This window comes from Rhodococcus oryzae (assembly GCF_005049235.1).
In the GTDB taxonomy this organism is placed as follows: domain Bacteria; phylum Actinomycetota; class Actinomycetes; order Mycobacteriales; family Mycobacteriaceae; genus Rhodococcus_G; species Rhodococcus_G oryzae.
This window is the reverse complement of record NZ_SUMD01000009.1, coordinates 1-56159: the sequence shown is the minus strand read 5'-3', so window position 1 is coordinate 56159 and position 56159 is coordinate 1. Positions and strand designations below refer to the sequence as shown.

Genomic DNA, 56159 nt, shown 5'->3' with positions numbered 1-56159 from the left:
CGGATGACCGTGCACGGCCGAGGCGCGCACGCTGGCTGACGCCGTGTTCGAAGCACGACACGTGGTGAACCCGCCCCGGTCCGATCCGGGGCGGGTCGCTACGCGTACAGAGCGTCGAATACGTCGTCGTACTTCTCGTGCACGGCACGCCTCTTGATCTTCAGGCTCGCGGTGAGTTCGCCGCCTTCCGGAGTCCATTCCGTCGGAAGCACCCGATAGCGCTTGACCTGTTCCACCCGAGCGAGGTCCTCGTTGGCGAGATCGACCGCGCGGTCGATCTCCGCGATCACACCGGGATGTGTGGCGAGCTCCGCCGGTGTCGCGAAGGCGATGTCACGCGAGGTCGCCCACGCCGCAGCCGCTTCCTGGTCGAGAACCATGAGTGCGACCAGGTACGGCCGGCGGTCGCCGTAGGCCAGCGACTGACCGACCAGGGGTGCTTGGTGAGCACGGGTGGGAGAAGTCGACCTGTTCCCGCGAATCGGTGACCCACAGCCGCCCGTCCGGCCCGAAGACCAGGTCGTTGGGCGCGCCCAACCCCTCGTGAGGTACGACACCTCGCCGTCGCGGATGACCTGGACTCCCGGTTCCGCCGTGCTCTGCGCCGCCCAGATACCACCGTTCTGTGCGACATAGAGCCCACCGTCGGGACCGAGCGCGAGACCGTTCGGGCCTCCCCCGACCCGGTGCTCGGCCTCGACGGAGCCGCCCCGGTCGAGGACGATGACCGAGCCCCGACTCATGGAGACCACGGCCATCCGGTTGTCGGGCAGGCAGATCGGGCCCTCGGTGAAACCGAGGCCATCCGCGAGCAGCGTGACGTTCACGTCAGCGCGGCAGGCCGAGCACGCGCTGGGCGATGACGTTGAGCTGGATCTCGATGGTTCCGCCACCGAACATGACGGCCGGGACCCCCAGGTAGTCACGGACATACGGCTCTTCCGGGCTGCCAACACAGCCGAGCGGTCCGAGCAGGGCGACCACCGCGCGGGAACCATCGCGCTGGGCGATGGCGTGGAACACCTTCTGCACGCTGTTCAGGGACCCAGTGGTGTCCTCCGATCCGTGGAGTCGCTGCAGCACGCTCCGCAAGTTCAGCGCCGCCACCGACAGCTCGCGGGCGGTGTTGCGGCCGAGGACACGCATGGCCTCGTCCCGGGTGCTCCCGTACTCGTCGCGGTCGAGCAGCCGACGAACCATGTTCGCCGATCCGTGGCCCAGCTTGGCCGATCCCATCTTCAGTCGCTCGTTCGACAGAGTGGTGACCGCAAGCCGCCAGCCGTCGCCCGGGCCGGCGACGACGCCGTCATCCGGCACGAACACCTCGTCGAGAAAGACCTCGTTGAACTCCCAGATTCCGGTCACCTGACGCAGCGGCCGCACGTCGACACCGGGAGCGTGCATATCGATGAGGAAGTAGGTCAGACCGGCGTGCTTCGGCACGTCCGCGTCGGTCCGCGCGAGGCACACTCCCCAGTCCGCCTCCTTCGCCTGGGAATTCCACACCTTCTGTCCGGTGAGCACCCAGCCGCCGTCGACCTTGCGGGCGCGGGTGGACAGGCCGGCGAGATCCGACCCCGCGCCGGGCTCGGAGAACAACTGGCACCAGATGAGTTCCCCACGCAGGGTGGCAGGCACGAACCGCTTCTGCTGCTCCTCGCTGCCGTGCGCCACCAGGGTGGGCAGCACCCACTCCGCGATTCCCATGTCGGGCTGGGTGAGCCCGCGCCTGGCGAACTCGTCGCCGATCACCGCCTGTTCGACCGGCCCGGCATCGAGCCCGTAGGGCTGCGGGTAGTGCGGCGCGGTCAGCCCCTCCGCCGCCAGCCGGGCACGCCGTGAGCCACCTCGTGCCGGAGCCCATCCCTCCGAAGGGATCTCGTCGTCGGGAAGTGCCAGCACCTCGTCCAGCGCATGCCCGACCCGCTCCCGCAGTTCAGGCAGCGAGTCCGCCACGATGAACGAGAAGTCGCGTTCGGTGTGCAGGGCCACCTCTCCCAGTCGGGTCTCCCAGATATCCTGCGCGCCAACCGCGGAGGCGATGCTGATGGCGCGGCGCCAGTACAGGTGTGCGTCGTGCTCCCAGGTGAACCCGATCCCGCCGAGCAGGCTGATGCAGTCCAGCGCCTGGTCGACACCGGCCGGGACCGCGGTGAGCGCCGCCTGCGCTGCCGCGAGCCTCTGCTGATCGGGGGTCGCGCCGGCCGCGCGGGCCGCGTCCCACGCGGCCGCACAGGCCACCTGGGATCGGACCAGCATCAGCGCCGCCTTGTGCTGAACCGCCTGGAAGCTGCCGACCGGGCGGCCGAACTGGTGACGGGTGCGCACATAGTCCACCGCGGTCTCCACGCACCACCCGGCGATCCCGCTGGCCTCCGCTCCCAAGAGCGAGGCGACGATGAGGTCGACCCTGCCCTGGTCTATTCCGGACAGCGCCCGGTCGTGGGGAATCCGGTGGCCGGCGAGCTCGAGCCGCCCCACCGACCTCGTCAGGTCGAGCGCATCGCAGGGCGCCACCTTCACGGTGTTCGCGGCCCCGTCGAGATCCGCTCGCTCCAGCCAGAACCACAGGCTCCCTCCGGGTGTGTCCGCGAGCGCGGCGCACACGAGAACCCGCTCGGCACCGGGCAGCCCGATGGTGGGATCGGAGATCCCCTCGACCTCCCAACCCCCGGCCACCGCCCGTGCCGTCAGCCGATTCCCGGAGACGAGCGCGCCGGTGGCGCCGCCGCCGAAGGCCGCGAGCAGGTCGTCGGCGCCGTTCGAGGCGGTCATGGCCACCGCACTGGTGAGCACCGTGGGGAGGTACGGGCCGGGGAACATGGCCTTGCCGAGCTGCTCGACCACGACCGCGAGCACCGGCAGCCCGCAATCCGAACCGCCAACGGCCTCCGGGAGATACATGTTGTGCAGGCCCTGACGCACCAGGGCATCCCACACCGAGGCGGGGCAGGTACCGACGGAGAGGGCATCGAACTCGTTGCGGGTGTCGGCAATCGGCGCCGTCCGGCGAGCGAAGGCCGCAACGGAGTCCGCGAGCGCCCGCTGGTCCTCGTTGATCGATAGTGACATGTGTCCTCCTGGAACGAAGTTCGGGTGGGTTACGGCTGCCGCGCGCTGGGGGCGGTCAGCTCGGCCGACAATTCCCACAGGGCAGCGGCGGTGGCGGGATCGGTGGCGTGGTCGGCGGCCGCACCGATCCCGCAGTCCGCGAGGTAGGCACCGCCCACCGTGTCGAGGTCGGGCGCGGTCGCTCCCCATACCGACGTCGCCGCGGCGGCGGGGATGGACTTGAGGTTCGTCAGCGCGTTCGGTGATCCCGCCGACATGCGCTTCATCTCGGCCATGTCCTCCCGGGACATGTGGCGGGCGAGGCCGGTGTCGCACACCCCCGGGTGAACCGAGTAGGCGTGCACGCCCTGACCACCGAACCTGCGCTCGAGCTCGACGGTCGTCAGCACGTTCGCGGCCTTGGACTGGCCGTAGGCGACGAACTTGTCGTAGGCCCGGCTCTCGAAGTTCGGATCGACGAGATCGACGGGGTGCGCCCGGTGTGCGTCAGAGGACACCGTGATCACCCGGGCCGGGACGCCGGACCGATCGGCGGCGGCAGACAGCGACGGCAGCAGCAGGGTGGTGAGCGCGAAGTGACCGAGATGATTGGTGCCGAACTGGAGCTCGAACCCGTGCCAGGTGCGTTCGAACGGCGTGTACATCACCCCGGCGTTGTTGATCAGGATGTCGACCGCCAGCCGGCGCTCGGACAGCCTATCTGCCAGGGTGCGAACGCTTTCCAGGTCCGCGAGGTCGAGTCCGAACACCTCCGGTTCCGACGAGGGATACGCCCCACCTATCCGCGTCGCCACCGAGCCGGCCGCGGCGACGTCACGGGCGGTGAGGATGACGCGCGCGCCCGCTCCGGCCAGCGCCCGGGCGGTCTCGGCGCCCAGACCGCTCGTCACCCCGGTGACGAGCACGGTGCGTCCGCTCAGGTCGACGCCGTCGAGGACTTCGTCCGTGGTGCTCGCGCTGCCGAGGGTTGCCCCGTGCTGTGTCATTCCGGCGAGACCTCCTCCCAGTCGATGGACAGCCGCGACGTCCACCGGGGGTCGCGGCGGTCCAGATACGCTCGAACTCCCTCGGCCGCATCGGGTTTGCCCATCACCCGTAGGTGCAGTTCCGTCTCGAGGGCCGCGACGCGCTCCGGGCCGTACCCGTGTCGAGCGGTCTGCCACAGCAGTCGTTTGGACAATGCCACCGACATCGGTGCGGTGTTCACCGCGATGTCGCGAGCGACCTCCAGAGCGGCGGGGAGCACCTCGTCCGACGGCAGGCACCGACTCGCCAGCCCCAGCCGGACCGCCTCGGCGCCGTCGAAGGTGCGGCCCGTCAACAGGACATCCGCCGCGGCCGCCAAGCCGGCGAAATGTGGAACGGTCCAATGGGACATCGCGTCGGGCAGCACCCCGCGCCGGACCTGCGGGATCGCGTACTTGGCGTCCTCCGCGACGATCCGGATGTCCGCCTGCATCGCGAGCGTGAACCCGATTCCGATCGCGTGCCCGTTCATTGCCGCGATCACCGGTTTACGCAGATCGAAGGCCGACGGATTTATCGGCGAGGCGGTGAACTCGGCGGCGGGAGCATCGAAGGTGTCGGCGCCACCGGCGAGATCCGCGCCGGCACAGAACGCGGGGGGCGCACCGGTGAGCACGATGACTCGGGTCGCATCGTCCTCGTCGAGAGTCCGATAGGCCTCACCCAGCGCGCGACCCATCACGCCGGTGAACGCATTGCGCCGATCGGGCCGGTCGAGAGTCACCACCGCGACTCCCCCGTCCACCTCCACGGACACCCCGCTCATGGCCGCGCCGCCTGCACGGCCGAGATCAACTCGGCGATATGGTCGTTCGAGACCGGGTAGCCGGGGAAGTAGCAGCACACCCGGTCCGCGTGGTCACCGAACCGGGCGACGATCTCCGCCGCGCACTGCTCGGGAGTTCCGTGCACCGCGAGAGTGGTCATCATGTCCGCATCGATCAACTCCGTCATCGCGGCGACGTCGCCGCGCTTGGAGAGCAGGTTGAGTTCCGGCTGCACGTCCGCCCAGCCCTCGACCTCGAGCACCGGCCGGTACGCCGGGGTGGAGCCGTAGAACGCGAGCAGGCGCCGCACGCCGAGCGCCGCCGCCTCCAGCTCCTGCGGGGTGCGGCCGGTACCCACGATGATCTGGGGGTAGATCGCGAGATCCGATTTGGAACGTCCGCCTCGCTCGAGGCCCTCCTCGATCGAGGGCAGGGTCCGTTCCCGGAAGTGCCTGGCGCTGTTGAAGGGCATGACGAGCAGTCCGTCCGCGACCTCCGCGGCCGCCCGCGTCATCAACGGGCCGAGCGCCCCGAGGCAGATCTCCGGCCTGCCATAGGGGTTGGGACCGGGATTGAAAGTGGGCGGCATAAGAGTGTGCGTGGTGAACTCGCCCTGGAACCGCAGCGGCGAATTACCCTCCCATGCATCGAATATCGCCTTGATCGCGAGCACCGTCTCGCGCATGCGGGCGGCGGGCTTCGACCACTGGGCGCCGTACCGGCGCTCGATGTGGGGCCGGATCTGTGAACCGAGACCAAGGCGGAACCGCCCCCGGCTCAGGGTCTGCAGATCGTTGGCGGTGTGGGCCAGGTGCATGGGGCTGCGGGGCAGGGCGATGGCCACGTTCGTCATCAGGTCCGCCTCGACCACGGCCGACGCCGCGACGAGCGGGACGAACACGTCGTGGGCGCCCTCGAAGGTGAACAGCCCGTCCGCGCCCAGCGCGACGAGCTCGCGCGCCCGCGCGGCCGCGTCCTCGGGCCTGCCGTCCAACTGCACGTCGACCTTCATCGGCGCACCGACTTGATGTCCGCCGCCTCGGTAGCGTGCGCGGCCAGGACGTACAGGGAGCCGGCGAGCGCGTCGACGAAGTCCTCCTCGTCCTCGACCCCCCGGGTGAGCCCACGCATCGTGGTGGTGCCCGAGAGCAGGTCGAACAGGAACATCGCATTCACCCCGGCGGCGATCTCCCCCCGGGCAACGGCTCCGTCCAGCAGGTCCTGGAAGGCCTTGCGCACCGGCGCCCCGATCGCGAGCAGCCGCTGGCGCGCCTCCTGGGTCTGGGAGTCGGCGAGCAGGCCCGGCACCCCGGCGCGCGCTGCGGGACGCGCGGCACGAACCAGGAAGATCCGCACCCACGTCGCGAGGTCCGTCCGGAGGTCTCCCGATTGCTCCGGCAGCGGGTGCCCCCCGGCCCCGTGCACGGCCTCCTCGATCAACGCCTCGCGAGTGGGCCACCGTCGATAGATGGCGGGTGTGTTCACGCCTGCCATCCGGGCGATCGCGGCGACCGTCGTCTGCTGGTAGCCGACCTCGGCCAGGAGGCGGCGGGTCGCGACGAGCGTCGCCTCGTCCTTGCTCAGATCACGGGGGCGCCCGGCACGGGGCGGATTCTCTGGCTTCACAATTACATAGTAACTCGTTACGTTAGTCCTCGCGGCGCTTCACCCCTTCGCCCCCAAGGAGTCGTGACATGAGAACACCGTTGAATCCCGAACTCGCGGATACCGCCCACACGGTGCGAACGCTCGACATTCCGAGGCTCGACCCGCGGCCGTCGAGTAAATCTCTGAGCAGCCTCAACCCCGCCACCCTCGGACAGATCGGTACCGTCGCGATCACCACTGCCACCCAGGTCGACGGCATGGTCGCGCGGGCACACGGCGCATTCGCCGCCTGGCGGACCGACCGCGAGGCCCGACGGAGGTTTCTCACCGACTGCGCACGCGAGCTCTATCGCTCCGCCGGCACGCTCGCGCCCCTCTTGACCATGGAACAGGGCAAACCGCTCGACGAATCCGACGGCGAGATCCGGTTGGCGGCGAAGTATCTGGCCGAGGCCGCCCATGCCGATTGGGACGATGACGCCCCGGCACACACCTACGACGAACGCTCCGCAGTCGTAGAACACCGCCCGGTCGGGGTGGTCGCCGTCCTCGTCCCCTGGGACCTACCGATCCTCCGCATGGCCGCGAAGATCGGTCCCGCCCTCGTGACCGGTAACACCGTCGTCGTCGAGCCGCCGTGCACGGTCGCGCTGTCCGTCGCGCGTGCCGTCGACATCCTCAAAGCCGTACTCCCGGAGGGAGTGCTCGACATCGCGGTCGGTACCCGCGAGGCCCACAGCCCGCTGGTCGCCCATCCGAAGATCCGCCGGATCTCCTACGTCGGCTCCCGAGGGGGCGCGCGGACGATCATCAGCCACGCGGCCCGGTTCCTCACCCCTGTGGCGGCGACCACGGCCTGCGGCGGGACCGCACTGCTCCTCCCGGACGCCGACGCCGAGAACGCGGCGACCGCGCTGGCCGAATGCGCCTTCGCCAATTCGGGGCAGACCCTCTGCGCCCCCAAGTCCGCCTACGTGCCCGCCGACATGGTCGACGCATTCTGCGAGGCGTTCTCCGAGGCAATGCGAACGCTCACCGTCGGCGATGGAATGGACCCGGAGACCACGGTCGGCCCGCAGCACAGTTCACACCAGCTGTCCATCGCCGAAGACCTTCTCTGCCAATCCATCGCGGCCGGATCCACACTCGTCGTAGGCGGTGGTCGCGGCACAGACCTGCCCGGTTACTTCCTGGAGCCAACCCTGCTGCGGGACAACGGGGAATCGACCGGCTTCGAGGACGCAACGAAGGCCGGACCGGTGTTCACCGTCATCGGCTACGACGACCTCGACCAGATCGTCGACAGTGTCAACGAGCACTCCCGCGGGCGCAGCGCATCGGTATGGGGATCCGACCTGGACCGTACCGATCAGGTGGCCGAACGAATCGACGCCGAATCCGTCTCGGTCAACCGGCACGACATCACCGATACACCAATATCATTCGCGGCTGGCACGGACACCGGATTCGGAACGCGCGACAATCGCGCCACCGACGAGTTCCTCCACTTCCGCGTGATCGCACACTGAGGAACCTCGCCGTCCACTCAGGGCACAGCCACAGATCCCAGACACGAGAGAAGGAACAACCATGCATGATGCCGTCATCGTCGACGCCGTTCGAACGCCCATCGGGAAGCGAGGTGGGTCTCTGTCCGACATGCATCCGGCCGACCTGTCCGCACACGTCCTGACAGCCCTCACCGGCCGCGTCGGCATCGATCCCGCCGAGATCGACGACGTGATCTGGGGATGCGTCGTCCAGGCCGCCGAGCAGGCGGGCAACATCGCCCGCACCGCGGGGCTGGCGGCCGGCTGGCCCGAGTCCGTCCCCGGCACGACGGTCAATCGCGCGTGCGGCTCGAGCCAGCAGGCCTTGAGCTTCGCCGCGGCATCGGTGATCGCCGGGCACCAGGACTTCATCGTCGCCGGCGGCGTCGAATCCATGAGCCGGGTGCCGATGGGCAGTGCGGCCAAGGAGGGGAGCTCGGCCACCCCGCCGAGTGTGCAGGGGCGCTACGGCATCGAGAGCTTCAGCCAGGGCCTCGGCGCCGAGATGATGGCCGAGCGCTGGAACCTCGACCGCCGCACCCTCGACGAGTACTCGCTGCGCTCGCACGAGCTCACCGCCCAGGCCATCGACGCCGGTGCCTTCGACTCACAGCTCGCGCCGATCGACGGCCGGCTCACAGCCGACGAGGGCCTCCGCCGCGGCGGTTCCATCGAGAAGCTCGCGAGCCTGAAGACCCCATTCAAGGAGGACGGGGTCATCCACGCGGGCAACGCATCCCAGATCTCCGACGGGGCGGCGGCGCTGCTCGTCACCACCAGTGCGATCGCGGCGACGAGAGGCCTCGACCCCATCGCCCGCATCCACACCGTCGCGGTCACCGGCGACGACCCGGTGATGATGCTCAGCGGCCCCATCTCCGCCACCGCGAAGGCCCTCTCCCGCTCGGGCCTGTCCATCGAGGACATCGGTGCCTTCGAGGTCAACGAGGCCTTCGCCCCCGTACCGCTCGCCTGGCTCGCCGAGACCGGCGCGGACGAGAAGCGCCTGAACCCGCTCGGCGGCGCCATCGCCGTCGGGCACCCGCTGGGTGGATCCGGCGCGATTCTCATGACCCGGCTCGTGCACCACATGCGCGACAACGGAATCCGCTACGGCCTCCAGACCATGTGCGAGGCCGGCGGCATGGCCAACGCCACCATCGTCGAACTCCTCTGACTCGAAGGACCATCCAACCTATGGAACTCAAGGGAATCTCCGTCGCCGTCACCGGTGGCGCCTCCGGTCTAGGCAATGCGACGGCGAGACGGCTGGTCGACGCCGGCGCCTTCGTGACCCTGATCGACCTGCCGACCTCTGACGGCAACACCGCGGCGCGGGATCTCGGCCCGAACGCCCGCTTCGAGCCGGCCGACATCACCGATACCGAACAGTTCGCCGCCGCACTCGACGCCGCGACCGAGGACGGAGAGCTCCGCGGCCTCGTCCACTGCGCGGGCAGCGGCCGCGGCATGCGGATCCTCGACAAGCACGGCAACGCCGGCTCGCTCGAGGACTTCGAGCACGTCATCCGCCTCAACCTCGTCGGATCCTTCAACGCCCTGCGCCTGGGCGCCGAGCGCATCGCGAAGCTCGACGAGGTCGACGGCGAACGCGGGGCGATCGTGATGACCGCCTCCGTCGCGGCCTTCGAGGGGCAGATCGGCCAGATCAACTACACCGCATCCAAGGCCGGGATCGTGGGCATGACCCTGACCGCGGCCCGTGACCTGGCGACCCGACGCATCCGGGTGTGCACCATTGCGCCGGGGATCATGGATACGCCTCTGCTCTCGAAGATGCCTGACGCGATGCGTGCCGGCCTCGAGTCCTCGGTGCCGAACCCGTCGCGACTGGGGCGTGCGGACGAGTTCGGCCAGCTCGCCGTGTCGATCCTCGAGAACCGCTACCTCAACGGCGAGACCATCCGGCTCGACGGGGGAATCCGCATGGCGCCCCGGTGACCCGCTGACGCATACAAAACACGCGATCGGTTCCGACCCTCCCTGTTCGGGGGGTCGGAACCGATCGCGTGGGTGTTCAGGTTGCGGCGGGCTCGGTATCAGCCGGTGATGTTGCTTGCCTGGTTGCTCCAGGCGGTCTGGCCGAAGAGTTCGCCGGTCCCGGAGACGAAGGCGCCGTGCGCATGCTCGTCGCCCTGCAGCTTGTCCATTTGCCAGGCGGTGAGGACACCGAGGAAGCCCTGCACGCCGCTGACGCAGCCCGGATCGTTCGGGGGGCAGCCGGGCTGGCCCTGAATGTCGTTGTGGTTCGGGCCGTTCAGCGTCGCCATCGCCTTCTCTACCGAGTCGGGGGTGGCGCCGAAGTAGCCCTGCGCGGACTGGGGTCCGATCTGCTCCCACGGAGCAGGCTGGGTGGACGGTGAGATGGGGCTGCCGGAGCCGTTGACGTAGAGGACGGAGCCGGTGGTGAGTTTCCGGGGATCCGTGCAGATGGTCATCGCCGGGTCCGCCTTCGGCATGCCGAGCGTGCACATGAACTGGCCGGGGAGTTCGATCGGAACCGTGGACTTGATGGCGCCGCCGGAGGCGATGGTGGCGTTGAGGCTGCCGACCGCGCCCTGCGAGTGCCCCATCGCGCCGACGTTGTCGGTGTCCAGCGTCTGATAGAAGACGCTCGAGGGGTCACTGTTCTGCTGCTTGAGGAAGTCCACCCCCTGCAGCATCTCCTGGCCGGAGCCGGTGTTGGTGTTGTCGGGCGCGATCACAACGAAACCCCAGGACGCCAGGTGCGAGAGCAGGTAGTCGTACTGGTAGGGGTGCGCCCAGGTGCCGTCACCCCAGGTGATGATCGGGTGCTGGGTGCCGTCCGCGCCGAGGTCGGTGGGGTACCAGACGTCGAACTTGTGGCCGGAGGAGTCACAACAGCCGAACCCCTGCTGCTTGGTCACCTCCCACGGGCCACGTTCGGAGTACGTGGCTTCGACGGACTTGGTCGGCTCGTTGCCCGGTGCGGGCGCACCGGCCTGGGCGGTGGCGCCGGAACCGAGCACGGCCAGGGTTGCTGCGGCGAGGAGGACAACGCCTCTACTCAAGCGACTTCTCATGAACCCGAGACTAACTACAGCGCCTAATGACACTAAGGCTTTGATGCGCAATCGTTATATATCTCCAACAATGCAGGTCGCCGCGCCGGAGCCACACCCCCGTCGTTAGGCTCGGCTCGTGACGGAGCGACAGCGGGGCGGACGTGCGGCCAGGGCAGAGGCCAGGCGCGAGGCCATCCTCGACGCCGCGATGGCCGAGATCGCGGAGCGTGGGTACCGCGCCACCACCCTCGCCGCAGTGGCCGAGCGGGTCGGACTGACGCAGCCGGGCGTTCTGCACTACTTCCCCAGCAAGAAGCATCTATTGATCGGCGTACTCGAGGCGCGCGACCAATGGGATACCGCGGCTCTTCTGGCGAAATCGACGGACGTGCGACTATCCCACCTCGAGCAGATCGTCGAGTTCAACGCCGGACGCCCCGGCGTCGTCCAGACCTACACCGCACTGGCGGCAGAGAGCACGACCGGGCAGCACCCGGCGCGCGAGTACTTCACCGAGCGCTACGCCGCCGCCCGCGTTGCGTTCGCCCTGTTGTTACACAAGGAATTCGGCGACCGACTGCCGGGCGGACTCACGCCCGAACAGGCCGCGCCGCTGCTCATCGCGATGCTCGATGGCATGCAGATCCAGTGGCTACTGGCCCCGGACGAGGTGGACATGGCCGACGCCTTCCGCAACTTCGTCTCCCTACTCAGCGCGGGCGCCCACGTCGAAACCCGAACCGACCAGAGCTAAGACCCCCCAGATGAGTCGTTCATAACGTTTCGATAACAACACCTAGTGCTCGCAAGGTAGACTGGCAATATCGCCCAGACGGACCGGCGAGCCGACGGACACTTCTCCCGACCGGCACGCCGAGCACCCGGCCGACGACGAAGGAGTTCACGATGGAAGACGAAGCAACGCGCGAGGCCGTGGAATCGGCGCTCGCCAAGCTCTCTCTGGACGCGAAGGCGCGACTGCTCCAGGGGCAGGACATCTGGACGCTGCCGCCGCTTCCCGAGATCGGGCTCGAATCCCTGGTGATGTCTGACGGTCCGGTCGGCGTGCGCGGGGCCAGCTGGGGCCCGGAGGACCCGTCCGTCCTGCTGCCCTCGCCCACCGCGATGGCCGCGTCCTGGGATCCCGAGCTGATCGCCCGAGCCGGGACGCTGCTCGCGCAGGAGGCCCGCCGCAAGGGCGTGCACCTGCTGCTCGCCCCCACCGTGAACATGCACCGCACCCCGGTCGGCGGCCGGCACTTCGAGGCGTATTCCGAGGACCCGCTGCTCACGGGCGCGATCGGCTCCGGCTTCGTCCGCGGCGTGCAGTCCGGTGGCGTCGGCGCCACCGTCAAGCACTTCGTGGCCAACGACGCCGAGACCGAGCGGATGAGCGTCGACAACATCGTCTCTCCCGAGGCCCTGCGTGAGATCTACCTCGCGCCGTTCGAGGCGATCGTGCACGACGCCAGCCCGTGGGCGATCATGTCCGCCTACAACAGCGTCAACGGCACCACGATGAGCGAGCACGCCGAGCTGCTGCGCGGCGTGCTCCGCGACGAGTGGGGCTTCGACGGCATCGTGGTCTCCGACTGGATGGGCACGCGTTCCACGGTGGGCGCGATCATGGGCGGCCTCGACGTCGCGATGCCCGGCCCGCAGTCCGTCTATGGCGAGCGCCTGGTCAAGGCGGTCCAGGACGGCGAGGTCGATGAGTCCGTCGTCGACGACGCCGTGCGCCACGTCCTGCTGCTCGCGGCTCGCGTCGGACTGCTCGAGGGCACGTCGCCCGCCGTCGCCGAGCTCCCCGCTGCGGTCGACGGCCGCGAGATCGCGCGCGAGGTCGCCCGCCGCTCCTTCGTGCTCGCCCGCAATGCCGAGATCGACGGCAATGCAGTGCTGCCGATCGCACCTGCCACGTCAACGGTCGCCCTCATCGGCCTGGCCGCACGCGACGCCCGTGTGCTCGGCGGCGGCTCCGCCATGGTCTTCCCCGAGACCGTGGTCTCCCCGCTCGACGGGCTGACGGCCGCGCTGCCCGAGGGCACGCTGAGCTACAACGTCGGCACGGTGCTGAGCGAGGACATGGGTGTCGCCGACCGCGGGTTCACCCTGAGCGCCCGCTGCCTCAGTGCCGACGGCTCGCTGCAGCGCGAGCTTCCGCTGGCGGACGGCAACATCATGTGGATGGGCGACCTCCCCGAGGGCATTGACTACCCGTCGCTGCAGACCATCGAGATCCTCGGCACCTTCACGCCGGAGCTGTCCGGCCCGCACCGCTTCGGCACCAAGGGCATCGGCCAGTTCACCCTGACCGTCGACGGCGAGACGGTGTTCGAGGGTGACCAGGCGCTCGAGAGCTTCGACCCGTTCGAGATGTTCTTCGGCTCGCCGAAGGACCGCGCCGTCGTCGAGCTCGAGGCGGGACGCCCCGTCGAGGTCTCGCTGAGGTACGACCCGATGAAGATGGAGGGCGCCCCCATCGCCATCGTCAGCTTCAGCCTGGGGCACCTCGAGCCGCAGCGCGACCCCGAGGAGCTCATGGCCGAGGCCGAGGCCGCCGCGGCCAAGGCCGATGTCGCCGTCGTCGTCGTGGCGACCACCGACAAGGTGGAGTCCGAGGGCTTCGACCGCACCACCCTCAAGCTGCCCGGACGTCAGGACGAGCTGGTCTCCCGCGTCGTCGCGGCGAACCCGCGCACCGTTGTGATCGTCAACTCCGGTGCCCCCGTGGAGATGCCGTGGCGCGACGACGTCGCCGCGGTGCTGCTGAGCTGGTTCCCCGGCCAGGAGGCAGGCTCGGCGCTGGCCGAGGTGATCACCGGCGCGGCCGAGCCCGGCGGCCGGCTGCCCACCACCTGGCCCGCGACGCTCGAGGACTGCCCGGTCACCGAGGTGACCCCGACTGACGGCAAACTCGTCTACACCGAGGACCTGTTCATCGGCTACCGCGCCTGGGACCGGTCCGACGTCGCGCCCGCGTACTCGTTCGGGCACGGCCTCGGCTACACCACCTGGGAGTACGAGGACATCCAGTGGGACGGCGAGGCCGTCACGGTCCGGGTCCGCAACACCGGATCCCGGCCCGGACGCGAGGTCGTGCAGGTCTACCTCGCCCCGGTCGACGGCGACCCCTCCCGGCCCGCCCGTGCGCTGGCCGGCTTCGCGAGCGTCGAGGCGGCTGCGGGCGAAACCGTGACGGCGACCGTCACCCTGCCGCAGCGCGCCTTCGAGGCCTGGGAGGAGACGAGCCGGAAGTGGGCCTACCGCCCCGGTGCGTATGACCTGACGGTCGGCAGCTCCTCCGCCGACTGCCCCCTCACCCTGCCCATCGAAGCGGCCGTCTGACAGTTCCGCTGTCGAGTACGGCCTCAGACCGTGCCGGCCCACCGTCCCTCGCGGTGGGCAGGCCTGAGGCCTTCCCGGTCCACCGTCCCTCGCGGTGGGCGGCCGGGATGGTCACGGAATGCCCCGCCACCGAGCCCGCTGCCTGAAACGGCGCGTGCTCGGTGGCGGGGCATTCTTTTTCGAATCGGGCACCGCCTTGAACACTTTGACGTAATTTGTTCAATATGCTCAACGAGAGCGATGGGGCCCAGACGGCCGGACCGACCCTCGAACTGGTTCGGGTGGCCGCGGAATGTGTGCGGCGCAACGGGGTTCGTGGATTCCGCCTGAGCGAGGTCGCCGCGTCGGCGGGGGTGTCCCGGGGGACGGTGTACAACACCTTCGGCGACAAGCAGGCCGCCATCAACGCCGGCCTCGCCTACCTGTGCAGCGCCTTCATCGACGGGTTGGCCGCGGCCGTGACACCCCAGCCGACGCTGCGAGGCCAGGTCGGCGAGGCGGCCGCTCTCATCTACGAACACGCCACCACTCCGCAGGCCCTGGTGCCGCCGCTACGCACCGAGAGCATCATCACGACGCTGCTGGAGCACTACGGCGACCCACTCTGCCGCACCTGGGCCGCATTCTGGGCAACGCTGGTCGCCGAGGCCCAGCGACGCGGCGAGGTCGACGCGGGCCTGGACACGATGCAGGCGGGCGACTGGATCGTGCGCGTTCTCCTGAGCCTGGAGATCCTGCCGTTCTCGGTGGCCGGATTCAGCAACGCAGACGACGCGCGGAGCCGCATAGGTGACCTCATGCTCGATGGGCTGACACCACGACGCTGACGACGAACAGAAATGAGCCGCAATGACATACGAGTACGTCGACGTCGCCATCATCGGCGCCGGGCCGGGCGGTATCACCGCGGCCCACCATCTGCAACGCGCCGGCATCGAGAACTTCGTCATCCTCGAACGCAGTGACGAGTTCGGTGGCAGTTGGCGCGACAACGTCTACCCCGGCCTGTCCGTGGACGTGCCCACGCTGTTCTATCAGTTCTCCTTCGCACGCAAACCCGACTGGTCGCGCCTCTTTCCGACAGGCCAGGAGATCCAGGAGTACAACAAGCAGGTCGCCGAAGATCTGAACCTGCACAAATACTTTCGCGGCAACTGCACCGTCGACCGGGAGGTGTGGGATGACGCGGAGCAGCTGTGGGTGCTGCACATCGAGGACGAGGCCCCCGTGCGCGCACGGTTCGTCATCAATGCCGTGGGCGGCTACGTCAACGCCAAATCGGCGAACGACATCGAGGGAATCGGCGACTTCACCGGAACCGTCCTGCGCCCGAACTCCTGGGACCCCCACTACGACTGGTCCGGCAAACGGGTCGCGGTGATCGGTACCGGGTCGAGCTCGGTGCAGATCGTGCCAACGATCTATCAGCAGGCCCGCAGTGTCGAGATCTACCAGCGGACGCCGTCCTGGATCCTGCCCAAGCCCGACGTCGAACTGTCCGAACGAGCTCACCGCCTTCTCGCGATACCCGGCGCGGGCGCCCTCATCAACGGGGCCGCGCTGGCCGCCATGGAACTGCCGATGCAGTTCCTCTGCAATGTGCTGCCGCTACTGCCACGCAAACTCCTCACCACGGTCATGCCGCAGTACGACCGGATCTGGCAGTCGATCTATCGACGTATGTTGCGGCGCAGCGTCGATGACGCGGGCATCCGCGCCGCACTGGTTCCGGACTACGGCATCCTCGCGAAGCGGCCGGTGCTGTCGAGCAACTTCTTCCCCGCGCTCGCGGATCCGTCCGTGTCGCTGGTCGTCGACCCGATCGAACGGGTCACCGCCGACGGCATCCGCACCTCGGACGGCAGCGAGCGCCCGTACGACCTGATCATCGCGGCCACCGGATACGAGCTGTTCACCGACCCGGAGACGTACCGCAGCGGCGCAGTGGTCGGCACCGACGGGTTCGACCTGGCCGACGACTACCGCCGTAACGGGCTGCGCAGCTACGGCGGCAGCGCACACCCGGGTCTGCCGAACCGCTGGTCGCTGGTCGCCCCGCAGGGCTACGTCGGCATCGCGTGGCACACGTTCGTGGACCTGACCGCCCGGCACGCGGTGCGGGTGATCACCGAGACCGGGAGGAGGGGCGCAGCGGTCGCGCAGGTACGCGGCGAGGCGTTCTCCCGGTGGGTGCGCAAGATGGACCGCCACGGCAAGGCGATCAGCGCCTACACCGTGGACAGCAATCCTGGCCTGCGCACCTACTTCGTCAACTCGCAGGGCGAGGCCCTCTACTACCGGCCGCAGACCATCAGCGGCGCGTTCTGGTTCAGCCGGTTCTCATCGTTCGACGACTACGCATTCGACTACACACTCACGGAGGTTCAGACATGAGCTCACTCGCAGGGAAAGTCGCCTATGTGACGGGAGCGGCTCGGGGACAGGGCCGTTCGCACGCGGTTCGAATGGCGCAGGCGGGCGCGGACATCGTGGCCGTCGACGTCTGCGCGCAGGTCGCCGAGTTCAGCGGATACCCGATGGCGGAGCCCGCCGACCTCGAGGAGACGGCGCGGCTGATCGAGTCCGAGGGCCGCAAGGTGCTGACCCGACAGGTCGACGTGCGGGACCTCGCGGGCCAGCAGGCGGTGGTGGCCGAGACCATCGAGACATTCGGGCGCCTCGACGTCGTGGTCGCCAACGCGGGCGTGTGCAACTGGGGTCGAATCTGGGAGATCTCGGCCGAGCAGTTCCAGGAGACCGTGGACGTCAACCTGACCGGCGTCTGGAACACGATCAAGGCGGCGGTCCCTGCGATGATCGAAGCCGGCAACGGCGGGTCCATCATCACGGTCGGCTCGTCGGCGAGCGTGAAGGCGCCGCCCGGCTGCGGCCACTACGCCGCGGCCAAGTTCGGGGTCCTCGGCCTGACGAAGGCACTGGCGGTGGAGCTGGGCGAGTTCGGCATTCGCGCGAATTGCGTTCTGCCGTACGGCACCAACACCGCACTCGGCAACGACACCTCGATGTACAAGCTCTTCGAGCAGTACCCCACGTACGTCTACAGCTACCCGCCGAACCTGCTCAAGACCGATGCCCTGGTGGAGCCGGAGGAAATCTCAGAAGCCGTCGTGTGGCTCGCCGACGACGCCTCTGCCGTGATCACCGGCGCACAGATCCCGGTGGACAAGGGTTTTCTCGCGCGCTGACCGTCGGCCCCGGAGCGTCCGGGGGTGCAGCCCGCTCTACCCCCGGATGCTCCAGGCAGGTCCACCGGAAAGACGGTGGCCAGCACCATGGGAGGCGCCCTCAGGCGTCAATACTCTTCTCGTCGTACGGATCTCACCGCGAGGTCCGAACGACCAGGAGGACCAGTGCCGATGACCACCTCTCGACGTCGCGCCGTGCTCGCCGTGACCACCGCCGCCGCCCTCGCGTTGGGAGCGACCGCATGCGGTGACACCGCGCAGTCCGCCGCCCCGTCGCCCGACATCGCGGTACAGCAGAAGCTCGACGCCATCACCGAGCGGGGGATTCCCGGCGCGCAGCTGGTGATCACCGACCCCGGCCGCGGCACCCGCGTCCTCCGCGCGGGGACAGGGAACACCGCCACCGACGAGCCGATCCCGGATGACGCGCGGGCCCGGATCGGCAGCAACACAAAGGCGTTCATCGCCACCGTGATCATGCAGCTCGTCGACGAGGGAGTGGTCGACCTGGGTACGAGCGTCGAGCACTACCTGCCCGGAATCGTGGCGGGCAACGGGAACGACGGCAGCCGGGTCACCGTCCGCGATCTCCTGCAACACACCAGCGGACTGACGGACTACCTCGCACCCGGAGGCGCGAAGCCGGAGGACGTCAGGCCCGGGCAGCTGCAGGTCGCGACGGGCGAGGAGCCCATGGGGCACTACATGCCGGCCGAGCTCGTGAAGATCGCGATGTCCCTGTCGCCCGGCCCGGCCGCCAAGGACGAGGCCGTCTACTCGAACACCAACTACATCCTGCTCGGGATGCTCATCGAGAAGGTGACGGGCCGCCCCGCCGCGCAGGAGATCGCCACACGCATCATCGATCCGCTCGGGCTGAAGGACACCTACTTCCCGGGTTCCGGGGAGACACAGATCCGCGGACCGCACGCGCACGGATATCACCGGATCGGCGAGCAGCAGGTCGACGTCACCGAGGGCGACGTGTCGTGGGCGGATACCGCGGGCGCCATGGTCGCGACCGGCGCCGATCTCAACACGTTCTTCACGGCACTGCTTCGCGGCGACCTCGTATCGCAGGACCGGCTCGCCGAGATGAAGCAGACCGTGCCGTTCGACCGCGGCCCGAAGGACGCATACGGCCTCGGGCTCGTCCGCGTGAACAGCTCCTGCGGGAAGGAGATCTGGGGGCACGGCGGGGGCATCCCCGGGTTCGGCACCTCCGGCGGCGTCGACACCAACGGCCGCGCGGTCACGCTCACCGTCAATCACATCCCGATGAGCGCGGACTCCGTCGACGCGGCGCAGCAGGTCGTCGACGCCGCGATGTGCGCGGACTGACCGAGAACGGCCCGGGACACGGTTCGAGGCCCGTCACACGCGACGGGCCTCGAGTCGTGCCTGCGCATCACACCGACCTATGCCGGCTGCGTCACCGCGCTCTCGCCCGACACGGGCTCACCGCCGTCCTTCGACTGCCCGCGCGGGACGGTGAAGGTCGCCGCCACACACAGGATCGCGACGGCGAAGCACGCGATGGTGTACCAGAGGTTCCCGACCGGATCGCCGTTCGTGGTCATCCCGTCGACGGCGCCGAAGAAGTCCGGTAGCGCGGACATCCACAACACCGCCATCACGGCCAGATACACGACGGCGTACCACTGGGCGAAGCCATTCCGGTACCCGGGCGCATCCGACGGTTCCTGCCGCAGGTGCGACCACTGCCGCGCAAGGACCACGACCGCGACGACGGAGAGCACGGCCAACTCCGCGGCGTAGAGGAACCCGCGGACCGTGTCGCTCCCCATGCCGAAGACTGTCGCCGGGAGCGGGAGCACGAACACCCCGACCGAGGCGGTGAGACCGATCACCACGGTGCGCCACACCAGCTGCAGGCCGGAGAAGCGCCGGCCCGCATCCACATGTCGGCCGACGAAGAACTGGACGCACAGCGCCAACGACATCGGCCACAGAGCCGCGAAGACCACGACGCTCGGCAGCGGAACCGAATCGAAGAAGGGCAGGTTGACCTTGTTGTCGAGCGTCCACTCCCACCAGCGCAGCTGCGGTCCGAGCTGGTCGAAGATCTCATAGAACGCGTGGTGCACGAAGCCGACGCACACCGCGCCGAGGAGCACGCCGTACTTCCGGAACACACCGAGCATCCGGACGATCTCGAACGCGATGGTGGCCATCAACGGGTAGATCGCGACGATGTACAGCGGCAGGCGACCCCACAGGAAATCCACCGTGAACACGTTGTGCGCGAACATCGTGCCCAGGTAGTCCTCGGTGCCGAACGTTGCCGGAAAGTAGATCGGCGGCTCGATCACGAACAGGAACGCGGTGGCACCGAACCACAGCACCAGGTTGGTCGGATCACCGTGCCGACGCAGCCGCAGAATCGCGTAGACGAGCGCGAGCACCGCCCCGAGGACGATGGTGAACTCGAGGACCGGCAGGGTCCAGTTCTCGAGTGCGAGCGGGTTGCGGACCTCGACCAGCCCACCGGCATCCTCGCACGAGAAGCCAAGGCGGGTCGCGAGATCCGAGAAGGTGGGCGAACAGTGGTCCGACATCAGTTCGCCCCCGCGGAGACCGGCTCGGCCTCGGGCTTCTGCGAGTCCGCGGTGTACCAGCGGGTGCAGTCATAGCCGGCGTCGTAGCGGGTGAACCACTCGTCGGCGAGGACGGGCAGTTTCTCGTGGGCGGGCTTGTGCCCGGGCATCTGGCTGCGAACGGCGCCGGACAGGGCGGTGAGCTGCTCACCGATCGGGAGGCCGTCGAACGCGCGCGGCATCGGCCCCTTGGTCAGGTACGGCGCGAAGGCGGTGAGCACCTTCTGCTTGGCCCGGTGCCGGGCGAACATCGACATCGAGTCGACCTTCCGCTCCGACAGCGGAACGTGCTGGTTGAAGCCGGCGCACGCAATTCGGATCGCCTTCATCACGTGCGCGAAGATCGACGCGGCCATCCGCATCCGGTAGAGCTCGTTGCCGACGACGGAGTTGTAGATGATCAGCGCCGAACTGCGGTGCTCGACCTCCTCGACGAAGTGCCAGATGAACAGGGACGCGACCCGGTCGTCGCCGGGCCGGAACAGCGTGGCCTCGTTGTCGAGCATCAGCTTGAACACCGGGGTGAACGTGGCCTCCAGGTCGGCGGTGTACGCCATCCTGTAGTTGATCGAGGTCCGCTCGGTGAGGAGGTCGAACTCGCCGGTCACGGCGTCGAGGGTGTTCTGCAGGCCGGGGTAGCGCCGGATCAGCGCGTTCACGTGCTGGCGGTGGGCGGTGGAGTGGTGACCCTCCTGACGCATGAACGCGACCGCTTCCGCCGCGACCTCCGGATCGGTGATCAGCGGCTTCGCCTGCAGGATCAGCTTGACGATCATCTTCTCGAAGCCGATCGCCAGGAACGAGACCGCGTTGGACATGCTCGACCACGCCGGGTTGTCCGGGTTCCACAGGAAGGGGACGTCTTCGTCCTCGAACCCGAAGTCCATCTTCCGGGGTTTCAGATCTGTCATGCGCGATTCCTCGTTTCCGTTGGCGCCGGCGAACCCCTGTCAGGGCAGGTGGGGTCGCGTTCGCAGCGATCATACAAACCGTCCGAATTATGTATGATCACTTTCGTCGAATCCACCGCTGTTCGTGAGGCGGCCGGATGCGGTGCTGGTACCGTCCGCTCGGTGGCACGCAGACGTGGATGGGGTGGCCGGCCGCCGGTCGATGATGAGGAGGCCGCGCGCCGCATCGTCGATGCCGCGGTCGAGGTGATCTCGCGCACCGGGTCGGCGATCAGCATCGCCGACGTCGCAGAGTCGCTCGGCGTCATCCGCCAGACGGTGTACCGCTACTTCCCCAGCGCCGAGGCCCTCATGCGGGCCGCGGCCATCGCCTCCGTCGACGGTTTCCTCGATCGGCTGACACAGCACGTGCACGGCCACAAGGACCCCGCGGAGGCGATGACCGAGGGCGTGATCTACACGCTGGACGAGGTGCATCGCATCCCTCATCTGGGCATCATGCTCTCGGGTTCCCATTCGAACATCGGCGCCTATGGGCTCACGTCGGACGAGGCGCGCGCCTTCGGCATGACGATGATCCGGCGATTCGACGTCGACTGGGAGGGTCACGGGTACGACGAGGACTCGCTACGCGAGCTCGTCGAGTACGCCCTGCGGACGATGCAGTCGTTCTTCATCTCGCCCAGCGACCCGCCGCGCAGCGAGGACGAGCTGCGGGGCTACCTGCGGCGCTGGATGGGAACGACCATCAGCGCCCAGACACGTTCGCCTGCAGGTAGTTAGGCGACTGACACACACTCAAGACGTATCCAACAGGGGGTTTGGCGACGATGGTCGGTTTCTTCACCAGCCGTGGAGATCTGTTCGTGGCGGAAGAGTTCGCGGTGAGCCACTGGACACCGACCCAGGTAGGTGGTCACGCCGTGTGCGGCCTGCTCGCCCGGAGTCTCGAAACACACTGTCCCGCCGGGTTCGTCCCGGCCCGAATGACCGTGGACCTGTTCAGGCCGGTCCTCAACGCCCCGATCGAGGTGCGCAGCGAGGTGGTCCGTCAGGGCACCCGGATCACCGTCGCCGACGCCTCCATCGTGCAGGACGGAGAGGTGCGGACACGCGCCTCTGCGGTGTTCCTGACCACCGGCCCGGAGCCCGCGGGCCGGGTGTGGAGGCCGGACGCGGACCTGCCGGTGCCGTCGGAGGGGTGCGTGTCCCCGGACGGGGCGCCGCCGCTGTTCAAGAGCGGCGACCGGGAGTGGACGCACGACTTCGCGGCGAACCAGAACGCCGACCGCAAGACCTCGTGGCACAGTCTTCCCCCGCTCGTCGACGGCGAACCGATCTCGCCGTTCCAGCGTGCCGCGGTGCTCGGCGACACCACGAACCACGTCTGCCACTGGGGTTCCCACGGCGCCGGTTACATCAACACCGACATGACACTCACCCTGTCGAGACTCCCCATCGGCTACGAACTCGGCCTCCGCGCCGAGAACACGGTCACCTCCGCGGGCGTCTCGATCGGCACCGCCACCCTCTACGACCGCACCGGCCCGTTGGGCACCTGCGTCGTCACCGCGCTGTCCAACGGCCGCAGGCAGATCGACTTCGCCCGGTAGATCACGCGAGCGCCGGGATCGCCCGGGCGGCCGCGAGGGCGCGCGCCCACCACTGCAGCCGGTCGAGCATGCCCCGGGCGGCGGCCGCGGGCTCGTCCGTTTCGCGCAGGGCGCCGTCCTCGTCGAAGAGCAGGTAGTAGCGGGGGAAGGAGACGTACTCGCGCAGCGTGTGCGCGTCGAGCTCGTTGAACACCTGACGCAACCCCTCGATCGCGAGCAGACCACCGCTGGCACCGCTGTAGCCGACGAAACCGACTGTCTTGCCGCTCCACTGGGTGAAATGCCAGTCGATGGCCGCCTTCAGCGAGGCCGGGAACGACCGGTTGTAGTCCGGGGTGACGATGACGAACGCGTCGGCCGCGTCCAGCCTCGCGGTCAGCTCGGCCATGCCGTCGGGACGGGCCGGGTTCGGGTCCATGGCGGGCGGGACCGCGGGCAGCTGCAGCGGCAGGTGCGCCTCGGCCAGGTCGATGACGTCCACGTCGAACTCGCCGTGCAGGCGGGCCTGATCGGCGAACCAGGAGGCCACCACCGGGCCGAAGCGTCCCTCCCGGACGCTGCCGATGATCACCGCGAGCTTGAGGTTGTCGGACACGCTGTTCTCCCCTCGGATGTGGACGACCGCTCGGCCGCCGCACCTCTCACCCTGGTGTCCGGCTCGGGTACCAGGAAGGCCGCGTGAAGGGTGGTAGTGGCGGGGCCACCCTCCTGGCCGCCAACGCTTGTACCGTTCGAGGGGTGAGCGACAACGAGTTGGGGCTGTTCCTGCGCACCCGCCGCAACGCGGTCACACCCGCCCAGGTCGGGCTGTCCGCCGGTTCGCGCCGCCGCACCCCGGGCCTGCGCCGCGCCGAACTGGCCACCCTGGCCGGGGTGAGCGTCGAGTACGTCACCCGCCTCGAGCAGGGACGCGACCGCCACCCCTCACCCCAGGTGCTCTCCGCACTCGCCGACGCCCTGCACCTGACACCGAGCGAACGCGTCCACCTGTACCGCCTGACCAAGACCGCCGACGGCGGGTTCAGCTGCATGGGCGGCGCCCAGCCGCTGCGCGAGGTGCGCCCGAGCGTGCGTGCGCTCCTGGACCACCTGGAACCGGCGCCCGCGGTAGTTCTCAATCGACTGTCCGAGATCCTCGCCTGCACCGACGGCTACCGGCGGTTGATGGCAGCGACTGGACTGCTCGGCGACGAGACCCGTTCCAATCTCGCCCTGTTCGTCTTCACCGATCCCCACGCCCGCACCGTCTACCCGGACTGGGACCACGTGGCCGACGAACTGGTGGCCGCCCTCAAACAGGGGCCCTTCCGCGCCGACCCGCACCTCGCGGCCCTCGCCGACGAACTCGCCGTGGTCGCGGGCGCGTCGTTCACCGACCGGGTCGCGACCGTGCCCAATCTGCCCGCCGCCACCGGCATCACCCGGCTCAGTCACCCCGGCCTCGGCGAACTCCGACTCGCCTACGAGACCCTCGAGCTGCCCGCGGACGACGACCTGCGCCTGATCATCCATCTCCCCGCCGACACCGCCACCGCCTCTGCCCTCGACTCCCTGGTGGGCCGCCGTCCCGGCGGACTGCGCGTGGTCTCGAGCTGACAGCCTCACCGCCGGGCGAGGAACTCCAGGATGCGGGCGTTGACCGCCGCCGGCTGCTCGAGCTGGAGGAAGTGGCCAGCGCCTGCGATCAAGTGGGCCTCGCTGCCAGGCGGGAGGCCGGGCTCCGCCAGGGCGGCGAGCCGCGGATCGAGGCAGCCGTCGCGATCGCCGTGGAGGTAGAGCGTCGGGGTCACCGGCGGCCGCATCTCGGCCCCGGCCCACCGCCGGTAGCGCGCGGGCACACGGGGGAACGGCCGGAACACATTCCGGTAATAGGCGAAGACGGCGCGGCGGTGTGCCGTGTCGGGGATCGCCGCCAGCACGGCAGGCAGGTCCTCGCTCGCGTCGTACCCGGGTGACCAATCGGCCCACAGCCGGCGGACCAGTGGTTCCGCGACGCGTTCGGGCAGGACCGGGAGCTGGTTGAACAGGACGTACCAGCTGTTGCGCAGCTGGCGCGGGAGCACGCGGAGCGCGGCGGGCGTCCGCAGGGCCGCGAACGGCGGGACCGAGAGCGCCGCCACGGCGACGAAGGGGTTGTCGGCGTGGGCGGACAGCGCGTTCGCGGTGATCGCTCCCCAGTCGTGTCCGACCAGCACGGCGTCGGACCCGCCGCCGAGCCGGGCGTGGACGGCGACGGCGTCGTCCATCAGGGCCGCGATGTGGCCGCTGCCGTCCCCCGGCACCGTCGAGGGGGCGTAGCCGCGGGTGAACGGGGCGACCACCCGCCAACCCACGTCGGCCAGCGCGGGCCCCAGGTGCCGCCAGGTGTGCGCGGTGTCCGGGAAGCCGTGCAGCAGTACAGCCAGCCGGCCGGTTGCGGGCCCCCAGGTCAGGGCCCGCAGCCGGACCTCGTCGAGGTCGAGGGTGATCTCACGCATGCGGACCATCCTGACCCATCCGCTACCTCGTCACCGGCTCAATGCCTCCAAGACCAGTCCCGCCACGGCCGCCTGGGTCGCAGCCTGGGGATGGACCCCGTCCTCGAGCAACGATTCGGGTCCCGTGACGGCCGGGCTCGTGTCGATCACCAGATCCCGGTCCCCCGCGATCCGGCGGACAGCACCGGCGGTGCGTCGGACGTCGTCGTTGGACCAGTGCAGTCCGGCGCCGCCGAAGAAGGGGAACGCGGCGACGGCCGCCTCGTCCACCGGCGGCGGGGTCAGCCAGATCCACTGCGCCGCATCGTCGGACGCTCGCTCGCGGAGTACCCTCAGGTTCCGCTCGGTCTCGGCCTCGCTCACCAGCCGCGGACCGTCGACACCACACCGCTGGATGTCGTTGCCGCCCAACAGGATGAACACCCGATCGGCCGGCTGCCTGCGGATCCCGGCAAGTCCGGCGAGCGTCCCGGTGGTGGACGCCCCCGACACCGCGAGGTTGGTCAGCCCCAATCGCAGGTCGGGCCGGTGCCGGTCGATCAGCGTGCGCAGCACCTCGAACCAGGACAACCGGTCGGCGGTGGTGCTCTCGCCGATCGCCACGATGCGCTCGCCCACGGCGAACGGCAGCCGACGCAGCCGCTCCGCCACCCCCTCGTCCGCGGCGAGCCGGTCCGCGAACTCGTCCCGCTGCCGACCCAGATCGGCAAGCGCGGCCTCGTATCCCGCCAGGTCGGTGCCGAACACCGCTGCCTCGGTTGCCCGGTCCGGCCGCGCCCATGGCAGCGCCCGGTCCGGTCGCTGAAACCGCACCAGCTTGGGCAACATCGGATTGCTCATCGTGAACTCCCTTGATTCGCAGTGGTTTCGCCACGCCGAATGCGCCGGCGCGGCAGCAGGAAGGCCGCCGACACGATCCAGGCGAAGGCCGGGAAGCGTGCGATCGGCAGCAGGATCGACAGGCCGGGCAACGCGACGGACAGCGTCGCGACCATCGCGACCGCCGCGATCACCAGGCCGGCCCAGGCGTGCCAGCGGGGCAGCAACCGGGCCAGCAGCCCGGGCACGGCGATGCCGGCCACGAGCAGGCCCAGCGGCACCACGAACCCGGCGCCGCCGGTCACGAAGGCCAGGTCGTGCAGCAGCCGGATCAGTTCGTCGTGCGCCAGGATCTCCGGCCGGGTCATCGCCCAGCTGAAGCCGGCCGACATCGCCAGCGCAACCGCGGCCAGGATGCCGCCCGCGAAACCGATCCGCGGACCCGGCGCCTGCACGCCGAGCCGGCCCAGCCGAACCGACACGACCGCGGCGAAGACGGCCAGAGGCAGCGAGGCGGCGAACTGCAGCAGGCTCGCGACCAGCACCTGGTCCGAGTGGTCCCGGAAGTAGCCGACGATCTCCTCCCCCTGGGCGAACGGCGAGGGGTAGACGGCGCCGCCGCCCAAGACGATCGGCAGCACCAGCGATGCCATGAACAGGGCGACTGCGGCGATCGCCACCGGCGGCAACGGCGGCCCGTCCTCCCGTCCCCTCCCTGGCGCCGGGCCCGCGGCCCGGTCCAGCGTCTGCACGCCGCCTGACCCTCCGCTCGGTCGCGGGCCGACGGAAATCCTCGTGTCACTCGCGTTCTCGTTCACAGCGTCATCCCTCCGGTGATGTCGATGGTGTTCCCGGTGATCCAGCCCGCCGCATCCGAGACGAGAAATGCGACGGTCTCGGCGATGTCGGCGGGTTGACCGATGCGGCGCAGCGGCACGTGTCCGGCGACCGCGGCCAGCTGCGCGGCGGGCATTCGGTCCCGCAGCGTGTCGGTTTCCACGATGGACGGCGCCACGCAGTTGACCCGAATCCCGTTGCCCGCGTGCTCCTTTGCCAGGTGCTCGGTCAGCATGACCACGCCGGCCTTAGCCGCGGCATAGGCGGCGTTGGCCTGCGACGCCCGGCGTCCGGCACTGGAGGCGACCGTGACGATCCGCCCGTCGCCACGTTCGACCATCCCTGGCAGCACGGCCCGAAGGGTGAGGAACGTCGAGGTCAGGTCGAGGTCGATGACCTCGCGCCAGCGCTGCGCGCTCATCGCCGCCGACGGTTCAGGGGCGCCCGCGCCGCCCGCCAGCGGGACCGCGATGTCGATCGGCCCGAGGTCCGCGGACACCCGTTCGGTCAGCTCCGTCAGGTGGTCGGGGTCGCGCACGTCCCCGAGGTGCGTGACGGCCGTGCCGCCGGACCCGCGGATCTGCTGGACCAGTGCGGTCAGCCGATCCTCGGTGCGACCGTGCACGGCCACCGCCGCGCCACGGTCGGCGAGGGCGCGACTGACCGCCGCCCCGATCGAACCGGATCCGCCGGTCACCAACGCCACCCGACCAGTGAGGTCGGCTCTGTCGAGCTTATTGATTCCATTCATATAATCATTCATAGCACAGAATGATTGCGAGTCAATGGTATCGTGCGGTCATGGCCACCGACCCCGCGGCGCAGCCGTTCCGACCGCCCGCCCAGCGGGTGAGCTTCCTGTTGTCCCAGCTCGGCATGTACGCCACCGCCCGATTCGCGGAGCGACTGTCCGCGCTGGAGCTGCAGCCCAGCGACGTCGGCCTGCTGCGGCTGATCGCGACCGATCCGGGAATGAGCCAACAGGCGCTGGCGGCCAAGCTCGGCGTGGTGCCGAGTCGGGTGGTGGCGCTGGTGGACGGCCTGCAGGCCAAGGGGTTGGTGGAGCGTCAACGCAGCGCCCGCGATCGTCGCAACTACGAACTGCACCTGTCGGTGGGCGGTCGCGCGGTGATGGCACAGATGCGCGAGATCGGCGAAGCACACGAGGCGGACCTGGTCGAGGCGCTGTCGGCCGAGGAGCGACGCACACTCGGCGAGTTGCTGGCAAAGGTGGCCACCAGTCACGGCATCGAGCCGGACGTGCACCCCGGCTACCGCGCCCAATCCTGAGCGGCCCGCGCCGGCCGCACCCGCCTGCGCCGCGCAACGGAAAGCGTCACGCGGCGCAGGGCCGACGTTTCGGTCAGGCCGAGACCTCGACCGTCCCCTTCCAGGTGGTGGGGTCTTCCAGGATCCGAACCGCATAGTCGGCCAGGGCGGCGCGACTGATCGACCGAGGCTTCTCCAGGTGCCGATTCACCGCGGCCCTGGCCTCACCCGCCGAGGCGGCGTCGGTCAGCATCGGCGGCCGGATGATGGTCCACCGCACGTCCTGCGCCGAGACGAACTCCTCCATCCGGGCCATGTCGGCGTATCCGTGCCGGAACCGCGGCTGGATCACCAGCCGGGTCACCGTTCGCTGGGCCCACGGGGTGCCGGGAGCGATCTCCAGGCCCGCCGAGGACAGGCAGACGAGCCGCCTCTCCTGCCCGCCGGCCAGCGAGTCCAGCAGGTTCGCGGTTCCCTGCGAGTAGACGGCGGTCGGATGCTTGCGATCCGTGTTGCCCAGGCAGGACAGGACGGCCCGGCAGTCGCCGACCTCCGATTGCCACTGCCCGCCCTGCAGCACGTCGCCGCCGATCACCCGCAGTCCCTGCCGGGCCGCCACCGCCTCCGGCCTACGGGCGACCGCCACCACTCGATGTCCGGCGTCGAGCGCCCGCTCCAACGCCAGCTTCCCCGTGCCGCCGGTCACCCCGGCCATCAACAGGTCCATAGCAACTCCGATCGCAGCAGTAAATGATTCATACCACTGAATCATAATCGAATCGATTGTGCACGCGATCGACACCGAACCGGGGCGCACGACCGGGAAGGCGACCACTCACGCCATGGACGGCTCGGGATGCAGGTCGCCCGAGGCAATGGTGCGGTCGGCGACGGGAATCGACTTGAAGCCCTTGACGATCAGATAGACGGCGAAGCTGACCTCCCATGCGAACACCGGCAGGGCGGAGATCGCATGGGCGGCAGGGCCATAGAGCCCGAAGAGCACGGCGATCGCGGAGGCGGTGACGAGCGGTCCGCCGACGAGCCCGAGCACGGCGATGGGCCGGGGCGCGAGGTCCGACCGGTACACCAGGTAGGCGAGCAGCAGGGTGTTCATGCCCAGCACCACGCTCGGGCCGAGCAGGAACGTCCAGTCGTGGATAGCGACCAGCGCCTGCCCGACCGCAACGAGTGCGCCCTCGTCCGCGCCCGCGGCCGCGCCGTCCTGCCGCAGGGTCACCAGCGACAGCACGCTGACGATGCCGACGGTGATGATCGCGGCCTCGAGGATGCGACCGGCGACGTGACCGAGCGCGAGGCCCTCGTTCTGCCTGCGGATGACCGGGTACAGCGTGACGGCCGTACCGATGATGGCCGCGATCAGGACGAGTTCACAGAGGGCGCCGAGCAGCACCCGTCCGTCGGCACCGGCGCCGCCGACATAGCCGGGATCCGAGAGCACCGGCTGATAGAGGGCCAGCCCCGCGATCGCCGAGACCTCGGTGATCAGGAACAACACGCCCGCGGCCACTGCGGTCCTTCTTGCTGAGGTCATTGCGCCACTCCCTAGGGATCGAAGGTGTACTACGTACACCATTGGGCAGAACGCTAAGGTGTACGAAGTACACCTGTCAACCGATGGCGGGTGGCCCACAGGAGAGGACGGCGCCGATGGCCCGCAGCAAGGCGGATGCCCGCCGCACGCCCCTGAACCGAGATCGCGTGCTGGCCACCGCCATTGCCCTCGCCGATTCGGACGGGATCGAGGCGGTCAACATGCGCCGGCTCTCGCAGGAGCTGGGCGTGGTGCCGATGGCGCTCTACAAGCACGTGGCCAACAAGGACGAGCTCCTCGACGCCATGGTGGACACCGTCGTGACCGAGATCGACCCACCGGACCCAAACCTGCCGTGGCGGAACGCGATCCGGTCCCGCATCCTGTCCGCACGCGCGATGTTGCTCCGGCACCCGTGGGCGCGACGCGTCATGGAATCGAGGACCGCCCCCACCCCGGCGGTGCTGGCCTACATGGACTCCACCATCGCGACCTTTACCGCCGGCGGCCTGTCCGTCGACCTCACCCATCACGTGATGCACGCACTGGGGAGCCGCATCTTCGGGTTCACCCAGGAGCTCTACGCCGACCCCGCGGACGCCGATCAGGAGATCCCCGCGGCCGCCGCCGCGCAGCTGGCCGAGGCCTACCCCCACATCGCGGCGGTCGCCGCCAGCCGCCCGCACGACGAGCACTCGGTGGTGGGCACTGGCTGCGACGACCAGTTCGAGTTCGAGTTCACCCTCGATCTCCTGCTCGACGGTGTCGAGCGGTTACACCGGCAGGGCTGGAACTCCAGCGGCCACGGACACCACAAGGCCTGAGGAAGTAGCCAGCCCCGGCGATCAGACGGGTCCGAGGGCGTCCCTGATCCGCCGCACCGCCAGCGTGAGAGCAGGGGCGAGAGAGTTGAGCCGCGCCGGGTCGACGTGACCGCGGAGCGAAACACAGGCCATGGACACCGGCTCGCCATCGTCGTCCCGGACAGCCACACTGATCGCCGACTCGCGGTGCTCGTGGTGTCCGAACATCAGCGACGTGCCATTTCGGCGACGAATCGTGAACAGCTCCTCGTGCAGAACCCCGAGATCGACCCCGCGGTCGTTCCGCCCGCTGTAGAGCGCATCGACCTCCTCGATCGGCAGCGTCGCGAGCACCGCCCTGCCCTCCGGGGTCTGATGCGCAGGCGCTCGCCCGCCGACCCGGGTGCGGATCGCCGGTGCGCAGCGTCCTCCGACCTTGTCCAGATACACGACATCCGTTCCCTCGAGCACGGCGAGGTGGGCGATGAGCTTGGTCGCCATGTTCAGATCATGAAGGTGGGGAGCGGCCGCCGCTCGTAGTTCATCGCGCCCGCCGGAACCGCCCAACGCGAGCGCCCGGCAGCCGAGACGATAGAGCCGTCCCGTGCGCGTGAGCCAGTGCAGCTGGGCCAGCTGCTCCAGGATGCGATGGGTGGTCGATCGGGGCAGCCTCGTCCTTGCCACGACGTCCTCCGCACGCAGGTGCGACGAGGGCCCCTCGAACGCGCCCAGGATCAATGTCAGGCGGGCCGCGTACGACGGGTCGCCGGTGTTCATCTCCGCTGGGGGCCGAATACCGGCAAGGTCTTCGGTGTGCATGGGACTCCTATCCGCGTCGCGGCACCCATTCTGCCAAATGCCCGGACATCCGGCCGTCGGCCCCAAAAGTGAAACGCCCCAAGGAAATAGGGCTCCCGATCAGTGGAACAGCACCTTGCCGGGATCCGTTCCGGGTGAGCCGGGGGGCATCGACACGCGGCACCGATGGCCGCGACAGTCTCGGCCTCTCGCCCGGGCCCGACCAGGGTTTTCTCACTCATCGAGAATTCTTCGCGATCATGGAGCGTCGCTCGGTGTGGGATGGGCGCATGTCACCCCGAGTAGCCTTCACCCCCGGCGCGATGCTGACCGGACGGCGCGCAGTCGTCACCGGCGGCGCCGCGGGCATCGGCGCGGCCATCGCGCGCAGCCTTGCCGCGCATGGCGCGGACGTCCTCGTGGCCGATGTCGACCCCGCCGGGGACCTCGACCACGACCCCGCCGCGGGCGGGCGGCTTCACGCGATCGAGGCCGACGTCTGCGCGCAGCAGGTGCACCCCGCGCTGATCGATCACCGACCCGACATCCTGGTCAGCAACGTCGGACACTTCCTGCGCGCGCCGCAACCCTTCACCGCGGACACCGCCGAGCAGTGGTCCCGACTACACGAGATCAACCTCGGCCACGGCTTCCGCCTCACCCACGCACTCCTACCGGGGATGACCGAACGCGGCCGCGGCGGGTCGATCATCAACCTCACCACCGTCGAGGCACACCGGGCCATCCCTGGACACACGGTCTACTCGGCGTACAAGGCCGCGCTGATGCAGTTCACCCGGTCGCTCGCGGCCGAAGTGGGCGCGGCGGGCATCCGGGTCAATGCGATCGCCCCGGACCTGATCAACTCAGCGCAGGTGCCCTACGACGACATCGTGCCCGCCGAGGATCTGCCCCTGTGGCCCACTTGGTCCCCGCTCGGCGGTCCGGGTCAGCCCGAGGACGTCGCGGGAGTCGCACTGTTCCTCGCCTCCGACCTGTCCCGCTTCGTCACCGGCAGCACCATTCACGTCGACGGCGGAACCCACGGCTCGGGCGGCTGGGTGCCGCGTGCCGCTGGAGGCTGGACCAACCGCCCGCGCAACCCCTGACCCCGTTCTCATCCGTTCACACTCGAAAGGTCCACTGCTGTGAAGATTCTGGTCCTCGGAGGCACCGGCATGATCGGTGCCCACACCGCCCTCCACCTACGCGAACGGGGCACTGACGTCACCCTGGCTGCCCGCGGTCCGATCGCGGATGACTCCCCGGTCGCCGGTTTTCCGGTGTTGGTCGGCGACTACACCGGCCCGTCCTTCACGGTGGAGCAATTGTCGGGGTTCGACGGCATCGTCTTCGCCGCCGGTCAGGACGTGCGGCACAAGGGTTCCGACGTCGACGACGGGCCATTCTGGGAGCGAACGCAGAGCGTTGGCGTCCCGCGATTCGCGGCGCTCGCCAAGCAGGCGGGCGTTCCACGTTTCGTACAGGTCGGAAGCTACTACCACCAGCTCCGCCCGGACCTGGCCGCGCGCAACCCGTACGTCGCCGCGCGGCAGGCGGCCGACGAGGGTGCCCGCGCCCTCGCCGACGAGTCGTTCACCATCACCACCCTGAATCCCCCGTCTATTATCGGTGCCGTCCCCGGTGCGTCCGCCACGCGCTATCGCCGGATGATCTCGTGGGCGGCCGGGGACGAGCCCGGGATTCCCGATTTTGCCCCGGCCGGCGGGACGAACTACATGTCGGCGGGGTCATTGGCGGAGGCGATCTGGGGTGCTCTGCACAATGCGGAGCCGGGCGCGGCATACCTTGTCGGCGACCAGAATCTCTCCTTTCGCGAGTTCTTTCAGATGCTCGTCGATGCCGCGGGCGGAAATCGGGTCATCGACGAGCGCGACGAGGAACACCCGTTGCTGCCGGACCCGTTCATCGTCCAGGGTCGCGGCAACACGCTGGCCTACGAGGTGGATCCGGAAGTCACCGCGAGGCTCGGATACGCGCGCAACGACTGCGCTCGGGCGGTCGACGACCTTGTCCAGGTGGTACGAACCGCATCTCGCTGATCTGTCGACAGCCGGGTCAGGCGCCGGGTGACCCCCACACCAGCGTCTCGCCGCACACGCGAACACGTCCGAAGAACCGCCGCTCGGCCTCCGCGCCACCGCGGTTGTAGCCGTTCATGATCTCGGCCAGCTCGTCGGCAAGCGCTCGCAGCGCAGGGCTGACGGTCTCGATGCCGTCCTCGGACACCCACCCCCAATCCCGGGGGACGTCGTCGATCGTGATGACCACGTCGGCATCGTGCGGCGTCTCGACGAGGTAGGTGATCCCCGGCGGGGCATCGCGGATCGGATCGTGCACGGCCGGCCGCCCCGGCACAGTGGCAGTCGCGAAGACCACTCGCGCGAAGGCGATGTCGTCGCGGATCGCGTCCGCGATCCGCGAGGGACCCGCATGCCGGCCGACTCGATCGTGCCGCGCCCCGAGGGTGCGGTCACCGGAGCCGTCCGTGACGGACTTCTTCAGGATCCGATCGAGCATCCGCTGCGCCGCAGCCCGTTCGCCGTCGCCGGTGCGTGGATGCTCGATCAACGTTCGCAGGCGGGCGATTCGAAAGCGTGAGTTTCCGGCCACCCACCCAGGCTAGCCAGCGGGGTGCTCGGCCTTCTCGTCGCGGGGCACCGCCCGTTCACCATGCCCGACATAGGCGGCGAGCAGCGGCGGCGGCAGCGGCCCCTTGATGCGGCGACCACCCTCGCGCTCCTCCCAGGAGTGCGCGAGGATCCCGACCGATCGGGACAGGATGAACAGGCCGCGGGCCAGCTCCGGCGCGAAACCGAGCTCCGCGTAGATGACCGCGGTGGCGCCGTCGATGTTCATCGGCACCGGGCGGTCATGTCGTTGCGCGAGTTGACGTTCGATCTCCTCGGCGACGACGAGGTGCTCCCCGGTGACCGTGCCGAGCTCGACATGACGCCGCACCGCGGCGAGCAGGGGGTCACGCCTGGGGTCGCGTGGGTGGAAGCGGTGGCCGAAACCGGGCACGTAACGTCGGTCGGAGGCGAACTCGTCGAGGGAACGCCGCACGGCCTGCCCCAGGCCTGCACCCTCGAGGGCGGCTCGGCGGATCCCGTCGAGGACCTCCACGCATTGCTGCCCGGCGCCGCCGTGGTCGTCGCCGAGCAGGCCCACTCCCGTGGAGATGGCGCCGTGCAGGCCGACCCCGCAGGTCGCGGCCATGCGGGCCGCCGCGATCGACGGCGCCTGCGGACCGTGGTCGACCGCGGACACCAGCGCTTTCTCCAGCAGCGATGCCTGCGCACGCGTCGGTAGGTCGCCCCGCACCATGAGCCAGATCATCTCGACGAATCCGACCCCGTCGATGAGCTGCTCGACGGGGTACCCACGCAGACGGATGATGCCCGGCTCGATGTCGCTGATCGCGGTGGACCACCAGTCGACGACATCACCGGTGCTGGTACGGGACAGCGCGTCATCGCGCGCGTCGCTCATATCGCGTGATCCTCACGGAGACGGTCGATCTCGGACCGGCCATAGCCGATCTCGGCGAGGATCTCGTCGGTGTGCTCGCCAAGCCTCGGTGCGGGCGTGGCGGGTGACACCGGATGTCCGTCGACATGTGTGGGAAGCCCGAGAACCTGCAGGGTGCCGCCGCAGGCAGCAGGCGACTCGACGGTCGCAACCAGCCCGCGACGGGCGACCTGTTCCGAGCGCAGGGCCTGGGGTACCGACACCACCGGGGCCGCGGGGACTCCGACGCCCAGGAAGATCTCGTCCCATTCCGCGGCCGACTTGGCCTTGAGCGATGTCTCGAGCTCCTCGCGCAGCACGTCCCTGTTGAGTTTGCGGTCCTCGCGGGTGGCGAAGCGCGGATCGTCGACAAGCTCGAGGCGGTCGAGGATTCGGCACAGGATCTCGAACTGTTCCTGCTTGTTCGCGGCGATGTTGAGGGCTCCGTCGGCGGTCCGGAAGGTGCCGGACGGCGCCGAGGTGATGTTCTCATTCCCCATCGGTGTCGGTTCGCGGCCTGCGATGAGGTGATCGGAGACCACCCATCCCATCGAGGTGAGGGCGGCGTCGAGCATCGAGGTGTCGAGGTAGGCACCCTGCCCTGTGCGCTGTCGCCGCACCAGCGCCGAGGACACGGCGAAGGCCGCGGCGAGCCCACCGAAGCTGTCACACACCGGGTAGCCGACCCGCAGCGGCGCGGTGTCGCGAGTGCCGGTGACCGACATGATCCCCGATAACCCCTGGACGACCTGGTCGTAGGCGGGCCTGGTGCGCATGGGTCCGTCGGCGCCGAACCCGGAGACTGCGCAGTACACCAGGCCGGGATTGACGGAACGGAGCCGGTCCCAACCGAATCCGAGTCGTTCGAGGACACCGGGCCGGAAGTTCTCGAGCAGGACGTCTGCTCGCGTCACCAGCCTCTCGAACACCTCCTTGCCGCCTGCGGTCTTGAGGTTGACCGTGACGGAACGCTTTCCGGAGTTCTGCGCCAGGAAGGACGTCCCGAGTCGCTCGCTGCTCAGCTCGGCGCTGTCGCCGAGCTGGCGGGCGAGATCGCCGGTCCCGGGCGTCTCGATCTTGATGACGTCTGCGCCCATGAGCGCGAGTTGATAGCCGGCGAACGGGCCCGCGAGGACGTTCGTCATGTCCAGGACGCGAATGCCCGCGAGCAGTCCGACGCTCGCGTCCGACCCCCCGCCCCCGATGTCGTGTTCGTGCTCCTCGTTCACAGGAACGCCTCCACACTTCCCAGACCGATGCTCCCGATCTCTGCCGCGGACTCGGTGACCGCATCGACATAGCGCACCACTCGATCGGCGGTGAATCGGGAGGTTGGACCACCGATGGACAGCGCCGCAAGCACGCGTCCGTCGGCAGACAGGATGGGTGCCGCGACGGCCGATGCGCCGAGTTCGCGTTCGCCGTGGGTCACCGCGTATCCGGCTTGCCTGATGCCGAGCACTTCGCGGCATAGCGAGTCGAGATCGAGGTCCGGGCGGCGTTCGTGGAGTTGCCGCAGGACCGACTCGGACGCTCCGCCGAGGAGGATCTTCCCGGCAGCCCCGGTTTCGAGGGGGTACGGGACGCCGGTCTTCACCACGCTGCGCACGGTGGCGGTCCCCTCGACCTGCGCGATCGAGACCCGGCTGAGGTCCCTGCGGATGTACACGTTGACCGTTTCACCGCACGTGTCGACGAGGCGGGTCATGACGCGCCGCGTGTCCGCACCGACTTCCCACAGCGACCCCGCGAGATCGACCCAGCGCAGGAAACCCGCGCCCAGGCTGTAGCTGGAGTCGCGGAGATCGACGATCAGACCGAGGGCATCCAGAGTGGCCAGTACCCGCACCGCGGTGGTCTTCGGCAGGTCGGTCAGCGCCACGATCTCGCGTAGCGTGCGGCGCGGATGGTCGACGTCGAACAACCGGAGCACGTCGACTGCCCGGGCGATGCTGCGCACCCCGCCGTCCACTTTGTCCGCCGCCAGTCCCGCCTCGGCCATCACCTGAGGGTAGACCGCTAGACGGTTTCACGGAACCAAAGAACGGTTCGTGGTTGTCTCACGCGTTCGGGATCGACGCCCGCCCTTCCGTCATCCGAGGTCGGCGAGCTTGCGCTCGAGCACCGCCTGCTCGCGCGCATTGCCACACAACCGAGCTGCGAGCTCCAGCTCGGTGCGCGCCTCCTCGATGCGCCCCAGTCTGGTGAGCAGCTCGCCTCGAACGGTCGGCAGCAGATGCGAGGTCGACAGTGCCCCGGCCGCCGCGAGCTCGTCCACCACCGGCAGCGCCGCGGCGGGGCCCTGGGCCATCGAGACCGCCACCGCGCGGTTGAGCTCCACCACCGGCGACGGCGCGAGCCTGCCCAGCGCCTCGTAGATGAGCACGATGCGCTCCCAGTCCGTCGCGTCGACCGATGTTGCTACGGAATGACATTCGGCGATCGCCGCCTGCAGGCCGTAGGCGCCCAGCCCCCTACCGACCCGCTCCGCGTTCGCCAGGGCGGCGCGTCCCCGGCGGATCGCGGCGCGGTCCCAGCGGCGGCGGTCCTGGTCTTCGAGCAGCACCGGCTCGCCGTCCGGCCCGGTGCGGGCGGGGAAGCGCGCCGCGGTCAGCTCGAGCAGGGCCAGCAGGCCCTGGGCCTCCGGCTCGTTCGGCACCAGCCTGGCCAACACCCGAGCGAGCCGCTGCGCCTCGCTCGCGAGGTCGAACCGGATCAGATCACCACCGGAGCTGGCCGAGGATCCCTCGGTGAAGATCAGATAGACCACGCTGAGCACCGAGCCGAGCCGCTCGGCGCGCTCGTGCGCCGACGGCACCTCGAACGGCACCCGGGCCGCCCCGAGGGTCTTCTTCGCCCGGGTTATCCGGGCCTGCACGGTCGCGGTCGGGACGAGGAACGCCCTGGCGATCTCGTCGCTGGTCAGACCGCCGACCACCCGCAGCGTGAGCGCCACCCTCGCCTCCCGCGACAGCACGGGGTGGCAGGAGATGAAGATCAGCGCGAGCACGTCGTCGTCGATCTGGTCCGGATCCCACAGCACGTCCTCGGCATCCCGGGCCGGATCGACCGGCGCGCTCCCCGAGACGGCGCCGCCCTCGCCCAGATCGTGGGCGAGGACGGCGTACCTCTCGTCGAGGGCGGAGCGCCTGCGGAACGCGTCGATCGCGCGGCGACGGCCGACGGTGAGCAACCACCCCGCGGGGTTGCGGGGTTCGCCGTCGCGGGGCCAGGTCACGAGCGCCTCGGCCAGCGCCTCCTGGGCGAGATCCTCGGCCAGCGCGAAGTCGCCGGTGTATCGCGCGAGCGCGCCGACGATCCGCGCGGACTCGATCCGCCAGACGGCGGCGACGGCCTCACGGCCGGTGGGATCTGCCATCGCCCGTCGATCCACTCAGAGCTGACCGGTGGCCTCGCGCCACGCCCGCTCCTTCTGGATCCACTCGTTGTCCTGCGGGAACTCGTCAATCGTGGGGACCCGGCGAATCTCGGTCTTGAAGCCGGGGCCGGTGATCGGCGACCGCTTCGCCCACTCGATCGCCTCCTCCTTCGACGCCACGTTGAGGAGGTAGAACCCGCCGAACAGCTCCTTGGTCTCGCCGTACGGGCCGTCGGTGACCACGGGCTGCTCGGCGGAGTGGTCGACGACCACACCCTCGGCGGCATCGTCGAGTCCCTCCGCGGCGAGCAGCACCCCGGCCCTGATCATCTCGTCGTTGTACCTGCCGACGGTCTCGAGCATCTCGTTGAAGTCGGTGTTCATCATTCCCGCGAAGGCCTCGTCGGTGGCTCGCATGATCAGCATGTACTTCATCGTTGTCTCCCTCGGTCGTCCGGGTCCCTCTCGGACCCTCTCATCCATAGGTCGAACGGGGAAGGTCGTGGATCGACACCGCCACGAACTTTTTTCGCGGCGATCCGAGTTCGGGCGGCGCAGGGTCGGTCAGCTCGACTTTCCTGCCGTCGGCGACACCCGGGCGACGAGGAGCACCAGCAGTCCGCAGCAGGCCACGAGGATCCAGCCGGGCCGGGAGGCGTCGGCCAGATCCGCGGGTGTGGCGGTGGCGATGACGCCACCGGCGAGGGCGACGCCGAGCGCGGCCCCGAATTGGCGTGCGGTGGAGGTGAGCCCACCCGCAACTCCCGAACGGTCGGCCGGCAGGCCGTTGACCGCGGTGTTGGTGATGGGGGCGTTCGAGAATCCGAAGCCGATGCCGAGCAGCAGGTAGGCCAGCAGCAACACCAGGATGCTGGTGTCGTCGTCCAGCGCCACCAGGCAGAGGCCGCCGAGGGTGGTGAAGGCACCGGCGATCAGCAGCGGGCGCCGCGGGCCGACCCGTCCGACGAGGATCCCGGACAGCGGAGCGCAGACCGTGGCGCCGAGCGCCATCGGCAGGGTGACGGCGCCCGCGGCGAGGGCGCTCATCCCCCGCGAATCCTGCAGGTAGAGCGTACCGAGCAGCAAGGTCGCGTTCAGTGCCACGAACACGACGACGGCTCCGACGACGGCTCCGGTGAACGGCTTTCGCCGGAACAGTCCAAGGTCCATGAGGGGTTCGCGCCGCCGGGACTCGGTCCACACGAAACCGGCCGTGGCGGCGGCGACCACCGCGTATCCGATCAGCGCGACGGGGGAAACCCATCCGATTCGCGGGCCCTCGATGAGCATCGCCACCGTGCCGCCCACCATGACGATCAGCAGCAGCTGACCGGGCACGTCGAGCCTTCTGGGCTGTTGGCCCCTCGACTCCGGGACGAAGAATGCGGTCAACAGCAGGACGGCCACGACCACCGGCACGTTGAACCAGAACACCGATCGCCAGCCGAGGCTCTCGACGAGCGCGCCGCCGGTGACGGGCCCCGCCGCCATGCTGACGCCGAAGACCGCCGCCCACACCCCGATCGCTCGGGCCCGCTCCTTGGGATCGGTGATCACGTTGACCACGATCGCCAACGCGACCGGGCTGAGCATGGACCCGCCGACGCCCTGCACGACCCGGGCACCGATCAGGAGACCGATGGACGGTGCCAGCGCGCACGCGGCGGACGCGACACCGAATACGAGCAGCCCGAGCTGGAAGACCCGTCGCCGCCCGACCCGATCGGCCACCGCGCCGGACGAGATCAGCAGGCTCGCGAGGACCAACGTGTAGGCATTGACCGTCCATTCGAGGCCGGAGGTGCCGACGTTCAGGTCACGCCCGATCGCGGGCAGGGCCACGTTGACCATGGTCGTGTCCAGCCCGACCACGAAGAGGCTCAGGCAGCAGATGGCGAGCACGACCCAGCCCCTCCTGCCGCTGCTGCCGCCAACAGGACTCGGCGCCGTCGTGATGCTGATTCCGGGCTGAGTGCGCACGATCATTCCTCCGGTCGGTTCGTCCGGACCGGGCGCGGATCCCCGTTGCGCCGATCCCCATTCGTCGGAGGATCGTCGCAGTCGATGACTCGGACCCGGTAGATAATTTGCGAAGACTGCAAAGATGGCGGCATGGATACCGAGCTCGAGCAGATGCTCGCCGACGTGGGACCACGACTGCGCTCGCTCCGCCGTGATCGCGGTATGACCCTCGAGGCGCTCTCCGCCGCGACCGGCATCTCCGTCAGCGCGCTGTCACGGCTCGAATCGGGCAAGCGACGCCCCACCCTGGATCTTCTTGTGCCCCTTGGCCGGGTGCATCGGGTGGCGCTCGACCAGCTCGTCGGGGCTCCGGCCACCGGCGATCCGCGCGTCCACCTCACACCGCGGCGACGCCGCAACGGCAGCGTCGTCATCTCGCTGACCAACTACCCGGGCCGGGTTCAGGTCTTCAAGCAGGTGATCGGGCCGTGCACGCCGAAGCTGGTCACCCACACCGGATACGAGTGGCTGTATGTCCTCGCGGGAGACCTGCGGCTGATCCTCGGCGAGCGCGAGGTGCTGCTGCGCCCCGGGGAGGTGGCCGAGTTCGACACCAGCGAGCCGCACTGGTTCGGCCCGGCAGGCGAACAGCCTGTCGAGATCCTCCACCTGTTCGGGCCGCAGGGCGAGCGGGCCCACGTGCGCGCACGACCGAAAGAACATGCGACCCAATATCATGAGGATTGCTGAGGTCTACCGGATCGGTTTGGCCCCCAACCCGCGACGCAACAACCGCCACGCCCGGTCGGCAGTGTCGCGACGGGAGTCCTCGTCGCTCTGGAGCAGGATGGGCGCGAACATCGCCAGCGCCAACACCACGTCTGCCGCCTCCACCTCAGGCGCGATGGCGCCGGCCCGGCGAGCACCCTCGACCTTGCCGACCAGCAGGTCGGTGAACCGCACACTGACCTCGACGAGCCGAGGGTCCTCCAGTCCGGCAGGGATGAGCATCGCGACAAATGCCGTTGAGGCGGTGATCTGCTCGACGATGAACTCGAGGATCTCGTCGAGCGTCGATTCCGGCCGGGTCGCCAGATCCTCGATCTCGGCGATGTTGTCCTCGAACACCGCCAGGATGATGCTCTCCCGGTTCGGGAAGTGGCGGTAGAGGCTGCCCTGGCCGACCCCGGCGGCGCGCGCGATCAGGCTCAGCGGCGCATCGACGCCGTTCTCGGCGAACACCCGGCGCGCCGCATCGACCAGCGCGGCACGGTTTCCCGCCGCGGCCTGGGGGCCTCGATTGACGCGGCGCTCTGCGTTCACGCCCACCACCCTACGGAGGTGAGTATCCCGGACCGCCGCCGCGGGGAGTGCGCTGAACGGTGATCTGACGCTTGACTCAACAGTCGCTGTGACGCACACTACACAACCATCCGGACAACGGTGTCCGGTTAGAGGGGAAACAAAGCGTGAACTCCAGGTCTGTCGTGCGCGCCGGCCGAGCAGCCGCACTCGCGGCGGCCGCGGCACTGTTGCTGCCGATGGTCAGCGGCGCCGCCGCGCCCCAGTCCGATGCGCCGGGCAGGGTGCTCGAGAACCACACCGTCGCGACCAGCACGGCTGCGCTCGCGGACTGCGGCCCCGGTTCGCTGCCGGAGACCGGACTGCAGGGCGACGTTCCCGCCGCCGAGCGCGACAACGGTCGCAGCACCAAGGGATACCGCTGCAACACCTCCGCGCTCGGGGGATTCGCGGGGCGCGGGGCCGGCATCGTCTCGGCCTCCTATGACCACTGCGCCTACCTGGGCACGATCTTCCCCGGCGACCTCCTCGGCCCTTCCCCCGGCGTTCAGGTCCTGGACGTGTCCGACCCGGCCCACCCGGTCCCCACCGCGAACCTGACCGAACCCGCCATGCTCGCAGGCACGTGGGAGAGCCTCAAGGTCAACGAGAAGCGCAAGCTCCTGGTCGGCACCGGCGTCCCCGCGCTCACCGGCAGCGGCCTGCTCTCGGTGTACGACATCTCCGATTGCGCCCACCCGCGCCTGCTGAACCCCGGTCCGGGCACGGACCTGCAGATGCCGCTGCCCATCACCTCCCACGAGGGCGGCTTCTCCCCCGACGGCAACACCTACTGGTCCTCGGGAATCGCCCCGAGTGTGGTCAGCGCCGTCGACCTCGCCGACCCGGCCAACCCGCGCGTCATCTGGCAGGGCCTGATCGGCCAGTCCGCCCACGGGTTCGGCATCACCCCCGACGGCAACCGGATGTACCTGTCGGACAACGGCGGTGGCATCACGGTTCTCGACACCAGCGCGGTGCAACGCCGCGATCCCAATCCCCAGGTCCCCCAGCTCGCTCAGCTGACCTGGACCGACGGCATGGCGACGCAGCACAGCGTCCCGGTCACCTACGACGGCACGCCCTACCTGTTCACCCCCAACGAGGGCGGTTCCGGCGGGGTGAAGCTGATCGACGTCTCCGAGGACGCCAACCCCCGCATCGTCAACACGATCAAGCTCGAGATCAACCTCCCGGAGAACCAGGACTCGGCCATCGGGTCCGCTTCCGGCGGTTCGGCATTCGGCTATGAGTCGCACTACTGCGCGGCGGACCGGCCGACCAACCCGACCGCCCTCGCCTGCGGCTGGAGCTCCTCGGGAATCCGGGTGTTCGACGTGAGGGATCCCTTCGACGTGCGGGAGATCGCCTACTACAACCCGCCCGCGATGAAGGGCCGCAACCTCGAACGCTGGAACTCTCCGCACGCGCTGGCGTCGGTCCTGGGAATCCCGGCGCTCAGCATCTCGGCCGCGATGCAGGCCAAGGAGCAGGGCAAGTTCAACATGGACGAGGCGCTCACCTCGCGCACCGGGATGATCGCGGGCGGCGACCTGACCACCGACTGGTGCTTCTCGCCGCCGCAGTGGCGCGGCACCCAGCTCTGGGTCACCTGCTCCGACAACGGATTCATGGCCCTGCAACTCGACAACGACGTCTACGACCCGCCCGCGGACCAGAAGTCCACGCTCGGATCATGACGAAGGCAACCTGGATTCGGTTCGCCGCGCTCGGGGCGGCTGCGCTGCTCTTCCTCGCCCTGGGCGCGGCGCTCCGTCCACTCGTCATCGACGAACCACAGGTCGCCACAACGGTGTTGAACGACACCGAGATCGGCTTCATCCAGGACATGGCGGGGCATCACCAGCAGGCGCTGATGATGGTCCAGCGACTGGACCCCGGGGTCGATCCGGGCGTCGCCCGCCTCGCCGAGCAGATCGGTGACGCCCAGCGCATCGAGGTCGGCACCCTGATGGGCTGGCTCCGGCTCGCGGGCGTCACCGCCGCCAACCCCGTGCCGATGGCCTGGATGGGGGCCGACCACGAAACCGGCGGCGCCCATGCGCGCCACGCCGCAAGCCCGCCCGCGAGCCCGCCAGCCGACCCATCGGCGGCGCTCATGCCCGGCATGGCCACCACCGCTGAGCTCGACGCCCTCGCCGCCGCCCGCGGCCGGGACGCCGAAACGCTTTTCCTGCAACTGATGCAGCGCCACCACCTCGGCGGAATCGCCATGGCTCAGGCCGCGGACCACCTGCTCGACGACGGCCCGGTCAAGCAGACCGCGCGCAGCATGATTCTGGAGCAGGGCTCAGAGACCGGGCTGATGACGGCACTGCTCGAGCAACGGGGTGCCGGACCGCTCGGATAGGCGAGCGATCGGCAGGCATCGCGAGCCTCACAAAAATCGGTTGCGGCAGGACCTCCTCCTGCTGCAACATCGATGGGTCCGATCCGACAGTCGACTCCGAGGAGGGGAACCGCATGGCCGCCTGGCCGTTCGGCGCCGCATGCGCCGTCTCGCTCCCCTGCCCTCCCGCCTGACCGAGGCCCCACGTGACGTGACCCGGTCGGCGCCCTTGTCGAAGGATCACCCATGTTCAATCCCCATCACCTCGTCCGCTTCGGCTGGAACGAGTCGGTCTCCCACGCCTTCAGCACCCTCGAACTCGACCTCTACGAACCGGGCCGCGTCGTCCGTGTCGACCGCGGCGAATGCGACGTCGTCACCGCGTCCGGGCAAATCCGCGCGCGCACCGGCGCCCAGTCGGTCTGCACCGGCGACTGGGTCACCGTCGGCGGCTCGGTCGTCGTGGACGTCCTGCCCCGACGCAGCGCGATCGTGCGCGCCTCGGCATCGATCCGCTCCGAGAGTCAGGTGCTCGCGGCCAACGTGGACACCGTCGTCATCGCGGCCGCGCTCGATACCGACGTCGACCTCGGCCGCATCGAACGCTTCCTCGCCCTCGCCTGGGAGAGCGGGGCGACACCCATGGTCGCGTTGACGAAAGCCGATGCGGCCCTGGATGTCTCCCGCACCCTCGCGGATGTCGGGGCGATCGCGCCCGGCGCCACGGTGCTCGCGGTCAGCGCCAGGACCGGGGACGGCCTCGATGTTCTGATCGCGGCGGTCGACGGCACCGTCGCGCTCGTCGGGCAGTCCGGCGCGGGCAAGTCGACGCTGGCGAACGCACTCCTCGGCGAGGACCTGTTCGCGACAGGCGAGGTCCGGCACGGCGATCACAAGGGCCGTCACGTCACCGCGCACCGTGAGCTGGTGCCGCTGCCGGGCGGCGGCACCCTCATCGACACCCCGGGGCTTCGTGGCGTCGGGCTATGGGACGCGGCCGACGGAATCGGCCGGGCGTTCAGCGAGATCGACGCCCTCGCCGAGCAGTGCCGGTTCGGCGACTGCAACCACGACGCCGAACCGGGTTGTGCGGTACGCGATGCCGTCGAGCGCGAGGAGCTGCCGCAGCGCCGGCTCGACAGCTACCGCAAGCTGCAACGCGAGAACGAGTGGATGGCCGCGCGCACCGACGCACGCCTGCAGGCCGAGCGGACACGCCAGGTCAAGGTGCAGTCACGCTGGCTCAAGGAGCGTTACCGCAACCGGTAGATCGGCGCGGCCATGGGCCGTCGAGCAGGTGGCGGGCACCTGTTCGACGGCCCGCGCCCGCCTAGGTGGCGTCGGCGGCCGCGACGATCGTGTCGGCCACGACTCGTGGTTGGGAGACCAGCGCGACGTGCGAGGCCTGGACCTCGCTGGTGTGTGCGCCGATCCGGTTGGCCATGAAGCGCTGCGAGGCGGGCGGGATGACCGTGTCGCCCGCGGAGACCAGGTACCAGCTCGGTGTGGCCGACCAGGAGGTCGGGCCGGACGGTTCGAGGTTGGCCCACAGCGCGATCGAGCGCTGGTGCGCCAGCATGTTCGCGGCCGTCGCGTCACTGACGTCGGGTGCGAAGATGCGATGGAAGGCGTCGTCGGCGATGTAGCCGTCGAGGTTCTTCCCACCGATCGCCTGGGCGTCGTCGACGACCTTCACCTGCAGCGCAGGCGGGAGCAGCTGGCTGCCGGGGAACCGGATCGGGTCGAGGGCCAGCATCACCGGCTCGCCCTGCGCGGGCGCAAAGGCCGCGACATAGACCAGGGCCTTGACGTTCGGGTTCTGGGCGTTGGTGATGACGGCGCCACCGTACGAATGACCGACGAGGACGACCGGGCCGGAGATCCCGGCCAGGGTCTTCTCGATCGCGGCGGAGTCGTAGCCGGGTCCGCGCAATGGATTGTCGGGCACGACGACGGTGTAGCCGCGCCCACGCAGGTCGGCCGCGACGCCGTCCCAGCTGGTGGTGTCGGCGAAGGCGCCGTGCACCAGCACGATCGTCGGACGCGGCGCGGCGGAGGCCGGCACCACGCCCGCCACAAACGTGGTCGCGAGCATGGTCAGCACCAACAGAACGGCTCGGGCGAATCGGGTGAATCTCATCGTGCCCCCTTCGACGAAGGTTCCTGCGCTCGCACGAGTCGGGAGATCACGAGAATCGTGGTGTCGCACCGCCGTTGGAGATTGCGAAAGTCCCTCTGCGCCGAGCTTCTTCGACGGCGATGCGGTGAGGCCGGTGGCCACGCAGGCGTTGCAGATCAGGATGTCGACGCCGCCGAGCCGGATCAGCGACCAGGGCGCACTCTCCCGCGAGGTACGGATCCATTCTTCACCATCGCGCCGGGCGAATCCGAGTTTCCGTCCAGCAGTCCGCCCCGAATGCCGCTCCTGTCGCGCACACCTTCTGACAAGAACGCACACGCATTGCAGCGCCAGAACGGGTGCGACCCCGTCAACGGGTGTGCGCCCGGAGGCGCCTACTGCCCCGGGGGCAGGATGCCGCGCAGGACGATGTCGGCCAACGAGTCGGCGAGCGGCCCGGGATCGCTGACGTCACGGACGGACAGCGCGAAGATGGCCGCGCCGGCCATGATGTCGAGGAGGGTGTCCGCGTCGACTCCGTCGCGGATCTCGCCCCGCTCCCTCGCCGCCTCGAGCCGACGCTTCAGCTCCATCCGCACCCCGGCGAGCTGTTGCACCACCAGGACCTCACGCAACTCCCCGTTGGTCCGCACCTCGCTCATGAGTCCAGGGGCCGCGGCCCGGGTGGCCGGCGATGCGAAGAGGGCGACCGCGCCCTGGACCAGCGCGCGAATCTGGTCCGCGATCGTGCCCTGGGCGCCGAGCTCGGTGAGGTCGGCACCCTCCTCCACGTCCAGGACCGGATAGATCGCATCGTTGACGATGTGGGCCTTCGACGGCCAACGCCGGTAGATCGCCGGCCGCCCGACGCCCGCGAGGGTCGCGATGGCGTCGATCGAGGTCCCCGCGTACCCCTTGTCCACCAGCAACTGCCTGGTGGCCTCCAGCACCGCCGCGTCGATCGCCGGGTTTCGTTGCGGTCCGAGCCGGTGCTTGGCCTCGGGTTCCTTCGGCATTTTCTGCAAACCCCTTGCGTCCTCGTGTGATGGCCGTTACATTCTGTCACGACTTTAGTCGATACAAAGTGTATCGACTATCGCCACGTGCGCATCGGCGCCACCCGAACCACGAGGAGTGGTGATGACCTCTGAAACTGTCGGCGTAGATCCCGATTACGCCGAGCTCGCTCGCCCCGGCGAATCCCGCAACGACCCCGCAGTGATGCGCAACAGCCTCGGACGCTGGCTCGCGACCGTGCTGGACCCCGGCGCGGAGCCCGAGGTGACCTCGGTCGACGTGCCGGCCGCGAACGGCATGTCCAACGAGACCGTGCTGTTCGACGCGACCTGGACCGAGGACGGACATCGAACCGAGCACCGCCTGGTCGCCCGCATCGCCCCGCGCGCCAGCACGACCCCGATCTTCCCGTCCTACGACCTGGACCAGCAGTTCCAGGTCATGCGCGCCGTCGCCGCGCACACCTCGGTGCCGATCCCCCGGGTGTACTGGTCCGAGACCTCGCCCGACGCGCTCGGCGGCGAGTTCTTCGTGATGGAGAGGCTCGACGGGGAGGTTCCGCCCGACGTCATGCCGTACACGTTCGGGTCCTGGCTGTCCGAGGCCTCGGCCGCGGACCGGTCCCGGCTCCAACAGTCCTCGGTCCGGGTGCTCGGCGAACTGCATGCCATGACCGAGCCCCACCGGGCCTGCCCGAATCTGGTCCCCGGCGGCACCGAACCGACCGGAGTGGAAGCTCTGCGTGCGCACGTCGAGGAGCAGCGGCGCTACTACGAGTGGGTGATCGCCGACGGCCCGCGGTCCCCGCTGATCGAGCGGGGCTTCGACTGGATCGAGGCGAACCTGCCCGCCGATGCCGGTCCGGCGGTGCTCTGTTGGGGCGACTCCCGGATCGGCAACATGATGTACCGGGACTTCGAGCCTGCCGCCGTACTCGACTGGGAGATGGCCGCGCTCGGACCGCGGGAGCTCGATCTCGGCTGGATGATCTTCCAGCACAGGTTCTTCGAGGATCTTGCCGCGATGGCCGGCCTCCCCGGGATGCCCGATTTTCTCCGCCGCGACGAGGTGTCGGACACCTACCTGCAGCTGACCGGTCACCGGCCTACGGACCTGGATTTCTACACGCTCTACGCCGCGCTGCGGCACGCCGTGATCATGTTCCGCGTGCAGAGCCGCGCCGTGGCGTTCGGCCAGGCCGAGCTGCCGGCGAACCCGGACGAGATGATCCTGCACCGGGCAACGCTCGAGGCCATGCTCGACGGCACGTACTGGGCATCGATCGCATCCGGTGGTATCGAATGACACTGTCCCCGCTCGACGACTACCCGGTGCACCAGATCGCCGAGACGATCCGGCACGTCGGCACCTCCGATCGGAACTTCTACGATCGCTACTACTTCAACTGCCACGCCGGCGTCGATGGCGACAGCGAGCCGCTGTTCCTCATCATCGGACTCGGCCAGTACCCCAATCTCGGTGTGTGCGACGGGTTTGCGGTGCTGCGGCGCGGCGACGATCACATCGTCTTCCGGGCGTCCCGCGCGCTGGGCGACGATCGCATGGACCTGTCCGTCGGGCCGCTGCGGATCGAGATCCTCGAGGGCCTGCACCGCCTCCGGGTGGTACTGGACCCGAGCCCCGAGGCACCCGACCTGAGCTTCGATCTCACCTTCGAGTCCGACGGTCCCGCCAACCTCGAGGCCCGACACTTCCACCGCCAGCTCGAACGGGTCACCTTCGACACCCAGCGGTTCGTGCAGACCGGCGCGTGGTCGGGGTCCCTCACCGTGGACGGCGAGGTCATGCCCGTCACCGCGGACACCTGGCGCGGAAACCGTGACCGCTCCTGGGGTGTCCGGCCCGTCGGCGAGGCGGAACCGCCTGGGCGCAAGGCGGATCCGGCGCTCGCCGGGAGCCAGAACTTCTTCTGGATCTACTCGATCATGCAGTTCGGCGACTATTCCATCGTCACGGTCATCCAGGAGGACCAGCAGGGTCGCCGCATCGTCGAGGACGCGACCCGGGTCTGGTCGGATCGCACCCGGGAACCGGAGTGGCTGGGCCGACCCGACCACGAGCTGACCTTCGTCTCCGGCACCCGCGAGGTCGCAGCCGGAACCCTGCACTTCCGACGCCCGGGCGCGCCCGGCGAACCCGACCGGGTCCTCTCGGTCGCGTGTGAACCGATGCTGCCGAACTACATCGGCGTCGGCACCGGCTACGGCCTCGAGCAGGACTGGCGCCACGGAATGTGGCAGGGCGAGCTGGTGGTCCAGGGGCTGCGGGAGAAGGTCGCGGACATCGAGCCATGGAAGAAGATGCTGTGCCCGGTGGACAACCTCGCCCGGTTCACCGTCACCGAGGACGGCGTTTCCCGCACCGGGGAGGGCCTGTTCGAGGTAGCCGTCATCGGACCCCACCAGCGTTACGGATTCACCGGGGTCGGTGACGTCGCACCCTGACCGGCCCGGCCCTCGCCGGGCTCGACCGCCGACCGGAATCCCTTCGGTCGGTCAGTTCCACGCAGATAATGAGAGGCAACATCAGATGTCCACACGCTCCCGAACGCTGTCCACCCGCACCGCGAGGGCCGCCGCATTACTGGTCGCAGGCGGTCTCCTGTTCACCGCCCCCGCCACCGCGGGTGCCTTCGATCTGAGCTCGATCGACACCGGGTCGCTCGGCGGGTCACTCGACCTCGGTTCGAGCAACCCGGTCCTCGCCCCCACTCCGAAGCTGGCCTCCGTCTCCAACTTCCGCGATGTCGCGGGCAACGACGGTGCCGGGTACGCCACCGCGGACGGCAAGCACCTCAAGCGCGGCGTCGTCTACCGCTCCAATGCGCTGACCGCGACCAGCGACGCCGACAAGCAGACCCTCGCCACCCTCGACCTGGCCGACGTCTACGACCTGCGCGGCGCCAACGAGATCAGCAACCCGTTCATCGGCGGCCAGGACAAGCTCCCGGACGGCGTCGCGTACAAGAACATCCCGGTCGAGTTCGCTGACCTGATCCAGCTCGCCCAGACCATCCAATCGCCCGAACAGGCCAGGCAGTTCATGATGGACGCCAACCGCAGCTTCGTCACCGATCCCCAGCGCCGGGCCGGTTTCACGCAGGTGCTCTCGGATATCGCCGCCGGCGACGGCGTCCAGCTCTTCCACTGCACCTCGGGCAAGGACCGGACCGGCTGGACAACCATGCTGCTGCACTCGATCGCCGGCGTCCCCGCCGCCACCACCATGAGCGACTACCTGCTGAGCAACACCTACCTCCAGGCGACCAACGAGAAGACCCTCGCCCAGATCACGGCCGCCCTCGGCCCGCAGGTCGCCACCAACCTGACCCCGACGCTCGGCGTGGACGCGACCTACCTGGAGGCCGGCCTCGCCCAGATCACCGCCGACTACGGCAGCGTGAGCAACTACCTCACCCAGGGTCTCGGACTGAGCCAGGACACCATCGCCGCGCTCAAGGCGAAGCTCGTCGCCTAGCCCTGCCCTGCCGACGACCCCGGGTGCCGCACCGGCACCCGGGGTCGCGGGCATGAAGCCCGGCGACATCGCGGTACTCGACGGTCGGCGTCGTCGCGGTCACGAGCGGGCCGTCGCACCCGCGGCGACGGCGACGCCGTCGAGGATCAGCCCCACCCCCGCGGCGAAGCGGCGGTCGTAGTCGTGGTGATCGGCATAGACCGAGACCGCCCTGCGCTCGGCGGGGACGGTGCCGAAGTCACCTCGGCTCAGTCGGATGGCGACGTGCCCGGTCACAAAGTCGTGCAGCGTGGCGTAGGCGTACGTGGCCTGCTCGTCTCCCAACCCGGCCTCACGGAAGGCGCGCACCACGCGATGGGCGGTGTCGTCGGCGCCCGGCGCCTCCAGCGCGGCCTGCCGGTGCGCCTCGAGGACCAGCGGGTGCCGCATGAGCAGGTCGTGCAGGGTGTCGGCGAAGGTCCGCGCGACCGCGCGCCACTCCTCGGGCCACTCGATGCCGGCGACGGCCTCGCCCACCAGCGTGGAGACCAGGTCATGCCGGAGCGCGTCGATGCCGCCCGAGGTGCGATGAACGGCCATCGGGGAGGTCCCGAGCCGGTCCGCGAGCACGCGGAAAGACACGGCATCGAGCCCCTCGTCGTCGGCGATCTGGGTCGCGACCTCGAGAATCTCGCTGTGGCTCACAGCTTTTCGGCGTCCCACCCTTGCGGTGTCCCCGGATTCGGCTACCATGCATTCCACCATAACGATACGCGTAACGGAATGACAAGGTGGCCGCCGTGACAGACCTGCACCAGCTCTCCGCCGTCGAACTCGCCGAGGCGATCGCCCGTCGGCAGCTCTCCGTTCCCGAGGTGACGCGCCATTTCCTCGATCGGGCAACCACCCAGGATGACGTCGGCGCATTCACCACGGTGGCGACCGAGCACGCGCTCGAGCTCGCCGATCGCGCGCAGGCCCGGCTCGACGCCGGCGAGGAGGGCCTGCCCCGACTCTTCGGCGTCCCCACCGCGATCAAGGACCTCGAAACCACTCGTGGGATCCGAACGACGTTCGGCTCGGCCATCTTCCGTGATTTCGTCCCCGAGGTCGACGACGAGATCGTCGGGGCGCTCCGCGACGGAGGGCTCGTCGACATCGGCAAGACCACCGTCCCGGAGTTCGGCGCCGCCTGCTACACCGAGCCGGACGTGGCCCCGCCCTCGCGCAGCCCGTTCGACCCCGCCCGCAGCGCCGCAGGGAGCAGCGGCGGCGCCGCGGCCGCCGTCGGCGCGGGCCTCGTCCCGATCGCACAGGGCAGCGACACCGCGGGCTCCCTGCGGTCACCGGCCAGCGCGTGCGGCGTGGTCGGACTGAAGCCGAGCCGGGGACTGCTCACCATGGGGTACGCCGGGCACGACGGTTTCGGCTTCGCCAGCAAGGGCCCGATCGCCCGGACGGTGCGCGATACCGCCGCGCTGCTGGACGTGCTCGCGACCCGCCCCGGCGCCGGGACCCTGCACCCTCCGCGGCCGGATTCCTTCGAGGACGCCGTCGTACGTGGCGCCGACGGATCGTCGCGGAGGCTGACCGTCGCGCTGGCCCAGGGGTCGGTGTCGCGGGGTCCCGTGGACCCGGAGGTGTCGGCCGCCGTCGCGCGGGTGGGCGCCGTCCTCGAGTCGCTGGGGCACACCGTGGTCGAGCGCCCGCAGGCCGTCGACACGGCGTTCTCGGACGCGTTCATCACGATGTTCTCGTCCCTGGCCGGTACCAAGCCAATCCCGGAGGAGTACGAGCACCTGCTGCGGCCCATCGTGCGGTACCTGCGGATTCAGGCGCGGGAGACGTCGTCGGGGGACCTCGCGGCCGCCGTCGGGCTGGTGCAGGCGTGGTCGCGGCGCTGGAGCCTCGACCACGAGGACGTGGACCTGGTCATCACGCCGACCGTCACGCTGCCGCCCGTCGCCCTCGGCGAGCTGCGCAACGACGCCGACCCGGCCACCGAGCTCGCGGACATGGTGGCCTTCACCGGCAACACCATCGTCGCGAACGCGACGGGCTTCCCGTCCGTCAGCCTGCCGCTGGGCTGGACCGACGAGGGGGTCCCGCTCGGCGTGATGATCTCGGCGAAGTGGGGCGCCGACGCGGACCTGCTGACGGCCGCGGCGATGCTGGAGGCGGCCATGCCGTGGCACGGCCGGTACCGTTTCGACAGGAGTTCGGTCTCATAGTCTGCCGCCGGCCCGGGAGGACCAATCATGGATCCGATCGACCTCGACAGCCTCTTCAAGCCATGGAACCGGACCCTGGGCAAGGACCGCACCGCCTACCGCAATCACGTCGAGCGCGTGCTGCGCCTTTGCACGACGCTCGCGGGCGGTGAACTGCCGGATCCGGTCGCGTTCCGGGTGGCGGCGGTCTATCACGACCTCGGCATCTGGAGCGACGAAACCTTCGACTACCTGGACCCCTCGACGACGCGCGCCGTCGGGTGGCTGCACGAACACGGCCACGCCGACAAGACGGACCTGGTCACCGCGCTGATTCAGCAGCATCACAAGGTGACCGCGGCCGGGGCCGCGCGGGACGCCGTGGAGATCTTCCGCCGGGCCGACTGGATCGATGTCTCGCTGGGCCTGCGCAACTTCGGCCTGCCGCGCGGACACTACCGCGAACTGCTGCGGGAGTTACCGGATGCCGGCTTCCATCGCCGATTGCTCGAGCTGGGCGGCAGGCGGGCACTCACCAGGCCGTGGAGCCCGCTGCCCATGTTTCGCTGGTGACAACGGCGGCTCCACTTATCCGCGGCGGACAGTCGGCAATTCTGTAATCATGTAATCAAGCTCTCGTCCCTCACCGAGGAGTGCCATGACAGCGAACAGGAACACCGCCGAATCCCTATTCGAGCACGTCGGCGGCCGAGAAGGACTGCACCGCCTCGTCGCGACCTGGTACCCACGGGTCCTCGCCGATCCGCTCCTGCACCCGCTCTTCGGCGCGGGCAGCCCCAGTCACATCGACCACCTGACGGATTTCCTCGCCGAGGTGTTCGGCGGTCCCACCGTCTACACCGACCAGTTGGGCGGATTCCCCGCGCTGCTCGAGGCGCACCGCGGCAAGAAGATCAGCGAGGAGCAGCGTCAACGGTTCGTCGACCTGTTCCTCACCGCCGCCGACGACGCCGGGCTGCCGTCCGACACGAATTTCCGTACCGCACTGCTCGACTATCTCCGATTCGGCACCGAAGTGGCAGTGCAGAACTCGCACGCGACCGGCGACGTCGACCTGCATCCCTGCCAGGAAGTGCCCCGCTGGGACTGGTGAGCTGACGTCGATCCTCGCGCTTTCCCGCCCAGCGGATCGACCCCGTTGACGCCCGGCCTTCGGATTGACACGGTTGCGCCTCCGAGCAATACGAAGGGACGCACCGTGACCGCTGTCGAGACCGGGTGGCACTGCCTCGGACCGGCCGAGGACTACCGCGACGGCAGGCCGCACGCCATCGAGGCATTCGGCACCAAGCTCGTCGCGTTCGCCGACCGCCGGGGCGAGATCAGGATCCTCGACGCCCGTTGCCCGCACATGGGCGGCGACCTGAGTCACGGCTCGGTCGTGGGTGACACGATCGACTGCCCGATCCACCGCTGGCGCTGGGACGGCAACGGCGAGGCCGCCGGCGGATCCCCGCACCCGACGCCCACCCGCGCCTGGGCGACCCTCGAGCAGGACCAACTGTTGTTCGTGTGGCACGACCCGGCGAGCTGGCCCGCCCCATCGGACCCGCGGTAACCCGCAAGTTCCATCCCACGGACGCCCGCGATCCAGCGACTCCTCCCCGATTCACTTGCGACTCAACGAGATGAACAGCGTCGAGCTCTGGGTTGGCGATCCTCGCGCTCGAGGTGCTCGGCGACGGCCATGCCAATCCTCCGACGGGCAGTGACAGTCCCCTCGTGGCGCGGGCGTTCGGAGTTTCGGTTCGCATTGTGTGGTAAGAATCGAATACAAGCATCACAAGTTACCCGTGGGTAACTTTCCGGGGTGGGGTCGGTGGCGAGTTTCGACACCGGACGGGGAGGACTCGACATGAATGCTGTGACCGTGACTCTGGGCGTGATCGGCGTCCTGTTGAGCCTGCCGTGTTGGGCATCGTTCTTCGGCGGCGGGTCGACGATGATCCGAACGATCCGACTCGGCGAGCCGGCACCGGATCGGTGGCGCCCGTTCTTCCCCCGCTTCAAGCAGATGATCGTCGAGTTCGCCGCGCACACCCGGATGCAGAAGTTCCGGACGGTGGGCTGGGCGCATTGGCTCGTGATGATCGGTTTCCTACTGGGAATGTTCGTCGCGATGGAGGCGTACATTCAGACGTTCGACCCGGCGAGCGGGTGGCCAATCGTAAGCAGTTGGCCCATCTATCATTTCGTCGACGAGCTTCTCGGGATCATCACTGTCGTCGGCGTCCTGACCTTGATCGCGATTCGCCAGCTCAACCATCCCCGCGTCCCGGCGCGACTATCCCGTTTCAGTGGATCAAACTTCCGCGCAGCCTATTTCGTCGAGGCCGTCGTCCTGATCGAGGGCGTAGGCATGATCATGGTGAAGGCCGGTCGCATCGCGATGACCGGTCATGCGGACCCGTGGACCGATTTCTTCACGATGCATGTCGCCGAACTGCTGCCCGCAAGTCCGAACATGGTGTCCGCGTTTGCTTTTGTGAAGTTGATGTCAGCGATGGTCTGGCTGTACATGGTCGGCCGCAACATCACCTGGGGTGTCGCCTGGCACCGCTTCTCCGCGTTCCCGAACATCTACTTCAAGCGTGAGGACGACGGCGGCGTCGCCCTCGGTGCCGCGAAGCCGATGATGTCCAAGGGCAAGGCCCTGACCATGGACAACGTCGACCCCGACACCGACACCCTCGGCGCAGGCCAGATCGAGGACTTCTCCTGGAAGGGCTGGCTCGACTTCACCACCTGCACCGAGTGCGGCCGCTGCCAGAGCCAGTGCCCCGCCTGGAACACCGGCAAGCCGCTCTCGCCGAAGCTGCTGATCATGTCGCTGCGCGACCACGGCTACGCCAAGGCGCCCTACCTGCTGGCCGGCGGCCGTAAAGGCCCTGGGGGCAACGGGTCAGCCGGCGATGAAATCGGATTGGTCGACGCCGACGGCAACGTCAACGAGGCCGCCCTGGCAAAGATCCCCGAGGCCGCGCTCACCGAGGCCGGCCGCAAGCTGGTCGGCGAAACCGTCGAGGGCGAGCTGGCTCCGGTCATCGACCTCGAGACCCTGTGGTCGTGCACCAACTGCGGCGCCTGCGTCGAGCAGTGCCCCGTCGACATCGAACACGTCGACCACATCATCGACATGCGCCGCTACCAGGTGCTCATCGAATCGGAGTTCCCCTCCGAGCTGGCCGGCCTGTTCAAGAACCTCGAGAACAAGGGCAACCCCTGGGGCCAGAACTCCAAGGACCGTCTCAACTGGATCAACGAGATGGACTTCGAGATCCCCGTCTACGGCAAGGACGCCGACACCTTCGAGGACTACGAATACCTGTTCTGGGTCGGCTGCGCCGGCGCCTACGAGGACCGCGCCAAGAAGACCACCAAGGCCGTCGCCGAACTGCTCGCCACCGCGGGCGTGAAGTTCATGGTCC

At 69.2% G+C, this 56159-nt stretch carries 57 protein-coding genes (1 of these 57 running past the window's edge); 29 read left to right on the top strand and 28 right to left on the bottom strand.

Annotated features, from left to right (window positions below):
* Positions 1 to 7, top strand: partial view of a flavin monoamine oxidase family protein gene (locus FCG67_RS18210; RefSeq protein ID WP_136911110.1) — the final stretch only. Its footprint begins 1370 nt before the window's first position; the window shows 7 of its 1377 coding nt (coding positions 1371-1377); the start codon falls outside the window, past its left edge; the stop codon is at positions 5 to 7.
* A gap of 91 nt (positions 8 to 98) precedes the next feature.
* Here FCG67_RS18210 and FCG67_RS18205 read toward each other — a convergent pair whose 3' ends face one another.
* From FCG67_RS18205 to FCG67_RS18180, 6 genes are read right to left on the bottom strand one after another with little or no spacing between them, the layout of a single operon-like run.
* Positions 99 to 827, bottom strand: coding sequence for an SMP-30/gluconolactonase/LRE family protein (locus FCG67_RS18205; RefSeq protein WP_136911109.1), 729 nt, complete (start codon positions 825 to 827; stop codon positions 99 to 101).
* Between the two features lies 1 nt (position 828).
* Positions 829 to 3072: an acyl-CoA dehydrogenase family protein gene (locus FCG67_RS18200; RefSeq protein ID WP_136911108.1), complete on the bottom strand. Its 2244-nt coding sequence runs from the start codon at positions 3070 to 3072 to the stop codon at positions 829 to 831.
* 29 nt (positions 3073 to 3101) lie between these two features.
* Positions 3102 to 4058: an SDR family NAD(P)-dependent oxidoreductase gene (locus FCG67_RS18195; RefSeq protein ID WP_136911107.1), complete on the bottom strand. Its 957-nt coding sequence runs from the start codon at positions 4056 to 4058 to the stop codon at positions 3102 to 3104.
* Positions 4055 to 4864: an enoyl-CoA hydratase/isomerase family protein gene (locus FCG67_RS18190; RefSeq protein WP_136911106.1), complete on the bottom strand. Its 810-nt coding sequence runs from the start codon at positions 4862 to 4864 to the stop codon at positions 4055 to 4057. The genes FCG67_RS18195 and FCG67_RS18190 overlap by 4 nt, the downstream gene beginning before the upstream one ends.
* Entirely contained in the window at positions 4861 to 5877 is a 1017-nt protein-coding gene (locus tag FCG67_RS18185; protein WP_136911105.1) for a TIGR03617 family F420-dependent LLM class oxidoreductase, read from the bottom strand. The genes FCG67_RS18190 and FCG67_RS18185 overlap by 4 nt, the downstream gene beginning before the upstream one ends.
* Positions 5874 to 6491, bottom strand: coding sequence for a TetR/AcrR family transcriptional regulator (locus FCG67_RS18180; RefSeq protein ID WP_136911104.1), 618 nt, complete (start codon positions 6489 to 6491; stop codon positions 5874 to 5876). The genes FCG67_RS18185 and FCG67_RS18180 overlap by 4 nt, the downstream gene beginning before the upstream one ends.
* 68 nt (positions 6492 to 6559) lie before the next feature.
* On the opposite strand from FCG67_RS18180, the gene FCG67_RS18175 reads away from it, so the two are divergent.
* From FCG67_RS18175 to FCG67_RS18165, 3 genes are all read left to right on the top strand, one after another.
* Positions 6560 to 8002 (top strand): aldehyde dehydrogenase family protein, encoded by a 1443-nt coding sequence (locus tag FCG67_RS18175; RefSeq protein ID WP_136911103.1) that lies wholly within the window; start codon positions 6560 to 6562, stop codon positions 8000 to 8002.
* Positions 8003 to 8063: 61 nt separating this feature from the next.
* Positions 8064 to 9200 (top strand): thiolase family protein, encoded by a 1137-nt coding sequence (locus tag FCG67_RS18170; RefSeq protein ID WP_136911102.1) that lies wholly within the window; start codon positions 8064 to 8066, stop codon positions 9198 to 9200.
* 20 nt (positions 9201 to 9220) lie between these two features.
* Positions 9221 to 9985: an SDR family NAD(P)-dependent oxidoreductase gene (locus FCG67_RS18165; protein ID WP_136911101.1), complete on the top strand. Its 765-nt coding sequence runs from the start codon at positions 9221 to 9223 to the stop codon at positions 9983 to 9985.
* A 98-nt stretch (positions 9986 to 10083) separates the two neighbouring features.
* Here the strand turns inward: FCG67_RS18165 and FCG67_RS18160 are convergent, their stop codons facing one another.
* Complete coding sequence (locus tag FCG67_RS18160) at positions 10084 to 11088, bottom strand: poly(ethylene terephthalate) hydrolase family protein (protein WP_136911100.1); 1005 nt, start codon at positions 11086 to 11088, stop codon at positions 10084 to 10086.
* A 118-nt stretch (positions 11089 to 11206) separates the two neighbouring features.
* On the opposite strand from FCG67_RS18160, the gene FCG67_RS18155 reads away from it, so the two are divergent.
* The 6 genes from FCG67_RS18155 (at position 11207) to FCG67_RS18130 (ending at position 18965) form a co-directional block, all read left to right on the top strand.
* On the top strand, positions 11207 to 11824 hold the full coding sequence (locus tag FCG67_RS18155) for a TetR/AcrR family transcriptional regulator (RefSeq protein ID WP_211243256.1): 618 nt from the start codon (positions 11207 to 11209) through the stop codon (positions 11822 to 11824).
* Between the two features lie 152 nt (positions 11825 to 11976).
* Positions 11977 to 14418, top strand: a complete 2442-nt coding sequence (locus tag FCG67_RS18150; protein ID WP_136911099.1) for a beta-glucosidase — start codon at positions 11977 to 11979, stop codon at positions 14416 to 14418.
* Positions 14419 to 14642: 224 nt separating this feature from the next.
* Positions 14643 to 15245, top strand: coding sequence for a TetR/AcrR family transcriptional regulator (locus FCG67_RS18145; RefSeq protein WP_136911098.1), 603 nt, complete (start codon positions 14643 to 14645; stop codon positions 15243 to 15245).
* Between the two features lie 22 nt (positions 15246 to 15267).
* Entirely contained in the window at positions 15268 to 16812 is a 1545-nt protein-coding gene (locus tag FCG67_RS18140) for a flavin-containing monooxygenase (RefSeq protein ID WP_136911097.1), read from the top strand.
* Positions 16809 to 17624 (top strand): mycofactocin-coupled SDR family oxidoreductase, encoded by an 816-nt coding sequence (locus tag FCG67_RS18135; protein WP_136911096.1) that lies wholly within the window; start codon positions 16809 to 16811, stop codon positions 17622 to 17624. The genes FCG67_RS18140 and FCG67_RS18135 overlap by 4 nt, the downstream gene beginning before the upstream one ends.
* Before the next feature lie 171 nt (positions 17625 to 17795).
* The gene (locus FCG67_RS18130) at positions 17796 to 18965 is read left to right on the top strand and encodes a serine hydrolase domain-containing protein (protein WP_136911095.1); all 1170 of its coding nucleotides are present in this window, start codon (positions 17796 to 17798) and stop codon (positions 18963 to 18965) included.
* Between the two features lie 77 nt (positions 18966 to 19042).
* Here FCG67_RS18130 and FCG67_RS18125 read toward each other — a convergent pair whose 3' ends face one another.
* Positions 19043 to 20203, bottom strand: a complete 1161-nt coding sequence (locus FCG67_RS18125) for a hypothetical protein (RefSeq protein ID WP_136911094.1) — start codon at positions 20201 to 20203, stop codon at positions 19043 to 19045.
* Positions 20203 to 21153: a metal-dependent hydrolase gene (locus FCG67_RS18120; RefSeq protein ID WP_136911093.1), complete on the bottom strand. Its 951-nt coding sequence runs from the start codon at positions 21151 to 21153 to the stop codon at positions 20203 to 20205. The genes FCG67_RS18125 and FCG67_RS18120 overlap by 1 nt, the downstream gene beginning before the upstream one ends.
* 162 nt (positions 21154 to 21315) lie before the next feature.
* Here FCG67_RS18120 and FCG67_RS18115 point away from each other — a divergent pair, with 162 nt between their 5' ends.
* Together FCG67_RS18115 and FCG67_RS18110 are read left to right on the top strand one after the other, a co-directional pair.
* Complete coding sequence (locus FCG67_RS18115; RefSeq protein WP_136911092.1) at positions 21316 to 21936, top strand: TetR/AcrR family transcriptional regulator; 621 nt, start codon at positions 21316 to 21318, stop codon at positions 21934 to 21936.
* A 47-nt stretch (positions 21937 to 21983) separates the two neighbouring features.
* Positions 21984 to 22766: a thioesterase family protein gene (locus tag FCG67_RS18110; protein WP_136911091.1), complete on the top strand. Its 783-nt coding sequence runs from the start codon at positions 21984 to 21986 to the stop codon at positions 22764 to 22766.
* A 1-nt stretch (position 22767) separates the two neighbouring features.
* Here the strand turns inward: FCG67_RS18110 and FCG67_RS18105 are convergent, their stop codons facing one another.
* A complete protein-coding gene (locus tag FCG67_RS18105) occupies positions 22768 to 23361 on the bottom strand; it encodes an NADPH-dependent FMN reductase (RefSeq protein ID WP_136911090.1) in 594 nt (197 codons plus the stop codon).
* 143 nt (positions 23362 to 23504) lie between these two features.
* On the opposite strand from FCG67_RS18105, the gene FCG67_RS18100 reads away from it, so the two are divergent.
* On the top strand, positions 23505 to 24362 hold the full coding sequence (locus FCG67_RS18100) for a helix-turn-helix domain-containing protein (protein WP_136911089.1): 858 nt from the start codon (positions 23505 to 23507) through the stop codon (positions 24360 to 24362).
* A gap of 5 nt (positions 24363 to 24367) precedes the next feature.
* On the opposite strand, the gene FCG67_RS18095 is transcribed toward FCG67_RS18100, so the two are convergent.
* The 4 genes from FCG67_RS18095 to FCG67_RS18080 all read right to left on the bottom strand — a co-directional run bounded on the left by FCG67_RS18095 (position 24368) and on the right by FCG67_RS18080 (position 27650).
* Entirely contained in the window at positions 24368 to 25243 is an 876-nt protein-coding gene (locus tag FCG67_RS18095; RefSeq protein WP_136911088.1) for an alpha/beta fold hydrolase, read from the bottom strand.
* A gap of 30 nt (positions 25244 to 25273) precedes the next feature.
* Positions 25274 to 26083, bottom strand: a complete 810-nt coding sequence (locus tag FCG67_RS18090) for an SGNH/GDSL hydrolase family protein (protein ID WP_136911087.1) — start codon at positions 26081 to 26083, stop codon at positions 25274 to 25276.
* Positions 26080 to 26814, bottom strand: coding sequence for a hypothetical protein (locus tag FCG67_RS18085; RefSeq protein ID WP_246045143.1), 735 nt, complete (start codon positions 26812 to 26814; stop codon positions 26080 to 26082). Before FCG67_RS18085 ends, FCG67_RS18090 begins: the two co-directional genes overlap by 4 nt.
* Before the next feature lie 62 nt (positions 26815 to 26876).
* Positions 26877 to 27650: an SDR family NAD(P)-dependent oxidoreductase gene (locus FCG67_RS18080; RefSeq protein WP_136911086.1), complete on the bottom strand. Its 774-nt coding sequence runs from the start codon at positions 27648 to 27650 to the stop codon at positions 26877 to 26879.
* 50 nt (positions 27651 to 27700) lie between these two features.
* On the opposite strand from FCG67_RS18080, the gene FCG67_RS18075 reads away from it, so the two are divergent.
* Complete coding sequence (locus FCG67_RS18075) at positions 27701 to 28189, top strand: MarR family winged helix-turn-helix transcriptional regulator (protein WP_136911085.1); 489 nt, start codon at positions 27701 to 27703, stop codon at positions 28187 to 28189.
* 73 nt (positions 28190 to 28262) lie between these two features.
* On the opposite strand, the gene FCG67_RS18070 is transcribed toward FCG67_RS18075, so the two are convergent.
* Both FCG67_RS18070 and FCG67_RS18065 read right to left on the bottom strand, forming a co-directional pair.
* Positions 28263 to 28895, bottom strand: coding sequence for an NAD(P)-dependent oxidoreductase (locus FCG67_RS18070; RefSeq protein WP_169310561.1), 633 nt, complete (start codon positions 28893 to 28895; stop codon positions 28263 to 28265).
* A 108-nt stretch (positions 28896 to 29003) separates the two neighbouring features.
* Positions 29004 to 29723 carry a DUF4386 domain-containing protein gene (locus FCG67_RS18065; protein WP_136911083.1) on the bottom strand — a complete coding sequence of 240 codons (720 nt, stop codon included), beginning with the start codon at positions 29721 to 29723 and terminating at the stop codon, positions 29004 to 29006.
* A 116-nt stretch (positions 29724 to 29839) separates the two neighbouring features.
* Between FCG67_RS18065 and FCG67_RS18060 the strand changes: the two genes are divergently transcribed.
* A complete protein-coding gene (locus FCG67_RS18060) occupies positions 29840 to 30547 on the top strand; it encodes a TetR/AcrR family transcriptional regulator (RefSeq protein ID WP_136911082.1) in 708 nt (235 codons plus the stop codon).
* A 21-nt stretch (positions 30548 to 30568) separates the two neighbouring features.
* Here the strand turns inward: FCG67_RS18060 and FCG67_RS18055 are convergent, their stop codons facing one another.
* Positions 30569 to 31345 (bottom strand): IclR family transcriptional regulator, encoded by a 777-nt coding sequence (locus tag FCG67_RS18055; protein WP_136911081.1) that lies wholly within the window; start codon positions 31343 to 31345, stop codon positions 30569 to 30571.
* Positions 31346 to 31614: 269 nt separating this feature from the next.
* Here FCG67_RS18055 and FCG67_RS18050 point away from each other — a divergent pair, with 269 nt between their 5' ends.
* Together FCG67_RS18050 and FCG67_RS18045 are read left to right on the top strand one after the other, a co-directional pair.
* Positions 31615 to 32433, top strand: a complete 819-nt coding sequence (locus tag FCG67_RS18050; RefSeq protein ID WP_136911080.1) for an SDR family NAD(P)-dependent oxidoreductase — start codon at positions 31615 to 31617, stop codon at positions 32431 to 32433.
* A gap of 39 nt (positions 32434 to 32472) precedes the next feature.
* Positions 32473 to 33387: an NAD-dependent epimerase/dehydratase family protein gene (locus tag FCG67_RS18045; protein ID WP_136911079.1), complete on the top strand. Its 915-nt coding sequence runs from the start codon at positions 32473 to 32475 to the stop codon at positions 33385 to 33387.
* 16 nt (positions 33388 to 33403) lie between these two features.
* On the opposite strand, the gene FCG67_RS18040 is transcribed toward FCG67_RS18045, so the two are convergent.
* The 7 genes from FCG67_RS18040 to FCG67_RS18010 all read right to left on the bottom strand — a co-directional run bounded on the left by FCG67_RS18040 (position 33404) and on the right by FCG67_RS18010 (position 40214).
* Positions 33404 to 33958: a hypothetical protein gene (locus FCG67_RS18040; RefSeq protein ID WP_136911078.1), complete on the bottom strand. Its 555-nt coding sequence runs from the start codon at positions 33956 to 33958 to the stop codon at positions 33404 to 33406.
* Positions 33959 to 33967: 9 nt separating this feature from the next.
* Entirely contained in the window at positions 33968 to 34837 is an 870-nt protein-coding gene (locus tag FCG67_RS18035) for a citryl-CoA lyase (protein ID WP_136911077.1), read from the bottom strand.
* On the bottom strand, positions 34834 to 36084 hold the full coding sequence (locus FCG67_RS18030; protein WP_246045142.1) for a CaiB/BaiF CoA transferase family protein: 1251 nt from the start codon (positions 36082 to 36084) through the stop codon (positions 34834 to 34836). The genes FCG67_RS18035 and FCG67_RS18030 overlap by 4 nt, the downstream gene beginning before the upstream one ends.
* A complete protein-coding gene (locus FCG67_RS18025) occupies positions 36081 to 36857 on the bottom strand; it encodes an IclR family transcriptional regulator (RefSeq protein WP_136911076.1) in 777 nt (258 codons plus the stop codon). Before FCG67_RS18025 ends, FCG67_RS18030 begins: the two co-directional genes overlap by 4 nt.
* A 90-nt stretch (positions 36858 to 36947) precedes the next feature.
* Entirely contained in the window at positions 36948 to 38234 is a 1287-nt protein-coding gene (locus FCG67_RS18020; protein WP_136911075.1) for an RNA polymerase sigma factor, read from the bottom strand.
* A gap of 15 nt (positions 38235 to 38249) precedes the next feature.
* Positions 38250 to 38669: a YciI family protein gene (locus tag FCG67_RS18015; RefSeq protein ID WP_136911074.1), complete on the bottom strand. Its 420-nt coding sequence runs from the start codon at positions 38667 to 38669 to the stop codon at positions 38250 to 38252.
* Between the two features lie 129 nt (positions 38670 to 38798).
* Positions 38799 to 40214 carry an MFS transporter gene (locus tag FCG67_RS18010; RefSeq protein ID WP_246045141.1) on the bottom strand — a complete coding sequence of 472 codons (1416 nt, stop codon included), beginning with the start codon at positions 40212 to 40214 and terminating at the stop codon, positions 38799 to 38801.
* A gap of 132 nt (positions 40215 to 40346) precedes the next feature.
* On the opposite strand from FCG67_RS18010, the gene FCG67_RS18005 reads away from it, so the two are divergent.
* Positions 40347 to 40946 (top strand): helix-turn-helix domain-containing protein, encoded by a 600-nt coding sequence (locus FCG67_RS18005; protein ID WP_136911072.1) that lies wholly within the window; start codon positions 40347 to 40349, stop codon positions 40944 to 40946.
* A 3-nt stretch (positions 40947 to 40949) separates the two neighbouring features.
* Here FCG67_RS18005 and FCG67_RS18000 read toward each other — a convergent pair whose 3' ends face one another.
* On the bottom strand, positions 40950 to 41519 hold the full coding sequence (locus FCG67_RS18000; RefSeq protein WP_136911071.1) for a TetR/AcrR family transcriptional regulator: 570 nt from the start codon (positions 41517 to 41519) through the stop codon (positions 40950 to 40952).
* Positions 41520 to 41665: 146 nt separating this feature from the next.
* Between FCG67_RS18000 and FCG67_RS17995 the strand changes: the two genes are divergently transcribed.
* The 3 genes from FCG67_RS17995 (at position 41666) to rsgA (ending at position 45156) form a co-directional block, all read left to right on the top strand.
* Positions 41666 to 43237, top strand: coding sequence for an LVIVD repeat-containing protein (locus FCG67_RS17995; protein ID WP_425467857.1), 1572 nt, complete (start codon positions 41666 to 41668; stop codon positions 43235 to 43237).
* Positions 43234 to 43908, top strand: coding sequence for a DUF305 domain-containing protein (locus FCG67_RS17990; RefSeq protein ID WP_136911070.1), 675 nt, complete (start codon positions 43234 to 43236; stop codon positions 43906 to 43908). Before FCG67_RS17995 ends, FCG67_RS17990 begins: the two co-directional genes overlap by 4 nt.
* Positions 43909 to 44133: 225 nt before the next feature.
* Positions 44134 to 45156 carry a ribosome small subunit-dependent GTPase A gene (rsgA, locus tag FCG67_RS17985; protein WP_136911069.1) on the top strand — a complete coding sequence of 341 codons (1023 nt, stop codon included), beginning with the start codon at positions 44134 to 44136 and terminating at the stop codon, positions 45154 to 45156.
* A 61-nt stretch (positions 45157 to 45217) separates the two neighbouring features.
* Here rsgA and FCG67_RS17980 read toward each other — a convergent pair whose 3' ends face one another.
* Complete coding sequence (locus tag FCG67_RS17980; protein WP_136911068.1) at positions 45218 to 46027, bottom strand: alpha/beta fold hydrolase; 810 nt, start codon at positions 46025 to 46027, stop codon at positions 45218 to 45220.
* Between the two features lie 374 nt (positions 46028 to 46401).
* Positions 46402 to 47022, bottom strand: coding sequence for a TetR/AcrR family transcriptional regulator (locus FCG67_RS17975; protein WP_136911067.1), 621 nt, complete (start codon positions 47020 to 47022; stop codon positions 46402 to 46404).
* 124 nt (positions 47023 to 47146) lie between these two features.
* Between FCG67_RS17975 and FCG67_RS17970 the strand changes: the two genes are divergently transcribed.
* From FCG67_RS17970 to FCG67_RS17960, 3 genes are all read left to right on the top strand, one after another.
* On the top strand, positions 47147 to 48328 hold the full coding sequence (locus FCG67_RS17970; RefSeq protein WP_136911066.1) for a phosphotransferase family protein: 1182 nt from the start codon (positions 47147 to 47149) through the stop codon (positions 48326 to 48328).
* Complete coding sequence (locus FCG67_RS17965) at positions 48325 to 49488, top strand: Rv3169 family protein (protein WP_136911065.1); 1164 nt, start codon at positions 48325 to 48327, stop codon at positions 49486 to 49488. Before FCG67_RS17970 ends, FCG67_RS17965 begins: the two co-directional genes overlap by 4 nt.
* Before the next feature lie 85 nt (positions 49489 to 49573).
* On the top strand, positions 49574 to 50521 hold the full coding sequence (locus FCG67_RS17960; protein ID WP_136911064.1) for a tyrosine-protein phosphatase: 948 nt from the start codon (positions 49574 to 49576) through the stop codon (positions 50519 to 50521).
* 99 nt (positions 50522 to 50620) lie between these two features.
* Here the strand turns inward: FCG67_RS17960 and FCG67_RS17955 are convergent, their stop codons facing one another.
* Positions 50621 to 51253, bottom strand: a complete 633-nt coding sequence (locus FCG67_RS17955; RefSeq protein ID WP_136911063.1) for a TetR/AcrR family transcriptional regulator — start codon at positions 51251 to 51253, stop codon at positions 50621 to 50623.
* A 47-nt stretch (positions 51254 to 51300) separates the two neighbouring features.
* On the opposite strand from FCG67_RS17955, the gene FCG67_RS17950 reads away from it, so the two are divergent.
* The 5 genes from FCG67_RS17950 to FCG67_RS17930 form a co-directional block, all read left to right on the top strand.
* Positions 51301 to 52731 carry an amidase gene (locus tag FCG67_RS17950; protein ID WP_136911062.1) on the top strand — a complete coding sequence of 477 codons (1431 nt, stop codon included), beginning with the start codon at positions 51301 to 51303 and terminating at the stop codon, positions 52729 to 52731.
* 27 nt (positions 52732 to 52758) lie between these two features.
* The gene (locus FCG67_RS17945) at positions 52759 to 53283 is read left to right on the top strand and encodes a hypothetical protein (protein WP_136911061.1); all 525 of its coding nucleotides are present in this window, start codon (positions 52759 to 52761) and stop codon (positions 53281 to 53283) included.
* A gap of 85 nt (positions 53284 to 53368) precedes the next feature.
* On the top strand, positions 53369 to 53824 hold the full coding sequence (locus FCG67_RS17940; RefSeq protein ID WP_136911060.1) for a group II truncated hemoglobin: 456 nt from the start codon (positions 53369 to 53371) through the stop codon (positions 53822 to 53824).
* Between the two features lie 105 nt (positions 53825 to 53929).
* Positions 53930 to 54289: a Rieske 2Fe-2S domain-containing protein gene (locus FCG67_RS17935; protein WP_425467856.1), complete on the top strand. Its 360-nt coding sequence runs from the start codon at positions 53930 to 53932 to the stop codon at positions 54287 to 54289.
* A gap of 297 nt (positions 54290 to 54586) precedes the next feature.
* On the top strand, positions 54587 to 56159 hold a 1573-nt coding region (locus FCG67_RS17930; protein WP_136911059.1), incomplete at its 3' end, for a (Fe-S)-binding protein.

Bases quoted from the DNA above. Each gene is read 5' to 3' on its own strand.
- FCG67_RS18200 (WP_136911108.1), bottom strand. From the start codon at position 3,072: ATGTCACTATCGATCAACGAGGACCAGCGGGCGCTCGCGGACTCCGTT.
- FCG67_RS18195 (WP_136911107.1), bottom strand. From the start codon at position 4,058: ATGACACAGCACGGGGCAACCCTCGGCAGCGCGAGCACCACGGACGAA.
- FCG67_RS18190 (WP_136911106.1), bottom strand. From the start codon at position 4,864: ATGAGCGGGGTGTCCGTGGAGGTGGACGGGGGAGTCGCGGTGGTGACT.
- FCG67_RS18185 (WP_136911105.1), bottom strand. From the start codon at position 5,877: ATGAAGGTCGACGTGCAGTTGGACGGCAGGCCCGAGGACGCGGCCGCG.
- FCG67_RS18175 (WP_136911103.1), top strand. From the start codon at position 6,560: ATGAGAACACCGTTGAATCCCGAACTCGCGGATACCGCCCACACGGTG.
- FCG67_RS18170 (WP_136911102.1), top strand. From the start codon at position 8,064: ATGCATGATGCCGTCATCGTCGACGCCGTTCGAACGCCCATCGGGAAG.
- FCG67_RS18165 (WP_136911101.1), top strand. From the start codon at position 9,221: ATGGAACTCAAGGGAATCTCCGTCGCCGTCACCGGTGGCGCCTCCGGT.
- FCG67_RS18160 (WP_136911100.1), bottom strand. From the start codon at position 11,088: ATGAGAAGTCGCTTGAGTAGAGGCGTTGTCCTCCTCGCCGCAGCAACC.
- FCG67_RS18150 (WP_136911099.1), top strand. From the start codon at position 11,977: ATGGAAGACGAAGCAACGCGCGAGGCCGTGGAATCGGCGCTCGCCAAG.
- FCG67_RS18145 (WP_136911098.1), top strand. From the start codon at position 14,643: ATGCTCAACGAGAGCGATGGGGCCCAGACGGCCGGACCGACCCTCGAA.
- FCG67_RS18140 (WP_136911097.1), top strand. From the start codon at position 15,268: ATGACATACGAGTACGTCGACGTCGCCATCATCGGCGCCGGGCCGGGC.
- FCG67_RS18135 (WP_136911096.1), top strand. From the start codon at position 16,809: ATGAGCTCACTCGCAGGGAAAGTCGCCTATGTGACGGGAGCGGCTCGG.
- FCG67_RS18130 (WP_136911095.1), top strand. From the start codon at position 17,796: ATGACCACCTCTCGACGTCGCGCCGTGCTCGCCGTGACCACCGCCGCC.
- FCG67_RS18125 (WP_136911094.1), bottom strand. From the start codon at position 20,203: ATGTCGGACCACTGTTCGCCCACCTTCTCGGATCTCGCGACCCGCCTT.
- FCG67_RS18120 (WP_136911093.1), bottom strand. From the start codon at position 21,153: ATGACAGATCTGAAACCCCGGAAGATGGACTTCGGGTTCGAGGACGAA.
- FCG67_RS18110 (WP_136911091.1), top strand. From the start codon at position 21,984: ATGGTCGGTTTCTTCACCAGCCGTGGAGATCTGTTCGTGGCGGAAGAG.
- FCG67_RS18095 (WP_136911088.1), bottom strand. From the start codon at position 25,243: ATGCGTGAGATCACCCTCGACCTCGACGAGGTCCGGCTGCGGGCCCTG.
- FCG67_RS18090 (WP_136911087.1), bottom strand. From the start codon at position 26,083: ATGAGCAATCCGATGTTGCCCAAGCTGGTGCGGTTTCAGCGACCGGAC.
- FCG67_RS18080 (WP_136911086.1), bottom strand. From the start codon at position 27,650: ATGAATGGAATCAATAAGCTCGACAGAGCCGACCTCACTGGTCGGGTG.
- FCG67_RS18075 (WP_136911085.1), top strand. From the start codon at position 27,701: ATGGCCACCGACCCCGCGGCGCAGCCGTTCCGACCGCCCGCCCAGCGG.
- FCG67_RS18070 (WP_169310561.1), bottom strand. From the start codon at position 28,895: ATGGACCTGTTGATGGCCGGGGTGACCGGCGGCACGGGGAAGCTGGCG.
- FCG67_RS18065 (WP_136911083.1), bottom strand. From the start codon at position 29,723: ATGACCTCAGCAAGAAGGACCGCAGTGGCCGCGGGCGTGTTGTTCCTG.
- FCG67_RS18060 (WP_136911082.1), top strand. From the start codon at position 29,840: ATGGCCCGCAGCAAGGCGGATGCCCGCCGCACGCCCCTGAACCGAGAT.
- FCG67_RS18055 (WP_136911081.1), bottom strand. From the start codon at position 31,345: ATGCACACCGAAGACCTTGCCGGTATTCGGCCCCCAGCGGAGATGAAC.
- FCG67_RS18050 (WP_136911080.1), top strand. From the start codon at position 31,615: ATGTCACCCCGAGTAGCCTTCACCCCCGGCGCGATGCTGACCGGACGG.
- FCG67_RS18035 (WP_136911077.1), bottom strand. From the start codon at position 34,837: ATGAGCGACGCGCGCGATGACGCGCTGTCCCGTACCAGCACCGGTGAT.
- FCG67_RS18025 (WP_136911076.1), bottom strand. From the start codon at position 36,857: ATGGCCGAGGCGGGACTGGCGGCGGACAAAGTGGACGGCGGGGTGCGC.
- FCG67_RS18020 (WP_136911075.1), bottom strand. From the start codon at position 38,234: ATGGCAGATCCCACCGGCCGTGAGGCCGTCGCCGCCGTCTGGCGGATC.
- FCG67_RS18015 (WP_136911074.1), bottom strand. From the start codon at position 38,669: ATGAAGTACATGCTGATCATGCGAGCCACCGACGAGGCCTTCGCGGGA.
- FCG67_RS18005 (WP_136911072.1), top strand. From the start codon at position 40,347: ATGGATACCGAGCTCGAGCAGATGCTCGCCGACGTGGGACCACGACTG.
- FCG67_RS17990 (WP_136911070.1), top strand. From the start codon at position 43,234: ATGACGAAGGCAACCTGGATTCGGTTCGCCGCGCTCGGGGCGGCTGCG.
- rsgA (WP_136911069.1), top strand. From the start codon at position 44,134: ATGTTCAATCCCCATCACCTCGTCCGCTTCGGCTGGAACGAGTCGGTC.
- FCG67_RS17980 (WP_136911068.1), bottom strand. From the start codon at position 46,027: ATGAGATTCACCCGATTCGCCCGAGCCGTTCTGTTGGTGCTGACCATG.
- FCG67_RS17975 (WP_136911067.1), bottom strand. From the start codon at position 47,022: ATGCCGAAGGAACCCGAGGCCAAGCACCGGCTCGGACCGCAACGAAAC.
- FCG67_RS17970 (WP_136911066.1), top strand. From the start codon at position 47,147: ATGACCTCTGAAACTGTCGGCGTAGATCCCGATTACGCCGAGCTCGCT.
- FCG67_RS17965 (WP_136911065.1), top strand. From the start codon at position 48,325: ATGACACTGTCCCCGCTCGACGACTACCCGGTGCACCAGATCGCCGAG.
- FCG67_RS17960 (WP_136911064.1), top strand. From the start codon at position 49,574: ATGTCCACACGCTCCCGAACGCTGTCCACCCGCACCGCGAGGGCCGCC.
- FCG67_RS17955 (WP_136911063.1), bottom strand. From the start codon at position 51,253: ATGGTAGCCGAATCCGGGGACACCGCAAGGGTGGGACGCCGAAAAGCT.
- FCG67_RS17945 (WP_136911061.1), top strand. From the start codon at position 52,759: ATGGATCCGATCGACCTCGACAGCCTCTTCAAGCCATGGAACCGGACC.
- FCG67_RS17940 (WP_136911060.1), top strand. From the start codon at position 53,369: ATGACAGCGAACAGGAACACCGCCGAATCCCTATTCGAGCACGTCGGC.